This window comes from Streptomyces sp. NPDC003036 (assembly GCF_040611175.1).
Lineage (GTDB): Bacteria > Actinomycetota > Actinomycetes > Streptomycetales > Streptomycetaceae > Streptomyces.
This window is the reverse complement of sequence record NZ_JBEXNO010000020.1, coordinates 1-57671: the sequence shown is the minus strand read 5'-3', so window position 1 is coordinate 57671 and position 57671 is coordinate 1. Positions and strand designations below refer to the sequence as shown.

46 protein-coding genes (1 of these 46 running past the window's edge) are annotated in these 57671 nt (G+C 72.3%); 28 read left to right on the top strand and 18 right to left on the bottom strand.

The features are described 5' to 3' along the window. Positions 1 to 308, bottom strand: partial view of a VanZ family protein gene (locus ABZX67_RS16880; RefSeq protein WP_355360533.1) — the 5' portion only. 259 nt of this gene lie to the left of the window's left edge; the window shows 308 of its 567 coding nt (coding positions 1-308); the start codon lies at positions 306 to 308; its stop codon lies off the left edge, out of view. A 542-nt stretch (positions 309 to 850) separates the two neighbouring features. Here ABZX67_RS16880 and ABZX67_RS16875 point away from each other — a divergent pair. The 11 genes from ABZX67_RS16875 to carB all read left to right on the top strand — a co-directional run bounded on the left by ABZX67_RS16875 (position 851) and on the right by carB (position 15868). Further along, a complete protein-coding gene (locus ABZX67_RS16875) occupies positions 851 to 1618 on the top strand; it encodes an SDR family NAD(P)-dependent oxidoreductase (RefSeq protein ID WP_355360530.1) in 768 nt (255 codons plus the stop codon). Positions 1619 to 1632: 14 nt separating this feature from the next. Next, entirely contained in the window at positions 1633 to 2646 is a 1014-nt protein-coding gene (locus ABZX67_RS16870) for an Inducer of phenazine A (protein ID WP_355360527.1), read from the top strand. Between the two features lie 214 nt (positions 2647 to 2860). Continuing rightward, positions 2861 to 5161 (top strand): iron-containing redox enzyme family protein, encoded by a 2301-nt coding sequence (locus ABZX67_RS16865; protein WP_355360524.1) that lies wholly within the window; start codon positions 2861 to 2863, stop codon positions 5159 to 5161. Between the two features lie 99 nt (positions 5162 to 5260). After that, positions 5261 to 7099 (top strand): carbamoyltransferase, encoded by a 1839-nt coding sequence (locus tag ABZX67_RS16860; RefSeq protein WP_355360521.1) that lies wholly within the window; start codon positions 5261 to 5263, stop codon positions 7097 to 7099. A gap of 124 nt (positions 7100 to 7223) precedes the next feature. After that, positions 7224 to 7373: a hypothetical protein gene (locus ABZX67_RS16855; RefSeq protein WP_355360518.1), complete on the top strand. Its 150-nt coding sequence runs from the start codon at positions 7224 to 7226 to the stop codon at positions 7371 to 7373. A gap of 41 nt (positions 7374 to 7414) precedes the next feature. Beyond that, entirely contained in the window at positions 7415 to 8368 is a 954-nt protein-coding gene (locus ABZX67_RS16850) for a TauD/TfdA family dioxygenase (protein WP_355360515.1), read from the top strand. Between the two features lie 66 nt (positions 8369 to 8434). Further along, on the top strand, positions 8435 to 9688 hold the full coding sequence (locus ABZX67_RS16845) for an ATP-grasp domain-containing protein (RefSeq protein WP_355360511.1): 1254 nt from the start codon (positions 8435 to 8437) through the stop codon (positions 9686 to 9688). A gap of 118 nt (positions 9689 to 9806) precedes the next feature. Next, positions 9807 to 10097: a hypothetical protein gene (locus ABZX67_RS16840; protein ID WP_355360508.1), complete on the top strand. Its 291-nt coding sequence runs from the start codon at positions 9807 to 9809 to the stop codon at positions 10095 to 10097. Further along, positions 10094 to 11344 (top strand): biotin carboxylase, encoded by a 1251-nt coding sequence (locus ABZX67_RS16835; protein WP_355360505.1) that lies wholly within the window; start codon positions 10094 to 10096, stop codon positions 11342 to 11344. The genes ABZX67_RS16840 and ABZX67_RS16835 overlap by 4 nt, the downstream gene beginning before the upstream one ends. Beyond that, positions 11341 to 12486 (top strand): glutamine-hydrolyzing carbamoyl-phosphate synthase small subunit, encoded by a 1146-nt coding sequence (gene carA / locus ABZX67_RS16830; RefSeq protein WP_355360502.1) that lies wholly within the window; start codon positions 11341 to 11343, stop codon positions 12484 to 12486. The genes ABZX67_RS16835 and carA overlap by 4 nt, the downstream gene beginning before the upstream one ends. Beyond that, the gene (carB, locus tag ABZX67_RS16825) at positions 12479 to 15868 is read left to right on the top strand and encodes a carbamoyl-phosphate synthase large subunit (RefSeq protein WP_355360499.1); all 3390 of its coding nucleotides are present in this window, start codon (positions 12479 to 12481) and stop codon (positions 15866 to 15868) included. Before carA ends, carB begins: the two co-directional genes overlap by 8 nt. Here the strand turns inward: carB and ABZX67_RS16820 are convergent. Then, a complete protein-coding gene (locus tag ABZX67_RS16820; RefSeq protein WP_355360496.1) occupies positions 15790 to 16437 on the bottom strand; it encodes a LysE family translocator in 648 nt (215 codons plus the stop codon). The two genes, carB and ABZX67_RS16820, sit on opposite strands and share 79 nt — an antisense overlap. Beyond that, complete coding sequence (locus ABZX67_RS16815) at positions 16430 to 16996, bottom strand: hypothetical protein (RefSeq protein WP_355360493.1); 567 nt, start codon at positions 16994 to 16996, stop codon at positions 16430 to 16432. The genes ABZX67_RS16820 and ABZX67_RS16815 overlap by 8 nt, the downstream gene beginning before the upstream one ends. A 225-nt stretch (positions 16997 to 17221) precedes the next feature. On the opposite strand from ABZX67_RS16815, the gene ABZX67_RS16810 reads away from it, so the two are divergent. Together ABZX67_RS16810 and ABZX67_RS16805 are read left to right on the top strand one after the other, a co-directional pair. Next, complete coding sequence (locus ABZX67_RS16810) at positions 17222 to 18562, top strand: PLP-dependent aminotransferase family protein (RefSeq protein WP_355360490.1); 1341 nt, start codon at positions 17222 to 17224, stop codon at positions 18560 to 18562. A 661-nt stretch (positions 18563 to 19223) separates the two neighbouring features. Further along, entirely contained in the window at positions 19224 to 20066 is an 843-nt protein-coding gene (locus tag ABZX67_RS16805) for a LuxR C-terminal-related transcriptional regulator (RefSeq protein ID WP_355360487.1), read from the top strand. A gap of 135 nt (positions 20067 to 20201) precedes the next feature. Here ABZX67_RS16805 and ABZX67_RS16800 read toward each other — a convergent pair whose 3' ends face one another. The 3 genes from ABZX67_RS16800 to ABZX67_RS16790 form a co-directional block, all read right to left on the bottom strand. Continuing rightward, entirely contained in the window at positions 20202 to 20678 is a 477-nt protein-coding gene (locus tag ABZX67_RS16800; RefSeq protein ID WP_355360484.1) for a (2Fe-2S)-binding protein, read from the bottom strand. 15 nt (positions 20679 to 20693) lie between these two features. Next, the gene (locus tag ABZX67_RS16795; protein WP_355360481.1) at positions 20694 to 22991 is read right to left on the bottom strand and encodes a molybdopterin cofactor-binding domain-containing protein; all 2298 of its coding nucleotides are present in this window, start codon (positions 22989 to 22991) and stop codon (positions 20694 to 20696) included. A 146-nt stretch (positions 22992 to 23137) separates the two neighbouring features. Then, a complete protein-coding gene (locus ABZX67_RS16790) occupies positions 23138 to 23308 on the bottom strand; it encodes a hypothetical protein (RefSeq protein ID WP_355360479.1) in 171 nt (56 codons plus the stop codon). Positions 23309 to 23426: 118 nt separating this feature from the next. On the opposite strand from ABZX67_RS16790, the gene ABZX67_RS16785 reads away from it, so the two are divergent. The 3 genes from ABZX67_RS16785 (at position 23427) to ABZX67_RS16775 (ending at position 27545) form a co-directional block, all read left to right on the top strand. Further along, positions 23427 to 24377 carry an ROK family protein gene (locus ABZX67_RS16785; protein ID WP_355360476.1) on the top strand — a complete coding sequence of 317 codons (951 nt, stop codon included), beginning with the start codon at positions 23427 to 23429 and terminating at the stop codon, positions 24375 to 24377. 39 nt (positions 24378 to 24416) lie between these two features. Further along, a complete protein-coding gene (manA, locus tag ABZX67_RS16780; RefSeq protein WP_355360473.1) occupies positions 24417 to 25658 on the top strand; it encodes a mannose-6-phosphate isomerase, class I in 1242 nt (413 codons plus the stop codon). A gap of 309 nt (positions 25659 to 25967) precedes the next feature. Further along, positions 25968 to 27545: a cellulase family glycosylhydrolase gene (locus tag ABZX67_RS16775; RefSeq protein ID WP_355360736.1), complete on the top strand. Its 1578-nt coding sequence runs from the start codon at positions 25968 to 25970 to the stop codon at positions 27543 to 27545. A 59-nt stretch (positions 27546 to 27604) separates the two neighbouring features. On the opposite strand, the gene ABZX67_RS16770 is transcribed toward ABZX67_RS16775, so the two are convergent. Both ABZX67_RS16770 and ABZX67_RS16765 read right to left on the bottom strand, forming a co-directional pair. Beyond that, positions 27605 to 28633, bottom strand: a complete 1029-nt coding sequence (locus ABZX67_RS16770) for a LacI family DNA-binding transcriptional regulator (RefSeq protein ID WP_355360470.1) — start codon at positions 28631 to 28633, stop codon at positions 27605 to 27607. Then, complete coding sequence (locus tag ABZX67_RS16765; RefSeq protein WP_355360467.1) at positions 28630 to 31032, bottom strand: glycoside hydrolase family 2 protein; 2403 nt, start codon at positions 31030 to 31032, stop codon at positions 28630 to 28632. Before ABZX67_RS16765 ends, ABZX67_RS16770 begins: the two co-directional genes overlap by 4 nt. Before the next feature lie 262 nt (positions 31033 to 31294). Between ABZX67_RS16765 and ABZX67_RS16760 the strand changes: the two genes are divergently transcribed. The 3 genes from ABZX67_RS16760 (at position 31295) to ABZX67_RS16750 (ending at position 34633) form a co-directional block, all read left to right on the top strand. Continuing rightward, positions 31295 to 32617 (top strand): ABC transporter substrate-binding protein, encoded by a 1323-nt coding sequence (locus ABZX67_RS16760; RefSeq protein WP_355360464.1) that lies wholly within the window; start codon positions 31295 to 31297, stop codon positions 32615 to 32617. Positions 32618 to 32717: 100 nt separating this feature from the next. Next, positions 32718 to 33722 carry a sugar ABC transporter permease gene (locus ABZX67_RS16755; protein WP_355360461.1) on the top strand — a complete coding sequence of 335 codons (1005 nt, stop codon included), beginning with the start codon at positions 32718 to 32720 and terminating at the stop codon, positions 33720 to 33722. Next, on the top strand, positions 33719 to 34633 hold the full coding sequence (locus tag ABZX67_RS16750) for a carbohydrate ABC transporter permease (protein WP_355360458.1): 915 nt from the start codon (positions 33719 to 33721) through the stop codon (positions 34631 to 34633). Before ABZX67_RS16755 ends, ABZX67_RS16750 begins: the two co-directional genes overlap by 4 nt. A gap of 70 nt (positions 34634 to 34703) precedes the next feature. Here the strand turns inward: ABZX67_RS16750 and ABZX67_RS16745 are convergent, their stop codons facing one another. Further along, positions 34704 to 35726, bottom strand: a complete 1023-nt coding sequence (locus ABZX67_RS16745; RefSeq protein WP_355360455.1) for a LacI family DNA-binding transcriptional regulator — start codon at positions 35724 to 35726, stop codon at positions 34704 to 34706. Between the two features lie 202 nt (positions 35727 to 35928). Between ABZX67_RS16745 and ABZX67_RS16740 the strand changes: the two genes are divergently transcribed. After that, positions 35929 to 36219, top strand: a complete 291-nt coding sequence (locus ABZX67_RS16740) for a hypothetical protein (protein ID WP_355360452.1) — start codon at positions 35929 to 35931, stop codon at positions 36217 to 36219. Between the two features lie 113 nt (positions 36220 to 36332). Next, entirely contained in the window at positions 36333 to 36743 is a 411-nt protein-coding gene (locus tag ABZX67_RS16735) for a VOC family protein (RefSeq protein ID WP_355360449.1), read from the top strand. Positions 36744 to 36776: 33 nt separating this feature from the next. Here ABZX67_RS16735 and ABZX67_RS16730 read toward each other — a convergent pair whose 3' ends face one another. The 4 genes from ABZX67_RS16730 to ABZX67_RS16715 all read right to left on the bottom strand — a co-directional run bounded on the left by ABZX67_RS16730 (position 36777) and on the right by ABZX67_RS16715 (position 42693). Beyond that, complete coding sequence (locus ABZX67_RS16730; RefSeq protein WP_355360446.1) at positions 36777 to 38081, bottom strand: VWA-like domain-containing protein; 1305 nt, start codon at positions 38079 to 38081, stop codon at positions 36777 to 36779. A gap of 128 nt (positions 38082 to 38209) precedes the next feature. Beyond that, positions 38210 to 39499, bottom strand: a complete 1290-nt coding sequence (locus tag ABZX67_RS16725) for a MoxR family ATPase (RefSeq protein ID WP_355360443.1) — start codon at positions 39497 to 39499, stop codon at positions 38210 to 38212. Positions 39500 to 39603: 104 nt separating this feature from the next. Further along, a complete protein-coding gene (locus ABZX67_RS16720) occupies positions 39604 to 41079 on the bottom strand; it encodes a hypothetical protein (protein ID WP_355360440.1) in 1476 nt (491 codons plus the stop codon). A gap of 168 nt (positions 41080 to 41247) precedes the next feature. Next, positions 41248 to 42693, bottom strand: coding sequence for a glyceraldehyde-3-phosphate dehydrogenase (locus tag ABZX67_RS16715; RefSeq protein WP_355360437.1), 1446 nt, complete (start codon positions 42691 to 42693; stop codon positions 41248 to 41250). Positions 42694 to 42995: 302 nt separating this feature from the next. Between ABZX67_RS16715 and ABZX67_RS16710 the strand changes: the two genes are divergently transcribed. The 4 genes from ABZX67_RS16710 to ABZX67_RS16695 all read left to right on the top strand — a co-directional run bounded on the left by ABZX67_RS16710 (position 42996) and on the right by ABZX67_RS16695 (position 46957). Next, positions 42996 to 43811: a hypothetical protein gene (locus ABZX67_RS16710; protein ID WP_355360434.1), complete on the top strand. Its 816-nt coding sequence runs from the start codon at positions 42996 to 42998 to the stop codon at positions 43809 to 43811. Positions 43812 to 43865: 54 nt separating this feature from the next. Further along, positions 43866 to 45239, top strand: coding sequence for a diacylglycerol kinase family protein (locus ABZX67_RS16705; protein ID WP_355360432.1), 1374 nt, complete (start codon positions 43866 to 43868; stop codon positions 45237 to 45239). 51 nt (positions 45240 to 45290) lie between these two features. Beyond that, the gene (locus ABZX67_RS16700; protein ID WP_355360429.1) at positions 45291 to 46196 is read left to right on the top strand and encodes an oxidoreductase; all 906 of its coding nucleotides are present in this window, start codon (positions 45291 to 45293) and stop codon (positions 46194 to 46196) included. Positions 46197 to 46318: 122 nt separating this feature from the next. After that, a complete protein-coding gene (locus ABZX67_RS16695; RefSeq protein WP_355360733.1) occupies positions 46319 to 46957 on the top strand; it encodes an adenosylcobinamide amidohydrolase in 639 nt (212 codons plus the stop codon). A gap of 6 nt (positions 46958 to 46963) precedes the next feature. Here the strand turns inward: ABZX67_RS16695 and ABZX67_RS16690 are convergent, their stop codons facing one another. From ABZX67_RS16690 to ABZX67_RS16670, 5 genes are all read right to left on the bottom strand, one after another. Then, a complete protein-coding gene (locus ABZX67_RS16690) occupies positions 46964 to 48514 on the bottom strand; it encodes an MFS transporter (protein ID WP_355360427.1) in 1551 nt (516 codons plus the stop codon). Between the two features lie 519 nt (positions 48515 to 49033). After that, complete coding sequence (locus tag ABZX67_RS16685; RefSeq protein WP_355360425.1) at positions 49034 to 49924, bottom strand: oxygenase MpaB family protein; 891 nt, start codon at positions 49922 to 49924, stop codon at positions 49034 to 49036. A gap of 252 nt (positions 49925 to 50176) precedes the next feature. Beyond that, the gene (locus ABZX67_RS16680; protein WP_355360422.1) at positions 50177 to 51196 is read right to left on the bottom strand and encodes an FAD-dependent monooxygenase; all 1020 of its coding nucleotides are present in this window, start codon (positions 51194 to 51196) and stop codon (positions 50177 to 50179) included. Further along, positions 51193 to 51720 carry an isoprenylcysteine carboxyl methyltransferase family protein gene (locus tag ABZX67_RS16675; RefSeq protein WP_355360419.1) on the bottom strand — a complete coding sequence of 176 codons (528 nt, stop codon included), beginning with the start codon at positions 51718 to 51720 and terminating at the stop codon, positions 51193 to 51195. The genes ABZX67_RS16680 and ABZX67_RS16675 overlap by 4 nt, the downstream gene beginning before the upstream one ends. A 55-nt stretch (positions 51721 to 51775) precedes the next feature. Next, positions 51776 to 52843, bottom strand: coding sequence for a 3-oxoacyl-[acyl-carrier-protein] synthase III C-terminal domain-containing protein (locus tag ABZX67_RS16670; protein ID WP_355360416.1), 1068 nt, complete (start codon positions 52841 to 52843; stop codon positions 51776 to 51778). 95 nt (positions 52844 to 52938) lie between these two features. Between ABZX67_RS16670 and ABZX67_RS16665 the strand changes: the two genes are divergently transcribed. The 3 genes from ABZX67_RS16665 to ABZX67_RS16655 form a co-directional block, all read left to right on the top strand. Beyond that, the gene (locus tag ABZX67_RS16665; RefSeq protein ID WP_355360413.1) at positions 52939 to 53844 is read left to right on the top strand and encodes a UbiA family prenyltransferase; all 906 of its coding nucleotides are present in this window, start codon (positions 52939 to 52941) and stop codon (positions 53842 to 53844) included. 59 nt (positions 53845 to 53903) lie between these two features. Further along, positions 53904 to 54830 carry a hypothetical protein gene (locus ABZX67_RS16660; RefSeq protein WP_355360410.1) on the top strand — a complete coding sequence of 309 codons (927 nt, stop codon included), beginning with the start codon at positions 53904 to 53906 and terminating at the stop codon, positions 54828 to 54830. A 324-nt stretch (positions 54831 to 55154) separates the two neighbouring features. Further along, positions 55155 to 57671, top strand: a 2517-nt coding sequence (locus tag ABZX67_RS16655) for a PQQ-dependent sugar dehydrogenase (protein ID WP_355360730.1), incomplete at its 3' end; no start/stop codon positions are given.

The following is a 57671-nucleotide window of genomic DNA, read 5'->3' as shown; positions in this document are numbered from 1 at the left end:
AGACCGAACGGCACGCCCAGCACCACGTTCCCGCCGATCTGCTTGACGGTGTCCCGCAGGTCCGGCTGCCCGAGATAGGCGCGGATGGAGTCACCCGGACGCAGGTTGCTGTGGGTCAACGACTCGGAGGCTGCCGAGGGCTCCAACGTGAGGCGTGCGAGCAGGACCGCGAACGCCACCATCCCCACGAAGGCCACGAGCATGGCCATGACCCGCATCACGGGCGACAGCAGCGGCCGGTCCGACGCCGCTCGTCCCGGTGGCTCTCGCTCTTCCTCAGTCCTCCCCTGCACGACTGTCCGTGCCATCAGAAAACTCCCTCTCAGGGTGGTCCGCTTCCGTCACGCCCACGCCCCGGGAAGAGCGGCCAGGACCTGCTGGGCGCTCCTCCCGGGTCCGTACGTCATGCGAGCTCGTCTACCCTCGCCAACCGGCCGAAAGCACCCAGTGCCGCAAAGGAGGCGGTGACAGGGGCCTTTCGGCCGTGCCTCCGGAGAACCGGCACGGCCGGTTCGTCAGCGCGGTACAGGGCCACCCCGCCCGATGACTGCCCCCACAAATGCTGATGCTGCCGGTCTTTGCCGCATATGTCCCCCCTTCGAGAACCCGCGTTGCGCGTTCCCGACCTCAAGGCTCGGTTCAGTCGGAGTCGAGAACAGGCAAAACTCTCGTTGTACGGAAACGGCGCACGCCCCAGCGGAATCCCGGCGCCGGAAGCGAAAAGAGGAATCGGCTCCACCGGAAAAGCCGAAAAAACCGGAGGAGCGCCCCTGCGCCTTTCGCATGGAACGCGAAAGGCGACATGCGGAAACGTGGAGCGCGGAAAAGAGCGGAGAGGTGGTGGTGTCCCGTGGCCGGTACAGCGGTGGTGACCGGGGCGAGCAGCGGGATCGGCGCGGCGACCGTACGCCGCCTCGCGAAGGACGGCTACGACGTGGTGGCCGTCGCCCGGCGTGCCGACCGGCTGCGCGAGGTGGCGCGGGAGACCGGCGCCCGGGCTCTTCCCGTGGACATCACGGACGCCGGCGCCGTACGGCGGCTCGCCGACGGGCTGGAGGCCTGCGACGTCCTGGTCAACAACGCCGGAGGCGCCCTGGGCGCGGAGAGCGTGGCGACCGCGTCGGTGGACGACTGGGAGCGGATGTTCTCCGTCAACGTCCTCGGCACCCTGCGGGTCACCCAGGCACTGCTGCCGCTGCTGCGGCAAGGCGCCGGAGGCACCGTCGTGACCATCACCTCCACCGCGGCCTTCACCACCTACGAGGGCGGCGGCGGGTACAGCGCGGCCAAGCACGCCGAGCACGCGCTCAGCGAGACCCTGCGGCTGGAGCTGTGCGGTGAGCCGGTCCGGGTCATCGAGGTGGCTCCCGGAATGGTGAAGACCGACGAGTTCGCCCTCAACCGCCTGCGCGGCGACGCCGCCAAGGCCGCCGCCCTGTACGAAGGCGTCGACCACCCCCTGACCGCGGACGACGTCGCCGAGTGCGTGGCGCTGGCCGTCGGCCTGCCGCAGCACGTGAACATCGACCACCTCGTGGTGCGCCCACTCGCGCAGGCGGCCCAGCACCGACTCCACCGCGGCCCGCTGATCCATCGGAAGAACGAGCACGGAATTTGAGGAGCGTCCTACCCGTGAATTCCCAGCGTGAACGCCTCACCCCGCAGATGCTGCGGTACGACGATTTCGACGACCGCGCGGAAACCCGGTACCTGCCGTACCTGATGTATTTCCATCGGGCGGGATACCGTTCCGCGACGGTGAACACCGATCGACTGGGATTCAGGATCTCCCACGGCGCCACCGGGCAGGGCTCGGTGGAGAACGCGCCGAAAGGCCCCGTCCGGCTGCTGGCCGGCAGTTCCACCCCGTTCGGCATCGGAGCGACCAGCGACGCCGCCACGATGGCGTCACGTCTCTGGTCCCGGTACGCGCCCTCGGTGCCGTGGCTCAATTTCGCCGGCCGCAGCCACAACTCGATGCAGGAACTGCTGCTGTTCCTGATGCACCGGGAGCTGCTGCCCGAGGTGGAGGAGATCGTCGTCTTCTCCGGCCTGAACGACCTGGCGCTCAGCAGGCTGCCGGACACGCAGCGCGGGAACCACGGCGCCTTCTTCAACTGCGGTGAGTACTTCGACCAGATGGAGGAGCTGCGCGCCAGGCACCGCAAGCAGAAGCGCGGCTTCGGCCGGCGCCCCGGCGGCGCGGCCGGGACCGAGAACCACAAGGTGCCCCCGCTCGCCGACCGGATCGAGTACGCCGTCGACCTGACGACCCGCCACCTCGCCGCCCTGCAGCTGCTCGCGGCGCCGACCGGCGCCCGGATCACCTACGTCCTGCAGCCGCTCGCGACCTGGGTGCGGGAGTCCGGATCGCCCGAGGAGAAGGCGGTCTTCGGCGAGCTCGACGAGGTCTCCAACTTCTGGGAGCTGTACGGCGACATCGCCACGATCGAGACGGGCCGCAGGTACGCCGAGGCGCTCCGCGTCGCCTGCGAAGCGCAGAAGGTCCGCTTCCTCGACATGAGCCCGGTCCTCGCCGAGGCGGTGACGGTGAACGACTGGCTGTACGTGGACCGCGCGCACTTCACCGACCACGGCACGGAGATCGTCTCCCGCCTCCTCGCCGACTCCCTCGGCCTCTCCTAGCGCCCCACGCACCAGCCCGAGCAAGCCCGGGCCCACGCCCGAGTCCACGCATCAGAAGAGAGGGCATTCAGCCATGTCGTTCGTGCGAAAAGTCATCGCGAAGCTGTTCAGGCGCAAGCAGAAGACGAAGAACGACGCCTCCATCTACCCCATGTTCTGACCGGACGGCACCGCACAGCCCGGTTGTCGACCACGCGGGAAAGAGAGGGGAACGATGCAAGGCCCAGAGGCAGCTGCAACGGCGACGCTGTCCGCACAGCACCGGACGGACGGCCCGCACGGGCTGCCGCAGGACGGTGGCTCCGCACGCACCGTGTACGCGTACGCGGCGGACCCGGAGGCGTCCCTCCCCGAAGGCAGGTTCGTCGAGGAGATCCGCAACGTACTGCACCACCACCCCGCACCGGCCGCGGGCGACGGCCCGCTCGATGAGCTGGTCCGCCGGGCCGCCGACTGGGCGTCCGGCGAGCGCGGGCGGTTCCGGGCGCTGCTCGGCGCCGAAGGCGAGGAGGGCAACGCGCAGGCCCAGCCGGGCGGCCGCCCCGAAGGACACCGTCAGGTGCTCGTCCGCCGCGCCGTCCTCAGCTGCGCCCCGCTGTCCCTCATGTCCGGCGCATGGCTCCAGTGGCTGAGCGCCCCCGGGAACGCCGACGCCCCCCTCGTCCTGAGGATCCTCGCCCTGTACGCCGCCGACGTCGGCGCCGGCCACCCGGCGGCCTCCCGGGGCAGCGCCTACCTCGAGCTGCTGCGCAGGCTGCGGCTCGCGGAAAACGCGGCCCCGGCCGTGCGGCTCACCGGCGACCAGCGCATCACGGACGGCGCGTTCCGCCTTCCGGCGCTGCTGCTGGCGATGAGCAGACGGCCGGACGACTTCCGGGGAGAGATCCTCGGAGCCGACCTGTGCCTGCGCGCCGTCGGGCTGCTGCCCGCCCTGGAGATGGTCCGGGCGGCGCTGCCGGCGGAGGCGGACTGGGACACCATCGATCCGTCGCACCGGCGCGACCCCGAGGGCCCCTCGCCCGCCGAGCAGTGCCGCACCGCGGTGGACGAGCTGCTGGCGGAGGAGGGCGAGCGGGCCGCCGAGGCGGTGCGCGCGGGCTTCCACTGGGCGCTGGCGGCCCTGCGCGAGTGGTCCGAGGCGCTGCACGCGGAGCTGGTGGCGGCCGGGGACCCCGCGTTCGACATGGCGGAGCTGATGCGCCTGCGGTCCCGGGAAGGCGCCGTCTACCACCACCAGTTCCTGCTGGAGGGCAAGTCGCTGGCCACCTGGCTGGCGGAGTGCCGGACCGACCCGGGGCCGCTGCTCGACGTGCTGGCGCGCAGCAAGCTGGTCAAACCCGGTCGTTCACACGCCAGTTCCCTGGTCCGGGGGCTGGTGGGCGAGCGGGGGCCGATGTTCCGGGTCTTCTCGCCGGAGGACCTGGTCGTCCTGCGCCGCTGGATCGACTCCCTCCCCGCCGAGCCGTCCGCGCAGGACGCGCAGGACGCGGAGGGCGCGAAGGACGCGGACACCGTGGCCGCGTCGGCGGGCTCCCCGGCCCGGGCGGCCACCGCGGGCACGAAGGACCCCCTGGCAGCCGTCGCCGGCGCGCTGCGGGCGGGGTCGCGCTCCCCTGGCCGTACGCCCTCGGGCCTGCGCGAGGCGTACCACCTCCTGATGAACCGCACCGACACCCCGGCGCTGCGCTCCTGGGCCATGGAGTACGTGGCCGGCTGGCTCGCGCGCTCCCGGCACGGCATGGACCGGACGAACATGCCGCTCCCCGAGCGATGGGGACATGAAGGGCTGCGGCCCTGGCTGCAGGCCCAGCACGACCGGCACGGAGCCGAGTTCGAGGAGAACGCGGAGGTCCCCCTGCCGTCCCGGGAGGCCGTCGTCGACGACACCGTGCAGACGGCGCCGCTGACCCTGATCGACGGCAGCTGGCTCCAGGGGTTCACCGACTACGAGCAGGCGTCGTCCGCGATCGGGCACTCCCTCTTCGAGACGTACTGGGACGAGCTCGGCAACGGCGAGCCGCACCTCAACCACCCCCTCATCTACCGCGACGTGCTCCAGGAGATGGGCGTGGAACTGCCGCCGACGGCCTCGGCCGCGTTCGCGCGGTGGTCCGGCTTCCGCGAGGAGTCCCTGGAACTGCCGGTGTACTGGCTGTGCGTGGGCCGCTTCCCGCGGACCTTCCTGCCGGAGGTCCTGGGGCTCAACCTGGCCATGGAGCTGTCGGGCGTGGGCGGCACGTACCGCAGGGCGCGGCTGGCGCTGAAGGCGTACGGATTCAGCACCCGCTTCGTGGACATCCACAACACCATCGACAACGTCGCCACCGGGCATTCCGCCTGGGCGGCCGACGCCGTGGACACCCTGCTGGCCTCGCTGCCCGACACGCCCGGCCCCGGCGGCAGGGCGGACGTGTGGGAGCGCGTGCGCGTGGGCTACCGCTCGTTGAACCCGCCGAGCGGCATGGGCGCGCGGCTGGCCGCCCGCCGCAGCCGGCTCACCGGCCGGCGCCGGTGAGGCCCGCGATGCGGCGACGTAACTACGCACCCGGCCATGCGACTACGCACCCGGCCACGCGCGGCGTGGCCATCGACCCCCAGGCGGAGGAATGCAGCGGTGTCTGACCTGATTCTCGGAGTCTCAGCCTTCTACCACGACAGCGCGGCCGCGCTGATCGCCGACGGCGTGCCCGTCGCCGCGGCCCAAGAGGAACGTTTCACCAGGCGTCGGCACGACTCCTCGTTCCCGTCGCGTGCGGTCGAGTACTGCCTCGACGAGCAGGGCGTGAGCCTGGACGACGTCTCCGCCGTCGCCTACTACGAGGACCCCCGGCTGAAGTTCCGGCGCGTGATGGCGACCTTCGCGGGCGCCGCCCCCACCGGCTTCGCCTCCTTCCGCGACACCCTGCCCGCCTGGCTCGGCCGCGGCGGCAAGCTGCGCACCGACGACACCGTGCGCGCCGAGCTCGCGGCGCTGCGCAGGGGCCGGGTACCGGAGGTCTCCGTCCGCCGCCACCACGAGTCGCACGCGGTGTCCGCCTTCTTCCCGAGCCCCTACGAGTCCGCGGCCGTGCTGTGCATCGACGGCGTCGGCGAGTGGGCCACGACCACCATGTGGCACGGCCGGGGCACCGAACTGCGGCCCGTGGCGGAGCTGCGGTTCCCGCACTCGCTCGGCCTGCTGTACTCGGCGTTCACCTACTTCTGCGGCTTCAAGGTCGACTCCGGCGAGTACAAGCTCATGGGCCTGGCGCCCTACGGCAAGCCCCGCTACGCGCACCTCATCGAGGACCAGCTCATCGACCTCAAGCCGGACGGGTCCTTCCGCCTGGACATGCGCTACTTCGAGTACCTGCGCGGCCAGGTGATGACCGGGCGCGGCTTCGAGAAGCTCTTCGGCGGCCCCCGGCGCGCCCCCGAAAGCCCGCTTACCGAGCGGGAGTTCGACCTGGCGGCCTCGGTGCAGGCGGTGACCGAGAAGGCCGTGCTCCGGCTCGCCAAGACGGCCCGCGAGCGCACCGGCGAGTCCCGGCTGTGCATGGCCGGCGGCGTCGCGCTCAACTGCGTGGCCAACGGCAAGGTGATCGACGCCGGGATCTTCGACGAGGTGTGGATCCAGCCCGCCGCCGGCGACGCCGGAGGCGCCCTCGGCGCGGCCCAGGCCGTCGCCATGGAACGCGGCGTGCGGCGCGACCACCCCCGCACCGGCCGCGACGCGATGAGCGGCTCCCTGCTCGGCCCCGCGTACGACGACGACGAGATCGCCGCGTACCTGGAGTCCCGCACCATCCCGCACCGGCGACTGGACAGCGCCACCCTGGCCGAGCAGGTCGCGGACGGGCTGGCCCAGGGCAAGATCGTCGGCTGGTTCCAGGGCCGCATGGAGTTCGGCCCGAGGGCGCTCGGCGCCCGGTCCATCATCGGCGATCCACGCAACCCGGACATGCAGTCGGCGATGAACCTGAAGATCAAGTTCCGGGAGTCGTTCCGCCCCTTCGCGCCGGCCGTGCTGGCCGAGGACGCCAAGGACTACTTCGACCTGCCGCAGGAGAGCCCGTACATGCTGGTCGTCTCCCAGGTCGCCGCCGCCCAGCGGCTGGAGGCCCAGGACCAGGGCGCCTCCGGGCTGGACCTGCTGAAGGTACAGCGCTCCACCATCCCCGCCGTCACCCACGTCGACTACTCGGCCCGGGTGCAGACGGTGACGGAGCACAGCAACCCGCCCTACCACCGGCTGCTGACCGCCTTCAAGGCCCTGACGGGCTGCCCGGTCCTGGTCAACACCTCCTTCAACGTGCGCGGCGAGCCCATCGTGAACTCGCCCCACGAGGCCTACACCTGCTTCATGCGCACCAACATCGACATGCTGGCGCTCGGGAACTTCCTGCTGGAGAAGGACGAACAGCCCGCCTGGACGGAGACGTCCGACTGGCGCGAGGAAATCCCCCTGGACTAGGCGGCCCCGCCGGGCCCGAGGTCAAGCCCGAGCCCGCGCCCGGGTCCCGCGCCCGGGTCCGGGCGCCTGCGCCCAAGCCCGCGCCGACTGCCGACCGCCGACCGCCGACAGAAACGGAACGTTCATGCGCAACTTCCTGCTCCTCCTCGTCTACTACCTCGTCGTGACGCCCTTCGGCCTGCTGAGCCGCCTCGTCAACGACCCCCTCGCCCGCCGCTGGGAACGGCGCGCGGACACGTACTGGAACCCGCCGACCCCGTCACCGGCTCGCTGAGTGGCGCACAAAGGCGTGCAACCGACTGAACGGAGACAACGATGACCAGCCTGCTCCAGTTCGCCCGGTACCGTCTCGAGGACAGTGCCCGGGACCTGGTGACCAAGGAGATCTCCGCGCGGGTGTCGGAGACCAGCCTGGATTCCGACCTCGACGACGCGATCCTCGGCGGCATCGGCGCGTACGCACTGCGGCGCCATCTGCCCGGCGACATCCTCCAGGGAATCCAGGTGTTCACGGCGGCGGGCTCCCACGCGTTGCTCCTGTCCAACCTTCCCGCACAGGAATTCCCGGCCACGCCGGTCAGCGGATTCGCGGACGAGGCCCAACTCGCCGTGACCAACGCGATCCACCTCGGGCTGATACGGATCCTCGGGTGCACCCCGTTCGCCGTCAGCTACGAGAACGACGGCCGGCTCATCCGCAACGTCGTGCCCAACCCGGCGGCCTCCGGAACCACCAGCTCCTGGGGCGCCGACTCGGAGTTCTTCTGGCACACCGACAACCCGCACCAGCCGTTCGGACCGCCCGGTTCCGACCCCCGCCTGTACACGCCGTCGTACCTGACCTTCTTCGCCATCCGCAACGAGGAGCGGGTACCCACCGAGATCGCGGCGCTCGACGACGTCGTCGTACGGCTCGACGAAGAGACCAGGGCCGGCCTCATGGCCCCGGAGTTCGAAGTCGGCGCACCCGACTCCAACGACGGAGAGGCCATCGGCCCACTGACGAAGGCCGCGGTCCTGGAAACCGCCCCGGACGGCCGCCACCGCGCGCGGTACGACCGGGGGACGACGACCGGCGTCACGCCCGCCGCCCAGGAGGCGCTGGAGCGATGGTCCTCGGCCCTCAAGACCGTACCGTCGGCCGACCTGGTGCTGGAAACCGGCGACTTCATGATCTTCGACAACCACCGGGTCCTGCACCGCCGCAAGGCGTTCACGCCGCACCCCCACACCAACGCCCGCTGGCTGCGCCGCTGCTACGCGGCCTGACGGACTGCCACAGCGCAGCACCCCCCACCTCCTCACCCACCACACATCACCCCCGAAGGGAATCCCATGGGCAAGTACCGCGTGGCAGTCATCGGCGGTCGGCCGGCACCGGTCGCGGGTGCCAAGGAACTCGGCATCGACGTCGTCCTCGTCCACGAGGAGGGCGCCTATGACGTGGCCGTGGCCCAGCACTGCGAGCGCATCGTGCACGCCCCTCTCGACGATGGGCAGGCCATCCTCGACGTACTGAAGCCGCTGCACGACGAGCGCCCCTTCGACCGCGTCCTCACCACCACCGAACCGGCGGCCGAGTCCACCGGCTTCGTCGTGGACTCCCTCGGCCTGCCCGGCGTCACCGAGGCCACCGCCCGCGCCCTCAAGGACAAGGCGCTCACCCGGGAGCTGCTGGACCGGCACGGACTCAGCCCCGTGCGCTACCGCATGGTGAACAGCGCCGACGAGATCGCGGCCTTCCGAGCCGAGGTCGGTGAGCGGATCATCGTCAAGCCGGTGGACGGCGTGGCCAGTCTCCACATCCACCCCGTCGACGGACCCGAGGACGCCCAGAAGGCCTGGGAGGCACTGCGCGAGGCGGGCATCTCGAAGATCATCGCCGAGGAGTACCTGGACGGCCCCGTCGTCAGCGTGGACTCCTTCTCGTACGAGGGCCGGCACCTCACCATCGGCTACTCCGAGTACCGCATGAACGACCGGTACGTCGAGTGGGAGGTCTCCACCCCCAGCCGCTACGCCCTTCCCTGGCTCGCCGAACTCCGCGAGCTGACCCCGAAGCTGCTGGACGCCGTCGGCCTCACCGAAGGCCCCTCGCACAGCGAGTTCGTCCTCACCGAGAAGGGCCCGCGCGTCCTCGAATCGCACGCCCGGCTGGCCGGCAGCGGCGCGCCCGAGCTCGTACGCCGCGCCTTCGGACTCAACCTCAACCGGATGTTCCTCACCGTCCCCCTCGGCATCGACGAGCTGCCGCAGACCTCGCCCGAGCCGCTGGGCGGGGCGGCGGTCCGGTTCTTCACCCCCGAACCGGGCACCATCGACGCGATCGAGGTCGACGACGACGCGGCCGACGAGATCCGGCGCGTCCCCAAGGGCGAGAAGCTGTACGTCTTCCTGCCCTACCTGGACGAGTTCATGGACACCGAGGTGGCCGCGGTGATCGGCAAGGACGTCGGCGAGACCGTGCCCCCGCTGCTCACCGTCGCCGACTGCGTCTCCGGGTACGTCATCGCCTCCGGGCGCGACGCCGACGACGCGGTCGCCAAGTGCGAGGCCGTCAACGACCGCATCCGCTTCAAGACGAGCTGAGGCCGCACCGCCTGCCGGACGCCCGCCCCTCCTTGCCCTGCCGGTCTCCCCGGCAGGGCGAGGCGTCCCGCTCCTCCCCTCCTCAACCCCTCTGAACGCCTCCTGGGATGGAATCACCATGAACACGATCACTTCCCCCGTCCTGGCGGAGGGCTCCCTGCCGGACCCCGTCGCCCAGCTGAACACCGTCCGCCGGCTCGTCGAGGAGCAGTACAGCGGTGATCAGCCGCTCGCCCGCGCCGCGCTCCACCTGATCGACTGCGCGACCGACATCGTGGGCCAGCTCCCCGACGGCGATCTCGACGCGGCGCGGGGCGCGCTCGGCTCGGCCCGTGCCGCGGTGGTCTCGGCGACCTTCGCGGTGGGCCGGATCCGGGACATGGCGGCCAACGGGACGGAGCGGGCATGAGCCGGCACATCGTCGTCATCCACCGCTGGCGCGACCAGCACGCCCGGTACGACGACTACCTCGACCACCGCACCCACCGGGTCACCTACGTGACCACGGAACTGGCCCTCCCCTCCGTGCCCGTCGGCGCCGCGGCCGCCCGCGTGGTCCCCGCCACCGAAGACCTCGACGCCGTCTGGCAGGCGGTGACCGACCTGCGCACCCACTTCGGCGACCCCGAGCGGGTGGTGGCACTCAACGAAGGCGACCTCGACACCGCCGCGCTCGTACGCGAACGACTCGGCTGCGCCGGCCAGACCCCCGGCCCGCTGGCCCGCTTCCGCGACAAGCTCACCATGAACCAGGTGATCGCCGAGGCGGGAATACCGGCCCCCGCCTTCGCGGACGCCCCCGACGAGGCCGCCGTCCTGGCCTTCGCCGAGCGCCACGGCTGGCCCGTGGTGGTCAAGCCGCGCAAGGGCACCGCCAGCCGGGGCGTCGTACGCCTCGACTCCCCGGCCGACCTGCCGCTGCTGCGCACCTCGCCGCCGGAACCGCGCCTCGTGCAGGAGTTCTGCGGCGACCAGATCTTCCACATCGACGGCCTCTGGACCGGCGAGGAGCTCGGCCCCTGGCGGGCCTCCCGGTACGTCAACACCTGCGTGGACTTCACGCAAGGCGAGGCCCTCGGCTCCGTCGAGGTCGACGACCCCCACCTCCTCACCCCGCTCTCCGCGTTCACGGCCCGGGCCGCGAGCGCACTCGGCCCGGAACCGTGGGTCTTCCACCTGGAGGCCTTCGTCGGTACGTCCGCCGACGGCTCGCCCTCCGTCCGGTTCCTGGAGGCGGGCTACCGGGTCGGTGGCGCGGAGATCCCGTTCGTCTGGCGGGAGGTGCACGGCATCGACCTGATGCACGCCGCCGTCGACATCCAGCTCGGCCGCCACCCCGACCTCCCCGTGCCGGCCCACTGGCGCACGGGCGGCTGGCTGCTCGTGCCGTCACCCGTGCCGGCCCCCTGCCGCGTGACGGCGTGGGAGCTGCCCGAACCCCCGACCCCAGAGGAGGGCCCGTACGCGGCCGTGATACCGGCGGTGGGGCAGGTCGTCCCCCGGGTGGGCGGATACGAGCACGTGGGCGCCCGGTTCCGGTTCCGCGGTGGATCGAGCGGCGACGTGGAGAAGGCCGTCCTCAGGACAGCGGCGCAGTTCCGCCTGGAGTGCACCCCGGAGCGAGCAGCACGCGTGGCCTGCGGACTGGATCGATGACCGGCAGCATGGCGAGGGCGGCGGGCCCTCGCGTCGCCGTGCTTGTTCTGGAGGACGGGCGGAGTTTCCGGGGGCGGGCTTACGGTGCGGTGGGGGAGACGTTTGGTGAGGCGGTTTTCAACACCGGTATGACCGGTTATCAGGAAACGCTGACTGATCCGTCGTATCACCGGCAGGTGGTGGTGATGACGGCGCCGCACGTCGGTAACACGGGTGTGAATGACGAGGACCCGGAGTCGAAGAGGATCTGGGTGTCGGGGTATGTGGTGCGGGATCCTGCCCGTGTCACGTCGAGCTGGCGGGCGACGCGGACGCTGGATGAGGAGCTGGCGGCGCAGGGTGTGGTGGGTATCAGTGGGATCGACACCCGCGCTCTGACCCGTCACCTGCGCGAGCGCGGCGCCATGCGTGTGGGGATCTTCTCGGGTGACGCGATCGGCGGGGATGCGGAGATGCTGGCCAGGGTGCTGGCGCAGCCGCAGATGAAGGGTGCGAATCTGTCGGCCGAGGTCGCCACGAGTGAGCCGTATGTCGTGCCGGCGATCGGTGAGAAGAGGTTCACCGTTGCGGCGATTGACCTGGGTATCAAGGGCATGACGCCCCATCGGATGGCTGAGCGTGGCATTGAGGTGCATGTGCTGCCTGCCACCGCCACCGCCGACGACGTGTACGCCGTGAACCCCGACGGTGTGTTCTTCTCCAACGGCCCCGGTGACCCTGCCACGGCGGATCACCCCGTCGCGCTTATGCGGGTGGTGTTGGAGCGGAAGACCCCGTTGTTCGGTATCTGCTTCGGTAACCAGATCCTGGGCCGGGCGCTCGGTTTTGGCACCTACAAGTTGAAGTACGGGCATCGGGGGATCAATCAGCCGGTGCAGGACCGTACGACGGGGAAGGTCGAGGTGACCGCGCACAACCACGGCTTCGCCGTCGACGCACCCCTCGACAAGCCGTCCGACACTCCCTTCGGTCGGGCTGAGGTTTCCCACGTGTGTTTGAACGACAACGTGGTGGAGGGCCTGCAGCTGCTCGACCAGCCGGCTTTCAGCGTCCAGTACCACCCGGAGGCGGCTGCCGGACCGCACGACGCCGCGTACCTGTTCGACCGTTTTGTATCCCTGATGGAGGCCGAGCGTGCCTAAGCGCACCGATATCCAGTCCGTCCTGGTCATCGGCTCCGGCCCGATCGTGATCGGCCAGGCCGCCGAGTTCGACTATTCCGGCACCCAGGCGTGCCGGGTGCTGAAGGCGGAGGGCCTGCGGGTCATCCTGGTCAACTCCAACCCCGCGACGATCATGACCGACCCGGAGATCGCCGACGCTACCTACGTCGAACCGATCACGCCTGAGTCCGTCGAGAAGATCATCGCCAAGGAACGCCCCGACGCGCTGCTGCCCACGTTGGGTGGTCAGACGGCTTTGAACACGGCGATCTCCATGCATGAGCAGGGTGTGCTGGAGAAGTACGGCGTGGAGCTGATCGGCGCGAATGTGGAGGCGATCCACAAGGGCGAGGACCGCGACCTGTTCAAGGGCGTCGTGGAAGAGGTCCGGAAGAAGATCGGCCACGGTGAATCGGCCCGCTCGGTGATCTGCCACTCGATGGACGACGTCCTCAAGGGCGTGGAGACCCTCGGCGGCTACCCGGTCGTTGTGCGTCCGTCGTTCACCATGGGCGGCGCCGGTTCCGGCTTCGCCCACAACGAGGAGGAGCTGCGCCGCATCGCGGGGCAGGGTCTGGCGCTGTCTCCGACCACCGAGGTGCTCCTGGAGGAGTCGATCCTGGGGTGGAAGGAGTACGAGCTGGAGCTGATGCGGGACAAGCACGACAATGTCGTGGTCGTGTGCTCGATTGAGAACTTCGACCCGATGGGTGTGCACACGGGTGACTCGATCACCGTCGCCCCGGCGATGACGCTGACGGACCGCGAGTACCAGATCCTGCGGGATGTGGGTATCGCGATCATCCGTGAGGTCGGTGTCGACACCGGTGGCTGCAACATTCAGTTCGCGGTCAACCCTGTTGATGGCCGGGTCATCGTCATCGAGATGAACCCGCGCGTGTCCCGGTCGAGTGCCCTGGCGTCGAAGGCGACTGGTTTCCCGATCGCGAAGATCGCAGCGAAGCTGGCGGTGGGCTACACGCTGGATGAGATCCCGAACGACATCACGGAGAAGACCCCGGCGTCCTTCGAGCCCACGCTCGACTACGTCGTCGTCAAGGCACCGCGCTTCGCGTTCGAGAAGTTCCCGTCCGCCGACTCCACGCTGACGACCACGATGAAGTCGGTCGGCGAGGCCATGGCCATTGGCCGTAACTTCACCGAGGCGCTGCAGAAGGCGCTGCGGTCGCTGGAGAAGAAGGGCAGCCAGTTCACGTTCGTGGGGGAGCCGGGGGAGCGTGGCGCCCTTCTTCAGGAGGCCAAGCGGCCTACTGATGGCCGGATCAACACGGTCATGCAGGCGATCCGCGCGGGTGCCAGCCCAGAGGAGGTCTTGGAGGCCACGAAGATCGACCCGTGGTTTGTGGACCAGTTGTTCCTGATCAAGGAGATCGCTGACGAGATCGCCAAGGCCCCGGAGCTGACCCCTCCCCTGCTGGCGCATGCGAAGCGCCACGGCTTCTCCGACCTTCAAATCGCCGAGATCCGGGGCTTGCGCGAGGACGTCGTCCGCGAGGTCCGCCACGCCCTCGGCGTCCGCCCGGTCTACAAGACCGTCGACACCTGCGCCGCGGAGTTCGCGGCGAAGACGCCGTACTTCTACTCCTCCTACGACGAGGAGAGCGAGGTCGCGCCGCGCGAGAAGCCCGCCGTGATCATCCTGGGCTCCGGCCCGAACCGTATCGGGCAGGGCATCGAGTTCGACTACTCCTGCGTCCACGCCTCCTTCGCGCTGTCCGAGGCCGGCTACGAGACCGTGATGGTCAACTGCAACCCCGAGACCGTTTCGACCGACTACGACACCTCCGACCGCCTGTACTTCGAGCCGCTCACGCTCGAAGACGTACTGGAGATCGTCCACGCCGAGCAGCAGGCCGGCCCCATCGCCGGTGTCGTCGTCCAGCTCGGCGGACAGACCCCCCTCGGTCTCGCCCAGGCGCTGAAGGACAACGGCGTGCCCGTCGTCGGCACCTCCCCGGAGGCCATCCACGCCGCCGAGGACCGCGGCGCCTTCGGCCGCGTCCTGGACGAGGCAGGGCTGCCCGCGCCCCAGTACGGCACCGCGTTCTCCTTCGAGGACGCCGCGCGGATCGCTGCCGGTATCGGCTACCCGGTGATGGTCCGTCCGTCGTACGTGCTCGGCGGCCGCGGCATGCAGATCGTCTACGACGAGCCGTCGTTGGCCACCTACCTGGAGCAGCACGCCGGGCTGATCGCCGACCACCCGGTGTTGATCGACCGGTTCCTGGACGATGCGATCGAGATCGATGTCGACGCCCTCTACGACGGCACCGAGCTCTACCTCGGCGGCGTGATGGAGCACATCGAGGAAGCCGGCATCCACTCCGGCGACTCCGCCTGCGCCCTGCCCCCCATCACCCTCGGCGGGCACGACATCAAGCGCCTGCGTGCCTCCACCGAGGCCATCGCCAAGGGCGTCGGCGTACGCGGCCTGATCAACATCCAGTTCGCGATGGCCGGCGACATCCTCTACGTCCTGGAAGCCAACCCCCGCGCCTCCCGCACCGTGCCCTTCACCTCCAAGGCGACCGCGGTGCCTTTGGCGAAGGCCGCCGCCCGCATCTCCCTCGGAGCCACCATCGCCGAGCTGCGCGCCGAGGGCCTGCTGCCGAAGACCGGCGACGGCGGCACCCTGCCGCTGGACGCGCCGATCTCCGTCAAGGAGGCCGTGATGCCCTGGTCGCGCTTCCGCGACGTCCAGGGCCGCGGCGTGGACACCGTCCTCGGCCCGGAGATGCGCTCCACCGGCGAGGTCATGGGCATCGACGCCGTCTTCGGCACCGCGTACGCCAAGTCCCAGGCCGGCGCCTACGGCCCGCTCCCCACCAAGGGGCGGGCGTTCATCTCGGTCGCCAACCGCGACAAGCGGTCGATGATCTTCCCGGCGCGTGAGCTCGTCGCCCACGGTTTCGAGCTGCTGGCCACCTCCGGTACCGCCGAGGTCCTCAAGCGCAACGGCATCAACGCCACCGTCGTGCGCAAGCAGTCCGAAGGTGAAGGACCGGGCGGGGAGAAGACCATCGTCCGCCTCATCCACGACGGCGAGGTCGACCTCATCGTCAACACCCCCTACGGCACCGGCGGCCGCCTCGACGGCTACGAGATCCGCACCGCGGCCGTCGCCCGCGGCGTCCCGTGCCTGACCACGGTCCAGGCGCTCGCCGCCGCCGTCCAGGGCATCGACGCCCTCAACCACGGCGGCGTGGGCGTCCGTTCCCTCCAGGAACACGCCCAGCACCTGACCGCGGCCCTCCTTCGGGATCAGCTCGAACTGGCCGGGGCCGAAGTGTCCATGGCCACCGAGACGGCCAGAAGGCCGAGTGCCGTTCCCATCATGTAGCGCTGCACCTTGAGCCATTGGGGGCGGCGGGCGAGGAAGACGGCGATGGTTCCGGCCGCCAGGACGATGGTCAGGTTGATGGTGAGGGCCACCGCGATCTGCACGGAGCCGAGCAGGATGCCCTGGAACAGCACGTGCCCCGCCTCCAGGTTGATGAACTGCGGGATGAGCGCGAGGTACATGATGGCGATCTTCGGGTTGAGCAGGTTCGTCATCAGGCCCATCATGAACAGCTTGCGCGGCGAGTCGTGCGGGATGTCCTGGGGGGCGAAGACGGAGACGCCCCCGGGCTTCAGGGCGTTCCAGGCCAGGTAGGCGAGGTACGCCGCGCCGGCCAGCTTCACGGCGACGTACAGCTCGGGTATCGCGATGAAGACCACCGACAGGCCGAGGTTCGTGGCCAGCAGGTAGACCACGAAGCCCACCGCCACACCGCCGAGGGACACGACTCCGGCACGCCGCCCCTGGGTGATGCTCCGGGACACGAGGTAGATCATGTTCGGACCGGGGGTGAGCACCATCCCCAGGGCCACCATCGCGACACCGAGTACTCCGCTCAACTCAACCATGGCTGCCCGCCGCTTTCTGTGCGAATCCGTGATGTGCCGCCGCACCCGAGGGGTCCTCGTCGGTGCCGCGCAGTACCTCGGAGAGGTCGTGGACGATGTCGTGCAGGAAATGACGGGTGAGGAAGTCGACCGTGAGTCGCAGCTCCGGGAGGCGAGGGTCCTCGTGCTCCCAGTCGGCGGCGGTCAGCCCCGCGAAACGTTCCGCCAACGCTTCGGCCGCCCAGCCCAGTTCTTCGGAGACCCGGCCCGCGTCCTCGTCCTGATGAGCCGGCGGTGCGGCCGGCGAGGGAACCCCGAGCGTCACGTCGATCTGCCGGTGGAACAAGAGGCACATGTCCCGCACATGGCAGCCCTGCTGGAGCGGTGACCGGACGGGCGCGCCGCTGGACCGCCGTCCGACGTCGGGACGCGCCAGCACCCGCTGCCAGCGGCCCGTGTATTCCAGGAGCAGGCCCGCTGCCCGCTCGCGGTCGTACGGCAGGGACGTGAACTCGCATCGGCCGCACCGGGGCGACGGAAGGGCGGTCCGGCTCGGGGTTTCGCGGGCCGTGGTGCTCACCGGCTGAAGGTTCCTTCCTTGCGAAGCTTCGACGGCTCCAACTCTGGTCTCCACTGGTTCCAACTGCGGTAATTCCCAGGGCTGTTCGGGGAACTTCCGGTCTGCTGCGGAGCCATACATCGGAGCAACTCGAGTGTAAGCTCCATCCTTTCTCGGTTCAATCGGCAATATTGAACTCAGGGCAATCCTGTGCTTCGATGCCGATCGGTACGGGAGGTGCGGCCAATGACGGACTATCGGAGCGTCGCGGACGCGGTGGCGGAGGAGATCAGAGCGGGACGGCTCAGAACGGGCGACCGGCTTCCCGCGCAACGGGAATTCGCCCAGCAGTACGGCATCGCCAACTCCACGGCCACGCGCGTCTATCAGGAGCTCGCCCGCCGGGGTCTCACCGTCGGCCATGTGGGCCGCGGCACCTTCGTGCGCGCCGCCTCCGCCGCGACCACCGTCCCCGCACTGTCCGAACCGGCCGACAGCCGGGTCGACTTGGAGCTGAACTACCCGGTGGTCCCCGAGCAGCCGGGGCTGCTCGCCGAGGGGCTCGGCAGGCTGCTGCACCCGGAGAGCCTGGAGTCGGTGCTGCGGCCGGTCGGCCCGGCCGGCACCGCCGCCGCGCGTGAGGCGGCGGCCGATCTGCTGGCGCGCGGCGGCTGGCGCCCCGACCCGGCGCGGGTGCTGTTCGCCGGGAGCGGCCGGCAGGCGATCTCGGCGGTCGTCGCGGCGCTGACGCGGCCGGGCGCGCGGCTGGGTGTCGAGGAGCTGACGTACCCGGTGCTCAAGGCGATCGCCACCCGGCTCGGAGTGACTCTCGTGCCCCTGGCCATGGACGAGGACGGGCTCATCCCCGAGGCGGTGGAGGAGGCGCACCGCGCCGGCCCGCTGCACGCCGTCTACGTCCAGCCGACCCTGCACAACCCGCTGTCGCTCACCATGTCGGAGCGGCGGCTGGACCACTTGGCCGATACGCTGCTGACCTGCGGAATCCATGCGATCGAGGACACCGTCTGGGCTTTCCTGCGGGATGATCTGCCGCCTCTCGCGTCGCGTGCGGCCGCGCGGACGGTCCTCGTCGACAGCCTGTCCAAGCGGGTGTCCCCGGGGCTGTCCCTCGGGTTCGCGGTCACTCCCGCCGCCGTCGCGGGCGGTGTTGCCGCGTCGCTGCGCTCGGGTGGCTGGGCGCCCATGCGGTTCCCGCTGGAGGCGATGGCCCAGTGGCAGGCGGACGGAACCGTACGGACGCTGGTGCGGGCCAAGCAGCGGCAGGCCGCGGCACGGCAGGAGATCGCCGAACGCCATCTCGGCGACTTCGTGACGCGCGGCGACCCCCGTTCGTACTACCGTTGGTGGGAGCTGCCGCGCCCGTGGCGTGCCGACACCTTCGTCGCCGCCGCCGCGCGGCACGGCATCGCGGTGACCCCCGCCGCGGCGTTCTCGGTTGGGCGTCACCGCGCCCCGCACGCTATCCGCCTCGGCCTGGCCTCACCCGGAACCAGTACTCTTTCGCGCGCCCTCGAGACCCTGGGCGACCTCGCCCGGTCGGCCCCGGACGACCTCGCCCATGACTAGCCCCGGGAAGGCGGACCGTGGGACGGCCGACGTGCGGCCACCTCGATTCGTCTCACATGATGAGACAAATCGAGGTGAAATCGAGGGGAAAAAGGGCCGGATAGCGAATTGCGCGGTCCGTGGCCTCCGTGTGTCAGCCCCAGGCCGAGTCGAACCGCACGTGAGGGGTGGGGCGTGTGGGCGCGGAAAAGCAAGTGTGTGCAGCGCTGACGGTCCAACACATATCGTCACCTTATCGATGTGATTGTTTCCACGTTTAACGGTGCGCTGTTCCTGAGCGTGAAACATCCGGCGCGGATTCTGATGAACCGGCTTCCGGAAGGTGTCACTTCTCTTTCGTTCGGCCACTTTCTTTGCGTCACATCCATCCTGCGCATATTCCGGCGGCGATGCGAGCCTGACTGCCATCCTGATCGCGAACTGCGGCAACACGAAGGATGGGCAAATGCGTCAACATTCGGACATAGCAGCAACTTCCGAAGTGGTACGCCTGTGTGAAGAGGGGTTGCGGTGGTACCGCGAGGCGCTGGAGACGGGGACGGTATCGGGCGATGTGCCCGGGTGCCTCCTCCGGTGCGGGCTCCTGAGGCCGCTGCCCGGGGGGCAGAACTTGTTCGTCCCCGTTCCTCCGAAAATCGCGGAAGCGCAGCTCACGCGTCCCGTGGAGCGTGACATCGAACAGCGCCGGAAAACCCTGGAGGCCCTGCGCTCCTCCTTTCTCACGGCGGAAGCCGTCTATCGAAAGGTCCAGCGCCAAGCGGAGCTGCCCATCGAGCACCTGGGCGGCGAGGAGGTCATCGGAGAGGCACTGCGGCTGGCCGTCGGCTCCTGCAAGGAGGAGCTGCTCACCGCGCAGCCCGGCGGCGGCCGCTCGCCCGCGCTGCTCGCCGAGGCGCTGCCCCGCGACCTCGCGCTCGTACGGAAGGGGGTACGACAACGCACCCTCTATCAGCACAGTGTGCGGTCACACGGCCCCACCCTGGCGTACATCGAGCAGGTCCTGGCCGAAGGCGCCCAGGTCCGTACGCTGGACGAGATCTTCGAACGCGTCATCATCTGCGACCGCTCGATCGCCTTCATCCCCGGTGCGCCGGAACGGAAGAGCGCCGCACTGGCCATCCGGCACCCCGGTGCGATCGAGTTCCTCACCAAGGTGTTCGAGCACATGTGGGAGCGGGCGGAGCCCATCGCCCTCGCCACCGAACAGCACCGTCCCGACTTACTCACCAACTCCGTGCGCAGGACCGTCCTCCGCATGGTCGTGACCGGCCACACGGACGAGACCATCGCGGCCCGGCTGGGCGTGAGCGCCCGTACCGTCTCCACGCACATCCGGAAGGTCTCCGAAGCACTGGGGAGCCGCAGCAGGGCCGAGCTGGGTTACCTCCTGTCCCAGCGGCGGCTTCTCGAACCGGACGCTTCCCCGCTCGGCTCCCCGCCCGGGGAAACCCCCCGCCCCCAGACGCGCCCACGCCGGCAGACCACCCGAGAGCACTGCGGCTGACGCTCCCACTCGCGCGCCTCGCACCGCCCGGGCGCCGTGACATCGTTGTACCGCCGCCGGTGGACCCGGCGGCGCCTTCACGCCCGTACGGCACCGGGGCGCCGACCCCGGTGCCGCCTGCTCGCGCACGACCGCTCACATCTGCTCGGCGGCCGCCTTGATCGCCTCGCGGATCCGGGGATAGGTGCCGCACCGGCAGATGTTGCGGAGGGAGTCGAGGTCCTCCTCGGTGACCTGGCGGCCTTCCTCCGCCACCCGGCGCACCAGCGCCACGGCGGCCATGATCTGGCCGGGCTGGCAGTAGCCGCACTGGGCCACGTCATGCTCGAGCCACGCACGCTGCATCGGGTGCAGGTCCGCGCCCACCGTGGCCGGAAGCCCTTCGATCGTGGTCACCTCGTCGGTCGGACCCAGGTCCTTGACGGGGACCGCGCACGGGTTGACCGCCCTGCCGTTGAGGTGGCTCGTACACGCCTTGCAGACGTTGATGCCGCACCCGTACTTCGGTCCGGTGACGCCCAGGACGTCGCGCAGCACCCACAGCAGCCGCATGTCGTCGGCGACGTCGACGGTGACCTGCTCACCGTTGAGGCGGAACGTGTGCTCCGGCACGTGATCTCCAAGCTGTCAGCGGACGTGGTCCAGGCCGTCGGTGGGGGACTGCGGGATGGGCGGAACGGTCGGTTTCGGAGTGAAGGAGAGCGTGCCGTGGTTGATGGGGAAGGTGGTCGGCATGGTTCCCGTGGCGCGGCCGTAGGCGCAGGCGACCGCGGCCATCGACGCGGCGACGCCGAGCTCCCCGGCACCGCCGGGTTCCTCCGTGGTGGCCGGCATGACGATGACCTCCAGCTCGGGCGGCGTGTTCCACTGCCGGGTGTAGAAGTAGTTGTCCCAGCTGGCCTCCAGGAAGTGCCCGTCCCGCAGGTGGAGGCCGGCCGTCAGGGTCTGGGCGATGCCGTCCATGACGCAGCCCATCATCTGCGCCTCCAGACCCAGCGGATTGACGGCGAGACCGACGTCCACGGCGACGACCGCCTTGGTGACGCGCGGCCCGGCCACCCCGTCGCGTATCGGACGGCTGACGGTCTCGGGCCGGCAGTCGATCTCCACCAGTACGGCGCTGACGGCGTGGTACTCGGAGTGGAACGCGATGCCCTGCGCCGTGCCGGCCGGCATGGACCGGCCCCACTCCCCGGCCTCGGCGACCTTCTCCAGCACCGCCCGGGAGCGCTCGTCGCGGAGGAACGCGCGGCGGAACCGGACGGGGTCCTTGCCCATCTTCGCGGCGAGCCGGTCGACGATGAGCTCGCGGGCGCAGGTCACGTCGGGGGAGTAGACGTTGCGCATGCTGCCCGTGTTGAAACCCTGGTCGGTTTCGCTCAGGAGCCGGCTGGTGGGGCCGAAGTCGTACGGCATCGACTGGGAGAGCTGGAAGAACGTCTCGGAGAACCCGATGTCGCCCACTGGCAGCTTCGCCGCCATGGCGGTGAGGATCTCGCCGAAGCCGTGGCCGAAGTCGGTGGAGACGCTGGTGTGCCGCTGCTTGTAGCCGAGGACGGTGTCACCGGCGTACGCGACGCGCACGCGCGAGGTGGCCATGGGGTGGGCGCGACCCTGGCGGGAGTCGTCGGCGCGGTGCCACATGAGTTTGACCGGCTTGCCGATCCGCTGGGAGATCTCGGCGGCTTCCAGCGCGGCGTCGAAGAACAGCTTGCGCCCGAAGGAGCCCCCGCCCTCGGTGACGTGCACCCTGACCGCGTGCGGCGGAAGCCTCAGCTTGGCGGCGATGGTCTGCCGCGCGACGATCGGCGCCTTGAGGCTCGACCAGATCTCGGCGCGGTCGGGCCGTACGTCGGCTATCGAGCAGTTGGGTTCCAGCGCGCTGTTGCTGCGGAAGTGGAAGGTGAACTTCCCTTCCACGGTCGGCGTCAGCGGCGGCAGGCCGAGCGGCAGTTCGGCGGCTTGCAGCTCCTTGCGAACGGAGTCGTCGGACTTTCCCTCCGCGGTGCCGGGCTTCCACGACACCCGCAGGGCGCGCACGGCGTCGATGCACTGGCCGAAGGTCTCCGCGCGCACCGCCACGCCGGTGGAGACGACCGCGACATCGGTGACGCCCGGCATGGCGCGGACGTCGGCGAGGTTCTCCACCGAACCGACCTTGCCGTTGATGGTCGGCGGACGGCACACCATGGTCGGCTTGGCGTCCGGGACGTCGAGGTCCATCGTGAACTTCTTGCGCCCGGTGACCGCGGCGAGCGCGTCGACACGGTGGTGCGGCCTGCCGATGACGGTGAACCGCTCACGCGGCTTGAGCTCCACGGACATCCGCCGTGTCGCGGTGCTCGCCGCTTTCCCGGCCAGGGCGCCGATGCCGATGCTCCGGCCCGCCGGGCCGGTGACGACTCCGGCCTTCAGGGTGAGGTCGGGGACGGCCGCGCCGAGTTCGCCCGCCGCCGCCTGGAGCAGCCGGGCCCGGGCGAGGGCGGCGGCGACCCGGATGGGGGTGTAGGTGGAGATGGTCGTGTTCGATCCGCCGGTGAGCTGGTTGAACACGAGCTCCGGGCGGGCGTCGGCCAGCGTGACCCGTACCCGCTCCAGCGGAACGTCCATCTCCTCGGCGATCAGCATGGCGGTCGACGTGGTGATGCCCTGCCCGACCTCGGCCCGCGGCAGCGCGAACGACACCGTGCCGTCCGCGTTGACCTCGACCGTGATCAGGTGCGAGGTCGGCAGAGCCGCCGCGGTCATCACGTCGTTGAGGTCGACCAGCTCCGTGATGTCCGGTGAGGGGATGGCCGGCGAGGGGGCCTCGGCCGCGGCGGCCCTCGGCGCCGGACCGAGCTCGGCGGCGGTCACCAGCGTCGGCGCGGCCAGTACGTAACCGAGGAACCGCCGCCTCGCGAGGGCGGGCGCGGGCGCAGCCACAGCGTCAGGCACAGGCACAGGCACAGGCGCACCGGGCTCGGGGTGACTCGTACGATCAGGACCCGTCATCTCGTCATCTTCCCCTCCCGCCACTCGTTTCCGCCGGGGAGCGGCGGGATCCCGCGCCCCGGCGGCGCCGGTGTGGCTCAGAACGGACGGTTCGCGTCGGGGATTTCGAGCTGGATGCCCCGCCTCTCCGACAGGAAGAGCAGCACGAACTTGCGGAGGACCTCCTCCACGGCCCAGGCGGCCTCCGGAACCAGCGGCAGGGGGATCAGGCCCTCGACGGCTATGGAAGCCCTGTTGCCGGGGCCCACACTGCTCCTTTACTGAACGCTGACTTAACTGAACTGGTTTACTAGACAACGTTGTCAAAGCGCGTGCACAGTGACGGACACACACCCGCAGCTTCACCGCGACGGAAGGGTCCACGCGATGGTGTACGCAGCACTCGACATCGGCGGTACGAAGATCGCCGGGGCGCTCGTCGACGCCGACGGCCGCCTGGTGGCCCGTTGCCGACGCGCCACCCCGGCCCAGGGGCCGGCGGACGACCTCATGGCGGCGGTCGACTCCGTACTGGACGAGCTGGCCGCGCACCGGAGATGGCCCGAGCTGTCCTGTCTGGGCATCGGCAGCGCCGGCCCCGTCGACACCGTCGCCGGTACGGTCAGCCCCGTCAACATCCCGTCCTGGCGCGCGTTCCCGCTCGTGGAGCGGGTGCGGGCCCACCCGGGGGTGCCCGCCGGCGTCCGGCCCGTGCTGGTCGGCGACGCGGTCGCGATGGCGGCGGCCGAGCACTGGAGAGGCGCCGCCCGAGGGGTGCGCGACGCCCTGTGCATGGTGGTCTCCACCGGCGTGGGCGGCGGGCTGATCCTCAACGGCGCCCCGCACACCGGCGGTTCCGGGAACGCGGGCCACATCGGCCACATCACCGTGGACGTGAACGGCCCCCTGTGCCCCTGCGGGGCGCGCGGCTGCGTGGAGCGATTCGCCAGCGGTACGGCCATCGCCGCCCGCGCGCTGGACTCCGGCTGGGCGCCACCGGCCGGCGTGGCACCGACGGCGGCGGCCGTCGCCGCGGCCGCCCGCGAGGGCGACCCGCGGGCGCTCGCCGCCTACGACCGCGCCGCGCGGGCGCTCGCGGCGGGCATCGCCGCGACGATCAACCTGGTCGAACTCGATCTCGTGGTGATCGGCGGCGGCGTCGCCCAGGCCGGGGAGACGCTCTTCGACCCGCTCCGCCGCCACCTCGACGCCTACGCCGTCCTCGACTTCGCCCGCGACGTGCCGGTCGTCCCCGCCGAACTCGCCCTCGACGCCGGCCTGATCGGTGCGGCGGCCGTCGCCGCGGCAGCCACCGGACTGCCCGCCGCCCGCCCCTGAGCCACCCCCAGCCGAGGAACAACAAGGAACGCCGACGCCATGGACCTGCTGGCCACCACCATCCAGCCCTACGCCTGGGGCTCCACCACCGCACTGCCCCGGCTGATGGGCACGCCGCCCACCGGAGAACCCCAGGCCGAGCTGTGGATGGGCGCGCACCCCGCCGCGCCCTCGCGGGTCGACCGCGGCGGCGGCGCGCTGCCGCTCGACCGCGTCATCGCCGCCGACCCGGAGAGAGAGCTGGGCGCGGCCGGCGTGCGCCGGTTCGGACCGCGGCTGCCCTTCCTGCTGAAGCTCCTCGCCGCCGACGCCCCGCTCTCGCTCCAGGTCCACCCCGACGCCGCCCGGGCCGCGGCGGGCTTCGCGGCGGAGAACGCCCGGGGCATCCCCGTGGACGCGCCGCACCGCACCTACCGGGACGGCCACCACAAGCCGGAGATGATCGTCGCCCTCACGCCGTTCGAGGGGCTCTGCGGGTTCAGGACACCCCGCGCGTGCGCCGCCCTGCTGGAGCGGTTGGGCGTGCCGGGCCTGGAGCCCCACCTCCGCAGGCTGCGCACCAGCCCGGCGAAAGCCGCCTTGAAGGAGGTGTTCACCGCCTTCCTGTCGCCGGGCGCCGACCTGCTCGACGGCGTCACCGAGGCGGTGGCGCGCGAGGCGGACCGCGGGGGACCGCACCGCGCGGACCTCGTGGCCTACCGGGCGGTCGCACGCGCCCACCCCGGGGACCCCGGCCTCCTGCCGGCCCTCATGCTGCGGCACGTGCGACTCGCCCCGGGGGAGGGGCTCTTCCTCGGCGCGGGCGTGCCGCACGCGTACCTCTCCGGCCTCGGAGTGGAGATCATGGCCGGCTCCGACAACGTCCTGCGCTGCGGCCTGACGGGCAAACACATCGACCGCGACGAGCTGGTGAGCGTGGTTCGCTTCCATGCCCCGCCGCGCCGCGCCCTCGTCCCCCGCCGGGAAGGGGCGGAGCTCGTGTATCCCGCGCCCGTCGACGACTTCCGCCTCTCCCGCATCCCGCTCCGCCCGGAGGCGGCCCCGCTGCCGCTCGACCCGGGTGGCGCGCAGATCGTCCTCTGCGCCCGGGGGGAGGCCCACCTCACGTCCGCTGAGGGCTCGTTGAGGATCGGACCGGGCGGCGCCGTCTACGTACCCGCCTGGGAGCGCGTCACCGTGGCCGGTGACGGCGAGGTCTTCCGCGCCACCGCCGGCGTGACCACCGGCGGAGTGGCCACCGCCGGCGTGACCGGCGAGGGGCCGAACCGCTCCCCTCACTAAACTTAACCGGTTCCGTTGTTTCTCTTGTTTTCGATTACCGCCCCGCTCTAGCCTCGACCGCGCCCGCTCCCTCAGCGGGCTACCGGTCGGCTTCGACGCCCGTACGCGTACCACCCCGACGGCCACCGAGGAGACCGCCGACAGCCGTCGGAGAACGCGTCGAGCCGCCGGGCGCACAGCACCCTCCACACCAGGAAAGCCGCACGCCGCGCAGTTCACGACCGCGGTGTGCGCGCGACCGAATCGGAGCACCCCATGAGCAGGAAACTGGCCACCGCGGCGGGAGCGCTGCTGGCCGTCGCCGCCACCATGTTCACCGGCCCCCCGGCCGCCCAGGCGGCCGCGGAGCCGGCCGCCGCCGGCTTCCACGTACGGGACGGCAGACTCCTCGACGCGAACGGCAACGACTTCGTCCTCCGGGGCGTGAACCACGCCCACACGTGGTACACCACCAGAACGACCCAGGCGCTCACCGACATCAAGGCGCTGGGGGCCAACTCCGTGCGGGTCGTGCTCAGTACGGGCGACCGCTGGACGAAGAACGACACCGCCGACGTCGCGAACGTCGTCAGCCAGTGCAAGGCCAACCGACTCGTCTGCGTCCTCGAACCCCATGACACCACCGGGTACGGCGAGCAGAGCGGAGCGGTCTCACTCTCCAAGGCCGTCGACTACTGGATAGAGGTCCAGAACGCGGTCAAGGGGCAGGAGAAGTACGTCATCCTGAACCTCGGCAACGAGCCGCACGGGAACACCGGTTACGCGGCCTGGACCGCGGACACCACGAACGCCATCACGCGCATGCGGGCCGCCGGGTTCCAGCACACCCTCATGGCGGACGCCCCCAACTGGGGCCAGGACTGGACCTTCACCATGCGGGACAACGCGCCGGCGGTCTTCGCCGCCGATCCGCAGGGCAACACCGTCTTCTCCATCCACATGTACGGCGTGTACGACACCGCCGCCGAGGTCCAGGACTACCTGGGCCGGTTCGTCTCCCGCCGACTGCCCATCGTGGTCGGCGAGTTCGGCGACGCCCACTCCGACGGCAACCCCGACGAAGACGCCATCATGGCGACCGCCCAGCAGCTGAACCTCGGCTACCTCGGCTGGTCCTGGAGCGGCAACGGCGGCGGCGTCGAGTACCTCGACATGGCCACCGGCTTCGACGCGGGCCGGCTGTCCCCCTGGGGCACGCGCTTCTTCGACGGCCCGAACGGGATCAAGCAGACCTCCCGCGAGGCCAGCGTGTACGGCTCCGGAGGCGGCGGTGACACCCAGGCCCCGACGGCCCCCGGCAAGCCCACCGCCTCGGACGTGACCTCCACCGGAGCCCGGCTGGCCTGGCCCGCGGCCACGGACGACACCGGCGTCACCGCCTACGACGTCGTACGCGTCGACGGCACCCGGGAAACGCCCGTCACCACCACCGCCACCACCGGCACCACGCTCACCGGCCTGACCCCCGCCACCCCCTACACCTTCGCCGTCTACGCCCGCGACGCCGCCGGCAACCGCTCCCCGCGCTCCGCCACCGTCGCCGTCACCACCGCCGACGGCCCCGCCACCGGCACCTGCGCCGTCTCCTACCGCCTGAGCGACTGGGGCAGCGGCTTCAACGCCGACGTCACCATCCGCAACACCGGCACCCGGGAGATCAAGGGCTGGCAGCTCGACTTCGCCTTCCCCGGCGGCCAGACGCTCAACTCCGCCTGGAACGCCAAGGCCGTCCAGCAGGGCGCCCAGGTCCGCGCCACCCCCGAGCAGTGGACCGCCACCATCCCGGCCGGCGGGTTCGTGAGCTTCGGCATCAACGGCTCCTCCACCGGAGGCAACGGCGTCCCCGCCGCCTTCACCCTCAACGGCGCCGCCTGCGCCAAGAGCTGACCCGGACCGCGCGTACGCCGGGGCCGGCCCCGGCGTACGCGCAATCCGGCCGCGTACCGCTAACGCCGCGGCGGCCCGGTGGACCCGCGGGGCGTCAGCGACGGCGTCGGGACCTGGAGCGACGCGCCACCCGAGCCGTCGATCACCCCGAACAGGCCGCGGGCGACCACCGCACCGAAGTGGTGCACGTCGTGGCTCATCGCCGACAGCGGCGGATGCGTCAGCCGGCACAGCTGGGAGTCGTCCCACGCGAGCAGCGACACGTCGTCCGGCACGGTCAGCCCCATCTCCGAGGCCACCGCCGCGCCCGCGACGGCCATGATGTCGTTGTCGTACACGATCGCCGTCGGCCGCTCCGGCGCCAGCAGCAGACCGCGGGTCGCCCGGGCGCCGTCCTCACCCGCGAAGCCGGTGGCCACCTGGCGGCGGCCGTCCAGGCCGAGACCGGCCATCGCCGCCTCGAAGGCCGCCGCCCGGATGCCGCTGTGCCCGAGACCGGCGGGGCCGCCCACGCGAGCGATGCGCCGGTGGCCGAGCGCCGCCAGGTACCGCACCGCCTCCGACACGGCCGTCGCGTCGTCCGTCCATACGGAAGGAAAGCCGCCGGTCAGCGACGGGTGCCCGACCGCGACCGCGGGGAGCCCGAGGGCGCGGAGCGCGGGGACCCGGGGGTCGTTCTCGTGGAAGTCGACCAGGATGGCGCCGCCGATCATCTTGCCGCGCCACCACCCCTCGTACAGCGTGATCTCCTCGCGCAGATCGCGGACCAGGCGGAGCAGGAGCGAACACGAGCGCTCCGCCAGCACGCTCTCGATGCCGGAGACGAACTCCATGTAGAAGGGCTCCAGGCCGAGGAGCCTCGCCGGGCGGCAGATCGCCAGGCCGACGATGTCGACTCGTCGGCTGGAGAGGCTGCGCGCGGTCTGGTGCGGGAACCAGCCCAGCTCGCGAGCGGCCTCGAAGATACGCTCCCGGGTGGCCTGGGAGACCCCCGGCCGGTTGTTGAACGCCATCGAGACGGCGCCCTTCGACACGCCGGCGCGCGCGGCGACGTCGTTGATGGTGACGCGCGGGGAGGCCGGGTTCACGCCGGGTCCACGCTGAACAGCGCGGCTCGGACCGCCGCCGCCTCCACGCCCCCGTCGCACCCGGTCACCCGGATCCGGGCCTCCTCACCCGGGAGCAGGGTCAGCAGACCGCTGTCCGCGACCGCTCCGGGCGCGAGCCGGTCCGCCTGCAGCAGCAGGTCCCTGACCAGGGTGTGCGCCGTGACCACGATGTCGACGGCGCCGCTCTGCCCGGGCACCGGCTCCGTACGCACGTCGTACCGGGCCCGGGGGTACGCGAACTCCTTGTCCGGTACGGGGAAGTGGAGCGCGCGCAGCCCATCCGCGTCGGCGACCAGGAACTCCTGCGACGAGCCCGGGGCCGGAGAGAGCTTCTCCGGAAGCACCGTCCGCACCACCGACCGCGCTTCGGCCGCCACCTCGATGACCGTTTCCCGGACCACCCGGCCGTCCGCTTCGAGCAGCCGCAGGGTCACGGCCGTACGCCAGGGGGCGGCGGACTGGTTGTCGACGGCGAGCACTGGTCCCTCGTCGCCCGGGAGCAGGGTCAGCAGGCGGTCGGCGTACACCCGGCGCAGCGCGTGGAAGAGCGGCTTGGGTCGGCCGTCGCCGTCGACGGCGGCCCACGAGCTCACCGGCCAGCAGTCGTTGAGCTGCCAGACGACCGTGCCCGCGCACACCGGCCAGTGCGCCCGCCAGTGCTCGATACCGGAGGCGACCGCCCGGGCCTGGATGACCTGGGCCAGGTAGTGCCAGCGGTCGAAGTCGTCCTCGGGGAGCGCGAAGTGGCGGGCGATACCGCGGTTCAGCTTGCCGTTGCCGTCCTCGGCCTTCTGGTGGTGCAGCATGCCGGGGGAGTCCGGGGCGAGCTCCTCACCGGGCAGGGCGCGCCGCAGCGTCGCCAGGGCGGGCGGCGCCTGCCAGCCGAACTCCGCCACGAAGCGCGGCACGTTCGCCCGGTACGCGGCGTAGTCCTCGCGGTTCCACACCTCCCAGGAGTGGTGCGTACCGTGCCGGGGGTCGTTCGGGTGGTGGTCCCAGGAACCCGACCAGGGGCTGCCGGCCGTGTAGGGGCGGGTCGGGTCGAGCTCCGCGACGATCCGGGGGAGCAGCCCCAGGTAGTAGCCCTCGCCCCAGGAATCACCCGCGAGAGAGGGCTCCCAGCCCCAGTCGCGAAAGCCCCACAGGTTCTCGTTGTTGCCGTTCCACAGCACCAGGCTCGGGTGGGGCATCAGACGGACAACGTTGTCGCGCGCCTCGGCCTCGACCTCACCGCGCAGCGGCTGCTCCTCGGGATAGGCGGCGCAGGCGAAGAGGAAGTCCTGCCAGACCATCAGGCCGAGCTCGTCGCAGGCGTCGTAGAAGGCGTCGTCCTCGTAGATGCCGCCGCCCCACACCCGGACGAGGTCGACGTTCGCCTCCGCCGCCTGGGCCAGCCGCGCCCGGTACCGCTCCGGGGTGACGCGGGACGGCAGGACGTCGTCGGGGATCCAGTTGACGCCGCGCGCGAAGATGCGTACGCCGTTGACGACGAAGGTGAAGCCCGTGCCGTGCGCGTCGGCCGACCGGTCGATCCCGACGGTGCGGAACCCGATCCGCCGCCGCCAGGTGTCCAGCGCCGACCCCTCGTCGAGGAGCGTCACCTCCAGGTCGTACAGGGGCTGTTCGCCGTAGCCGCGGGGCCACCACAGCCGGGGCTCCGCGACCTCCAGGCGCAGCACGGCCTCCTCGCCCGTGAAGGAGACCTCGGCCTCGCAGCCCCCGACGGCGGCGCGGGCGGTCAGCGGACGCCCGGCGCCTCGCTCCGTGCGCTCCACCCGGAGCCGTACCTCCACCCGGCCCGTCCCGCCGTCGACCGTGACCAGGGGGCGGACCCGGTCGATCCGCGCCGTCGACCAGTGCTCCAGCCGCACCGGGCGCCACATGCCCGCCGTCACCACGGTCGGGCCCCAGTCCCACCCGAAGGAGCAGGCCATCTTGCGGATGTACTGGAACGGCTCCGGGTAGACGTTCGGCCGCTCACCGGTCCGCGCGCGGACGGCCTCGGCCTCGTCGTACGCGGAGGCGAAACGAACCTCCAGGGAGCCCGTGCGCCCCGTGACGTCGAAGCGGTAGCCGCGGTGCATGTTGCGCGTCGTCCCCAGCGCTTCGCCGGCGAGGGTGATCGCGGCGGCCGTGTCCAGGCCGTCGAAGACCAGGTCCGTGCGCTCGTGCGGGCTGCCGTGGCTCAGCTCGGTGACGTACGACCAGGCCTGCCTGCCGACCCACGCGATCTCGGTCTCGTTCTGTCCGACGAACGGGTCGGGGATGACCCCGGCGGCCAGCAGGTCGGTGTGAACGCAGCCGGGGACCCGGGCCCGGAGCAGCGCCCCGTCGTGGCGCAGGCTCCAGCCGTCGGTCAGTGGGGTGACGTCCTTCATGGTGTGCGGCTCCAATCGCCTGACGAGGCGGGGTGCGTGTGCGACGCCGGACAACCTAACCGGATCAACTCGCCGTGTCCATGAACCGGTAAAGCTGAAGAGTGAAGGGCAGACTTCTCAGCTGGGACTTGGCAGTCACGGGCTATCGGTAACGATTGCGCATCGCGGCGGACACTTTTGCTTTACCGGTTCACCTCGCGGCTGACATAGTGCCGACATCCCACCCGTAGACCTGAGCCGTAACCCTGAAGGAGTTGGGCACATGGGGAAGTCGAAGACGCTCGCGGGCGCGCTTCTCGCCGCCACGATGCTGACCGTGACCGGATGCGGCGGCGGAGGCGGCGGCGCCTCCGGCGAGACGGCGGCCGCCCCTGCCGACCCGGGCGCGGTCTCGGGCGAGATCAAGGTGCTGACGCACCGCACGGACCTCGTCCAGAGCGGGGCGATGGACCGGTACGCCGCCGAGTTCAACAAGACCTACCCCAAGGTGAAGGTGACCTTCGAGGGCATCACCGACTACGAGGGGGAGGTCAAGATACGGATGAACACCAAGGCGTACGGTGACGTGCTGATGATCCCCGCGGCGGTCGCCAAGAACGACTACCCGAAGTTCTTCGCCCCGCTCGGGACCGCGGCGGAGCTGTCGCGCACCTACCGCTTCAGCGACAAGACCGAGGTGGGCGGCAAGGTCTACGGCATCGCGCAGTTCGGCACGGCCAACGGCTTCGTCTACAACAAGGCGCTGTGGAAGCGGGCCGGCGTCACACAGTGGCCGAGGACGCCGCGGGAGTTCACGGACGCGCTGGAGGCGGTCAAGGCGAAGACCGGTGCGGTGCCGTACTACACCAACTTCAAGGACGGCTGGCCCCTCGTCCAGTGGACCGCCAACATCGGCTCGGTCGGCTGCGACGCGAAGGCCACCGACAGGCTGGCGGGCGCGGCCTCGCCCTGGAAGGAGGGCGGCGACCTCCGGGCCATCGACACGCTGCTCCACGACATCGTGCGGCAGGGGCTGTCGGAGAAGGACCCCACGACCACCAACTGGGAGGCGTCCAAGGGGCTTCTCGGCAAGGGGAAGATCGGCGCCATGATGCTCGGATCCTGGGCCGTCACCCAGATGCGGGCGGCGGCGCAGGACGCCGGCGGCTCCCCGGACGACATCGGTTTCATGCCCTTCCCCGCGCAGCGGGACGGCAGGTTCTGCGCCACGCTCGTCTCCGACTACCAGCAGGCCGTCAGCATCCACTCCGCGCACAAGTCGGCGTCCCGCGCCTGGATCGACTGGTTCACGGCCAAGTCCGGCTACTCCGACAAGGAGGGGGCGGTGCCGGCGCTGAAGGCGGCGCCCATGCCGGCCACGCTCAAGGAGTTTGTTGACAACGATGTCACCTTCGTGGAGCGGTCCGAGGCGCGGACGGGCGAGGTGAACGCCATCGACAACGCGGCGGAGGTGGGCCTCAACAAGCCCGACTACCGCCAGAAGCTGATCGACCTCGCGCGCGGAGCCCAGAAGGGCAGCCTCCAGGACTACTTCGCCGAGCTCGACAAGAGGTGGGACGAGGCGGCGAAGTCCGCCGGCTCCTGACCTCGCCCCCCAACGCCCGGCGTCCCGCGACCAGGAGGGCCCGGGGCGTGACGGCCCGGGCCCCCTGTCCCTCCCGCACCCGCGGATACGAAAGGCCGACATGACCGAGACGACCGACACCGCACCCCGGGCCGCTTTCGCGGGCTCGCGGCGTTCGCCGGGGAAAGCCCGCCGGACGACCGGGCGCGGGGCGACGCGGCACCCGGGCGGCCGGGAGCCGCAGGGGCGCTCGTGGCGCCGCTCGCCGCTCCGGCGGAGCACGCCCTGGCTGTTCCTGGCGGCGCCGCTGGCCCTGCTGATCACGTTCACCTACGTCCCGGTGGCGAACATGGTCTTCTACAGCTTCACCGACTGGGACGGCGTCAGCCCCGACAGAAACCTCACGGGCGTCGACAACTACGTACAGATCTTCAGCCGCCCCGAGCTCTTCCGGGTCTTCTTCGTCAGCGGCTACTACCTGGCCGCGTCCGTCCTCCAGATCGCCGTCGCGCTCTACTTCGCGACGGTCCTCAGCTTCGACCTCCGCTTCCGGAACTTCTTCAAGGGGATCCTCTTCTTCCCCTACCTCGTCAACGGCGTCGCGATCGGCTTCGTCTTCCTGTACTTCTTCCAGGACGGCGGCACGCTCGACTCCGTACTGTCCTGGCTCGGCGTACGGACGGACCACGCCTGGCTCGGTGACCCCACCTCGGCCAACATCTCGCTCGCGGGCGTCTCCGTATGGCGTTTCACCGGGCTGAACTTCGTCCTCTTCCTCGGCGCGATCCAGTCCATCCCCGGCGAGCTCTACGAAGCGGCCCAGCTCGACGGCGCCGGGAAGTGGCAGCAGTTCCGGCACATCATCGCCCCGAGCATCAAACCGGTGCTCGGTCTCAGCGCCATCCTCGCGATCTCCGGCTCGCTGTCGGTGTTCGAGATCCCCTACATCATGACCGGCGGCGCGACCGGCACGTCGACCTTCGTCATCCAGACGGTCAAGCTCGCCTTCCAGTTCAACAAGACCGGCCTGGCCTCGGCCGCCGCCGTGGTGCTGCTCGCGATCATCCTCCTGATCACCTGGATCCAGCGCCGCCTCGTGCCCGACGACAAGGTGGACCTCGTATGACCCCGGACCCGACCGCTGCCCTGACCGAGCCTGCGCCGACGGCCGTCTCGGCCGCGCATGCCCTCCGCCCCGCCCGGCGGCGCCGCTTCCCCGTGGGGACCGGCACCGTCCTGACCTACCTGTCGCTGCTCACCGCCACGCTGGTGGTCCTGCTGCCCCTGGCCGTCGTCTTCCTCACCTCCCTCAAGACAGCCGAAGAGGTCTCCGGCGGGAACGCCCTCTCGCTCCCCGGCAACTGGTTGAACGTCGACAACTACGCCACGGCGTTCACCGACGGCCACATGCTCGCCGCCTTCGGCAACACCGCGTTCATCCTCTTCTTCTCGATCGGCGGCACGGTGATCATCGGCTCGATGACGGCGTACGCCATCGACCGGTTCGAGTTCCGCGCCAAGAAGCTCGTGATGGGGCTGTTCCTGGTGGCGACGCTCGTGCCGGGAGTGACGACACAGGTCGCCACCTTCCAGGTGATCAACAGCTTCGAGCTCGTGGACACGCGCTGGGCGCCCATCCTGCTCTACATGGGGACAGACATCGTCTCCGTCTACATCTTCCTGCAGTTCATCCGCTCCATCCCCGTGTCGCTGGACGAGGCGGCCCGGCTCGATGGAGCCAACGCCTTCACCATCTACCGGAAGATCATCTTTCCCCTGCTCAAGCCGGCGATCGCGACCGTGGTGATCATCAAGGGGATCACCACCTACAACGACTTCTACATCCCCTTCCTCTACCTCCACTCCGAGGACCTCGGCACCATCTCCACCGCCCTCTTCCGCTTCAAGGGCCCCTTCGGAGCGCACTGGGAGGCCATCTCGGCGGGCGCGATCCTGGTGATCGTCCCCACCCTGATCGTCTTCCTGCTGCTCCAGCGCTGGATCTACAACGGATTCGCGCAAGGCGCCACGAAATAGACCGTCATGGACCGTCATGGACCGTCATGGACCGTCATGGACCGTCATAGACGGTCATGGACCGTCACCGTCAGGCGGTACGCGCAGGAGGGGAGGTGCTGCCCCTCGGCACGAGCCGGGCGTGGTCCTCCCGCACATCGGGGACGGGCTCACCGGCGATGAGGGAGAGCAGCGCCTCGGCGGCATGGGCCCCGTAGGCCGGGATGTCCCGGGACACGGCGGACAGCGCGGGGCGCACGACCTGCGTGAGGGGCGACTCGTCCCAGGCCACGATGGACAGGTCGCCCGGGATGTCGAGGCGCAGCTCCTGGGCCACCGACAGGGCCGCCACCGCCATGATGTCGTTGTCGAAGACCATCGCGGTGGGACGGTCCGGTCCGATGAGCAGGCGCCGTGCCGCGCGCGCCCCTTCGTCGCCCGTGTAGTCGGTGTGGACGATCTCGGGACCGGGCAGATCCGCCTCTCGGCAGGCGTCCAGCATCACCGCGTCGCGCGCGGCCGTGTGGGCCAGCGCGGCGGGGCCCGCCACCCGGGCGACCCGCCGGTGGCCGAGCGCGGCGAGGTAGCGCACGATCTCGCGCATGCTCTCGCCGTCGTCGGACCACACCGACGGCAGGGACCCCGAGGTCTCCGGAGGGCCGACGACGACCGCGGGCAGACCCATCTCCTCGACCGCCGGCACCCGCGGGTCCGCGGAGTGCAGGTCCACCAGGAAGACCCCGTCCACCCGGCCCTCGCCCCACCACCGCCGGTGGACCGCGCTCTCCTGCTGGTGGGTGTCGACCATCTGCAGCATCAGCGCGTACGACCGCGCGGACAGGACGCTCTCGATGCCGCTGACGAACTCCATGAAGAAGGGCTCGACACCCAGCGTGCGCGCCGGACGGCGCACGACCAGTCCGACCGACTGGGCCCGCGCCCCGCCGAGCACCCTGGCGGCGCTGTTGGGACGCCAGCCGAGCTCCTCCGCGATGGCCTTGACGGCCGCCCGGGTGGCGTCGGACACGCCGGGCCGGTCATTGAGGGCGTACGAGACGGCGACCTTGGAGACGCCGGCGCGACGCGCGATGTCCGCCATCGTCGGCCGCTTCACTCGCCACGCCTCCCACCCGAGCCTGATCAGGTCCTTCGTACCCGCCGGTGACTTTACCGGCCGGTGGCGGGCCGGTGTCCCGCAGGCGCCGGACCGGGCGCCCGGGTGTACGGCGGCGCGGCGGTCAAGGAGGCGTGGCCGCGCCGCACCCCTATGGCGTAGCGGGCCGCATCCTCCGCCGGGGCACGGCGTTGGTCCGGTCGTGACCAAGACCCAACGCGTACTCGCCTCCCTCGCCCTCGCCGCCGCAACCTCCGCGCTGACCGCCCCCACGGCGGACGCGGCCGCCCTCCCCATCGGGCCGCAGGGGCCGTCCCTCCTCAGCCAGGTCGATGAACTGCTGGTGAGCTCCGTGCCCCCGGAGCGCCGCTCCGAGGTGCCGAGGCTGAGCCGGCAGCTCGGCGGGCTCAGCGGGGTGCATCGCCTCGGCGAGCTTCGGCAGCTCGTCGCGCCGGTGGCCCCCGTGCTCGGGCTGGTGCCCGGCGTCAGCTGACAGGGCACCTCGCTACTGTGGACGGACGGTCACCCGGGACAACCGGGTGACCGTCCGTCCGTCGTACGAGAGGTCCCGGCCGTGCGGCCCGGACCACTGGAGGGGGTGGCCCTGTGAGGGTCAAGGATTTCGACCACGTGGTGCTCAACGTGGAGGACGTCGAGCGGTCCCTGGAGTTCTACTGCGGACCCCTCGGCCTGGAGCCGGTACGGGTCGAGGAGTGGCGGGCCGGCAAGGTGCCATTCCCGTCCGTACGGGTCACCCCGACGATGATCATCGACTTGTTGCAGCGCACCCGCGGCGAGTCCAACGTGGACCACATCTGCCTGGTGGTGGACCCCGTGGACTGGCAGGAGGTCATCGACTCCGGCCGGTTCGACGTCCTGGAGGGCCCGGTCAGCCGCTTCGGCGCCCGCGGCACCGCTCAGTCCGTCTACGTGAAGGACCCCGACGGAAACACCGTCGAACTGCGCTGGTACCCGCAGGACGCCGACCAGGACGCCGGCCCGGACGCGCAGGGCTGAGCCCGCGCGGGAGCGCCGCGCCACCGGGCTCGCTCATCCGATGGTGACGACACGCGCCCACGGCGGCGGGGTGTCCGGGACGTAGTCGGGGTTCCTCTCACTCGCGGCCCGGGCGGGGCGGGGGAAGAGACCGACGACGGTGCGGCAGGGCGGAGGCGCGGAGGGCCACGGAGTCTGACCGTCCGTCAGGGCGACGATGACGTCCGGGCGCGGCCCGGAGCGGAGCGCCCGGGCGAAACCGGAGCGCAGGTCCGTCCCTCCGCCACCGATCAGTTCCATGTTCTCGGCGCGGCAGAGCGGGACGGCGACCCGGGCCGCCGCGTCGCAGGAGATCACCGAGACCAGGTCGCGCCGCCCGCCCACCGCCCGCGAGATCGCCGCCACCTCCAGCAGCGCGCTGCCGAGCTCGGCGTCGCTCACCGACCCGGAGGTGTCGATCACGACGCAGACCCGGGGCGGCGTACGGCGCAGGCTCGGCAGCAGCACCCCGGGAACGCCGGCCGAGCGCCGGGACGGGCGCCGGTAGCTGTGGTTCTCGCCCACCCCCGGCGCCCCCACCGCCGAGCGGACCGCCGCACCCAGCAACTTCCGCCACGGCTGCGGCGGATGGAACGCCTCCTCCGCCCAGCGGCGCCACCCCTCCGGCGCGCTGCCCGGCTTGCCCTTGATGCCCTCCGCGACCCGGAAGCGGACCGCGTCCCGCTGCTGCCTGCTCAGGCCGTGTGCCCCGTCGGCCCCCCACTCCCAGGGCCGCTCCTGCCCGTCGGCCCCGCTGCCGCAGTCCAGCCAGGCGAGCTCCGCGGCGAGCCCGGACATCGACGCCGTCCGCAGGTACTCCTCCATCAGCAGGCCCTCGGGCAGCCGCAGCATCTTCGGCAGCACCACGCCGGTCGGCATGGGCAGGCCGTCACCGTAGATGTCGTCGTTGATCTCGAAGTCCGCGGCGATGTTGCGCCGCAGCCTCTCGCCCGCGCCGTACGCCTCGTGCTCCCGCGCGTACCTCTCGCCCCGCCCGTGGTGGTCCCGGAGCAGATGGGAGACCTCGTGCACCCAGACACCCGCCAGCTCCTCCACCGGGGTGCGGGCCACGAAGGCGGGGGAGGCGTAGCAGCGCCAGTGCGCGTCCACCGCCATCGTCGGCACCGACCGGTCCTCCACCACGTGCAGCGCGAAGAGCGCGTCGGCGAGGTAGGGGCGGACCTTCACCGCGTGGAGCCGGGCGGTGAGCAACTTCTCCCTGTCCAGCGGCAGTACGGACCCGACGGCCGACCCACCCGAGCCTGGCGGCGGCTCCGGCGGCGCGGCCCGCACCGGGCGCGGCGGCGCGGGCCGGGACATCGGGCGGGGGAGCGGGCGCGGGACCTGCAGAGGTCTCGCGTGCGGTCCGGGGCGGGGGCCCGGGCGCGGGGCCGCGTGGGGTTCCGGGTGTGGCCCTTGCAGCGGGTCCGGGCGCTGAGCGGGCCCCGTCATCGGCGCTCCCCTGCCGCGGGGCCGGCGCCGGACGCCGCTGTGGCGCGTCCCACCGACCGGTCCGCCCGCTGGGCGAGACCGATCACGCCGGTCAGCCGCTCCACGGCCTCCGGCACCTCCCAGTCGTCGCGCCGCAGCGCCGCCAGCGTCGTCGCCGGCGCGACCAGCAGGTCCGGGGCGCCCGTCTTCAGCGCCCGGACGAGCACCGCCCACCCCGCCTCCCACCGCTCCCGCTCCGGCCGCGCCCCGACGGCGGCCACCACCGCCTCCAGCGTCGCCTGGCGCAGGTCGCCCCGCTCCGGCAGCTCGGCGGCGGCCGGATCGGCCAGCAGCGCCTCCGGGTCCGGCAGGTCCATCCGGTCGAGATGGGCGAGGAGTTCGAGCCCCGGCCCGTCACCCACGGCACCCCGCACCAGCAGCGCCAGCACCTCCCGGGAGACGGAGGCCGCCGTACCGAACGCGAGCAGGGTCAGCGCCGCCTCCCAGCTCCGGGGCGAGGGCCAGGCGCCGCCGCGCCGCGTCTCGGTGCTCGGCAGCCGGTGGATCAGCGTCGGCCGGGCCTTCAGGAACCCGCAGACCGCGCGCCGGGCGAAGGCCACCGCTTCCGGCAGGAGCTCCGGCACCAGCCGGGGCAGTTCCGCGCGGGGCCAGACGCCGCCGAGCCCGCGCACCACCACCTCCCGGTCGTGCACCCAGTACAGGTGCACGAACCGGTTGGCCAGCGGCGGGCTCAGCTCCCAGCCGTCCGCGGCCGACGCGCGCGGATTGGCGGCGGCCACGATCCGTACCCCCGGAGGCAGTCGCAGCTCACCGACCCTCCGCTCCAGGACGACCCGGAGCAGCGCGGCCTGGACGGCCGGGGTGGCGGTGGACAGCTCGTCGAGGAAGAGCAGCCCCCGGCCTGCCCGTACGAGCTCCACAGCCCACTGCGGAGGCGCCATCGGCACGCCCCGCACCGCCGGGTCGTCGCCCACGATGGGCAGCCCGGAGAAGTCGGACGGTTCGTGGACGCTGGCGATCACCGTCGTGAGCGGCAGGTCGAGCGTGGCGGCGAGCTGCGTCAGGGCCGCGGTCTTGCCGATGCCCGGCTCGCCCCAGAGCAGGACGGGCAGGTCGGCCGCGACGGCCAGGGTGAGTGCTTCGAGCTGCTCGTCGGGGCGCGGCTCGGTTGTGGTCGTCCGCAGAAGGGTGAGGAGGCCGTCGGCGACGGCGAGCTGGGCGTCGGCCGCGGAGGCATCAAAGGCCGCGGCGGGGGCGGGGGCGGGCAGGAGCGGACTGGTGGTCATGGGCATCACCTGGGGTGGGAGAAGGGAACGGGACGGACCGTCCCGGAGGTCGTGAAGGCGTGCGGCGCTCGACGCGCCGCGAGCGAAAGGGAACGAAGCGGCCGTCAGGCGGTCAGGCCGGTCCGGGGCCGGGTCCGGCTACCGCGCTTGCGGCGCGACTCGAGAGGCGTACGGCGGTCGAGCCGGGGGCGGTGGGCCGCCGCCGCGTGGCCCGTGTCCGGGGCCTTCCCGGCGGCCCGTACCGCACCGGCGGCGGGGTGGACGGCGACCAGCCCCGAGCGGAAGAGACCGTGGTCGACGCGGCGGGCCGCGGCCGCCCGCAGCTCGTCCCGGAGCGGCCCGTCGCGCAGGACCGCGCCCGGACCGAGCAGGCCCTCGACGACGGCCAGCGCCCCGGCGACGTCACCGTGGCGGAGCCGTTCCCGTACCGCGGGCAGCGCCTCCGGCCGGCGGTGCACCGCGTCGATGGCCCGCAGGCAGGGCAGCGCCGGCCCGCCGAGCGCCACCAGCAGCGCCTCGCGGCGCAGTTGGTCCGGGTCGTGATCGACCGCGGTCAGCACGCCGTCGCGCAGCGCGATCCGGTGGACCTCGCCCCGGCACTCCACCCGGTGCGGATCCCCGGGCCGGGGGCCGACTCCCGGCGCCGGGCCGTACGCGGGCGCGGAGCCGTCCGCGGTCACCGGGCCGACCGCCGCCAGCGCCGCCGTGACGAGCGGGTGCAGCCGCTCGGGCGTGATCAGCCCGGCCCGCAGCAGCTCCAGATCCGGCAGGACCCGGACCGCCGCCTCCGGCAGCACGGGGAGCGCCGCGGCCTCGTGCGGCGGCAGCGCCTCCCGCAACGGCCGCACCACCGGGGCATGGCTGCCGTCGGGAGCGACGAGTTCGAGCACGGCGCGGCTCCGCGCACCGAGCCGCACGGTGAAGGACCCGCGAGCGGGGAGCCCTTCGGCCCGCAGCAACAGCTCCGCCTCGGCGGACCAGTGAGCGGCGGACCAGTGCGCGGCGAACGGGTCGCGGGCTGCCGGCGGCTCGTCCGCCCCGCGCCGCCGCGCCAGTTCGCCGCTGTGCGTGGCGTCCCAGAGGTGCCGGTGCAGGTCAAGCCGGAAGCGCCGGTCGGGGTGCGGATGCGGGTGCGGACGGTCCCAGGGAGTGCCGTCGACCGATCCCTCCCACAGCGCGAGGGACATCCGCTGTCCGGCGTCCGCCCAGGCCGGCGGTGTCCGCACCACCAGCTGCGGCGAGGGGCGGCCGGGGCTCCCGTAGCGGGCCAGCGAGAGGGTGAGGCCGGGCCGGAGCCGCCCGTCGGGGGCGATCCGCGGCATGTGCCAGCGGAGCAGATCCGGCGCCAGCCGGCGCAGGTCCGCACGGAGGCGGGTGGTCAGTTCGGTGCCGTGGCGGTCGCGCACGGCGCGCAGATCGAGATCGACGTCGATCCGGGCGGCGGCGCACGCCCCCGCCCAGTCACCCACCGCACGCCGTGCGGTCGCGGTCTCGATCATGGACGGTGGCACGGCGTACTCGCGCACGCGCTGCCACATCAACAGGCGGGTCGGAATCCCGTTCGCGAAGTGAGGTGCCATCAGCACTCACCTTGAGCGAACGAGTCCCCCCATCCATACGAGGAGAAGTAGTTCATCCCCGGCATCGTAAGCACGCCGCTGATGATCTGTCAGCTGCCTTTTACGGAGGAAAGACAACCGCCGCGGCGGGCACCCGGAGGCGCGCCGCCGCGGCGGACCGTGCGGGGATCAGACCGCGGGGGCCGGGTAGGTCGGGTACTCCACCCCGGAGACGTGCTGCACGACGCGGACGACCTGGCAGGAGTAGCCGAACTCGTTGTCGTACCAGAGGTAGAGGATCGCGTTGTCGCCGTCGACCTTGGTGGCGCCGGCGTCGACGATCGACGCGTGGCGCGAGCCGATGAAGTCGCTCGACACCGCGTCGGGGGCGGTGATGAAGTCGATCTGGCGCTTCAGCGGCGAGGTCAGCGACACGTTGCGGAGGTAGTCGAGGACCTCCTCGCGGGTCGTCTCGCGCCCGAGCCGCAGGCTGAGGATCGCGATCGAGACGTCCGGCACCGGGACGCGGATCGAGCTGCCGGTGATCGGTGCCTTGAGGTTGGGCAGCGCCTTGGCGACGGCCGAGGCGGCACCGGTCTCGGTGATCACCATGTTGAGCGGCGCGGAGCGGCCGCGACGGTCGGCCTTGTGGTAGTTGTCCAGCAGGTTCTGGTCGTTGGTGAACGAGTGGACCGTCTCCACGTGGCCGCGCAGGACGCCGTACTCGTCCGCCATCGCCTTCAGCGGCGGCACGATCGCGTTGGTGGTGCAGGACGCGCAGGACAGGATCTGCTCGTCCGGCTTGATCGTGTCGTGGTTGACGCCGTGGACGATGTTCGGGACGTCGCCCTTGCCCGGCGCCGTCAGGACGACCTTGTCGATGCCCGGACGCAGGTGCTTCGACAGGCCCTCGCGGTCGCGCCACTTGCCGGTGTTGTCGATGAGGATGGCGTTGTTGACGCCGTACGCCGTGTAGTCGACCTCGCTCGGGTCGTTGGCGTAGATGACCTTGATCTCGTTGCCGTTGGCGATGATCGTGCTGTTCGCCTCGTCGACGGTGATCGTGCCCTGGAACTGGCCGTGGATCGAGTCGCGGCGCAGCAGCGAGGCGCGCTTGACGATGTCCTGGTCGCCGCCGCGGCGGACGACGATGGCACGGAGGCGCAGGCCGTTGCCGGAGCCGGTCTTCTCGATCAGCAGGCGGGCCACGAGGCGGCCGATGCGGCCGAAGCCGTAGAGGACGACGTCGCGCGGCTCACGGCACGCGGCCTTGTTCTCGCCCGTGGCGCCGGCGACGGCGTCGGCGGTGAACTCCTCCACCGACAGGCCGCGGCCGTCGGTCCTGTACGTCGCGGCGAGCATGCCGATGTCGATCTGGGACGGGCCCAGGTCGAGCGTGGTGAGCGCGCGCAGGAAGGGCAGAGTCTCGGTGACGGAGAGTTCCTCACCGGCGATCTGCCGGGCGAATCGGTGGGTCTTGAGAATGCTGACCACCGACTTGTTCACCAAGGAGCGGCTGTGCAGCAGGACGGTGACGTCCCGCTCCCGGTGCAGCTTCCCGATCATCGGGATCATCGACTCCGCGATCTCCTCGCGGGTCTTCCAATTGGTGAACGAGTCGTCGTTGACAGTCACAGGTCCATCTTTCGAGCTAGGGGGCGCTCATATGCTAACCCCATGAAAATTTGATCGTTCATGAGGGTCCCCCCAGGCTCACCACCCCCACGGAGCCCCGCCGCACCGCCGCCGCGGCGGCTGAAAAACGCCGCGTCACGCGGGGGCCGCGTGGGCATGATCGGACCGCTCACTACGGCAAGTGACTGGGGGGTTACGTGGGGTGGAAACTCCTGTTCGGCAGGGGTCGCGCGAGGCCGGTCGAGCCCGCCGTCCCCCTGGGATGCGTCATCCGGGCCGAGCACCAACGCACCCGTGAAGCGGTGGACGCCGCCGCCGCGGGCCTGCGCCGGGACGGCCGGGACCTGCAGCAGCGGCAGGACGACGCGCTCGCCGCCCTGGACGGCCTGACGGCGGAGGTCCGCACCCTGCGGCGCGACGTCGCCGAGGGCCTGGACCGCCTCGCCGCCGCGCCTCGGCCGGCCCTCGACGGCGGCAACACCGTCACCAGCGGCAGCGCCGTCACCGGCGAGCACGACGAGCGTCACGACGACCACCAGGAGGGGACGATGGAACGCGACGACGCACACCCCGAGGGCGCCGGTTGCGACGGGCCGGCCGGCCGGAACGGCCGCCCCGCCACGGACGCGCGGCTCAAGAGCGCCATCGAGGCGGCCTACCGCGGCGAGCGCGTGCCTCCCGGCCCGGCGACGGCCGCGGGGACCTCAGGCGCCGAGGCGCCGTCCGAGGAGGAGGTCTCCCACGGTGTGCTGCTGATGAAGGCGGCCGGTCTGGCCAGGGCGGAGCTGGTCATGCACCAGCACCACTGGGAGTTCCTCGCCGCGCTCGCCGCTCCCCATCCCCACTTCCGTACGCCGCATCAGGTCGAAGACCTCGGCGGAGGCAGGCTGCGGGTCACGGTGTCGGGCATGTCCCTGATCGCCCTGCTCATCAAGGTGTGGCACACCCGCGCCGACGCCGAGCCGCTCGGCGCCACGTGGGCCATGGCCGCCACCGTCTACGCACGCATCGCGGACCGGCTGATGGGGGTCGACGGCCCCGGGGAGCCCATCCGCGTCGTCCTCGACGACGGTGTCGAGCAGGAGTCGCGGGACACTCCTCCGCCCGGCGCCGCATAACGCACGCGGCCCGCCGCTCCTACGATGTCCGGAGGCGAGGGGAGGGGGCGGCGCATGAGGACCGGGTGGGACGCGCACGGGCGGGTGCAGCGCGCGCAGCGGTGGGCGGCTAGGGCGTCCCTGGTCTCGGCGGCGCTCGCGGCGCTGATGCCGCTGCTGTACGCGGGCGTCGGCGGCGTCCTGCTGCTCCTCGTCGGCGTCGCCGGCCTGGCCGCCGCGGCGGCCGCCCTGTGGTGGGCGCTGACGACACGCGGAGCGGTACGCGCGGCGGCCGCCGCGCTGGCGGCGGCGACACCCCTCGCCGTCATCGGCCTGTTCGCGGCCGCCGGCCTGCTGCGGGCCCTCGCGGTGTCCCTCGCCCTGTGGGTGGTGGCCGTGTGGACCGGGCGGTACGCGCTGCGGAGCACCGGTCTGCGTCCCGTACGGGCCAAGGAGCTGCGCACGCCGCCGCCGCGCCGTGCCGTCCTGTTCATGAACCCGCGTTCCGGCGGCGCCAAGGTCGAGCGCTTCCGCCTGAGGGAGAAGGCCGAGCGGCTCGGCGCGCGCGTGGTGCTGCTCGACGCGGTGCGACACCAGGACGTCGCGGAGTTGGCCCGGCGGGCGGTGGCGGACGGCGCGGACCTGCTGGGCGTCGCGGGCGGCGACGGCACCCAGGCACTGGTGGCCGCCGTCGCCGCCGAGCACGGAGTGCCGTTCCTCGTCGTCGCCGCCGGGACCCGCAACCACTTCGCGATGGACCTCGGCCTCGACCGCGACGACCCGGCCGCCTGCCTGGACGCGCTCACCGACGGCGTGGAACTCCGGGTCGACCTCGGGTTCGCCGGCGGGCGCCCCTTCGTCAACAACGTCTCCTTCGGCGTCTACGGGGCCGTCGTCCAGAGCCCGGACTACCGCGAGGACAAGGTGGGCACGGCGCTGGACATGCTGCCCGACCTGCTCACCCGGCAGAGCGGGCCCCGGCTGACCGCCCGCGCCGGAGACACGACGCTCACCGGCCCGCAAGCCGTGCTCGTCAGCAACAACCCCTACCGCAGGGACGACCCGTTCGGCCTCGGCCGCCGCGAGCGGCTCGACTCCGGGTTCCTCGGCGTCCTCGGCGTCCGCGTGGACGGCGCCGCCGCGGCCGCCGGGCTGCTGCTCGACCCGGAGGCCAACGGGCTCACGGCGCTCACCGCCCGCGAGGTGGTCGTCGACGCCGACAGCCCGACGATCCAGGTCGGCATCGACGGCGAGGCCCTGGTCCTCCCCGCCCCGGTCCACTGCCGCGTCGCACCGGGCGCGCTGCGCGTCCGCGTACCGCGGCTGCGGCCCGGCGTGCCCGAGGCGCCCCCCGCGCTGGACTGGCGCCGACTGCGCAAACTGGCGGCGGCGGTGGGCCGTACGGCCGTGACCGGACGCCCCGGGTCGCGTCACGCGCACCAGAGGTGACGAAGCTCCCCATCCCTGGCGGGTTTCCGGCCGTTCGGAGATCATCCCGGGATGACCTCACACACCATCACCGCGGCGGCGTCGGGCACCTGGAAACTCGGCGACCTGGAGATCAACCGCATAGGCTTCGGCGCCATGCGCCTGCCGCAGACCGGCGAGGCGTTCGCGGCCGACGCCGCTCCCCGCGACCGCGACCAGGCGATCGCCGTGCTGCGCCGCGCGGTCGAGCTCGGCGTGAACCACATCGACACCGCCGCGTTCTACTTCTCCCGGCTGCGCTCCGCCAACGAGCTGATCAACCGGGCGCTGGCCCCCTACCCGGACGACCTCGTCATCACCACCAAGGTCGGGCCGCACCGCGACCCCTCGGGGGAGTGGTGGCACGCCGAACCCGAGCAGCTGCGCGGCCAGGTGGAGGAGAACCTGCGCCAGCTCGGCCGCGACCACCTCGACGTGGTCAACCTGCGCATGCTCGGCAACCGTTCGATCGCCGACCGCTTCGGCGCCCTGGCCGAACTGCGGGACGCCGGACTCATCCGCCACCTCGGCGTCTCCAACGTCACCCCCGAACAGCTCGCCGAGGCGCGGGCCATCGCGCCGGTGGTGTGCGTACAGAACCAGTACGGCATCGGCGTACGGCCCGACCACGACGCGTTCGTGCGCGACTGCGGCGAGCAGGGGATCGCCTTCGTGCCGTTCTATGCGATCGCCGGCACCGGGCGCGAGGCGGGTGCCAGTGGCGCGGACGGCGACGAGGTGCTCGCCGTGGCGCGCGCCCACGGCGTGAGCGCGGCGCAGGTCCGGCTCGCCTGGACGCTGCACCGCGGACCGCACGTGCTCGCCATCCCCGGTACGGGAGACCCGGACCACCTCACCGCCAACGTGGCCGCCGGCGCCCTGCGCCTGTCCGAGGACGACCTGGCCCTCCTGGACGGCCTCCACCGGCGAGGGGCGTGAACGGGCGCGGGCGGGGGCGCGCGTAGGATCAGCCGGTTCCGCCGCATCCGCGCCCGCCCGAGGAGTAGCCACCGGTGTCCTCCACCCTCACCTCCCACGCGCCGCTTCCGCCCGCCCTGGACATGGAGCGGCTCTGGCACGTGGAGGACGGCATACGGCTCCCGGCGCTGGTGTGGCGCGCGGGAGACGGCTGGCGGATGGCCAGCAGCGCCGTGCTGGGCGGCGGCATCGGGGAACGCGCCTGGGTCCTGAACGCCCAGGTGCCGCACGGCTACCGCCGTACCGACCCCGCCCGCCACCTGGCCGCGCTCGCCCACCGCGCCGGTGCCCGTGGTGACGGCGTCGGGCTGATGACGGCCGCGGACGTCACGCGGTGCGCCCACGCCGCCGACGGCGGCGTGGAAGCGGCCGTCACCGTGGGCCTGGGCGTGTCCACCTGGGCCGCCTCACCGCGGGAGGGCGCGGCCGGCCCGCCGGCCGCCGGGACGATCAACATCGTCGCCGCCGTCCCGGCCGCCCTCACCGACGCCGCCCTCGTCAACGCGGTGGCCACCGCCACCGAGGCGAAGGTCCAGGCACTGCTCGACGCCGGGTTCGACTGCTCGGGAACGCCCACGGACGCCGTATGCGTCGCCGCACGCGCCCCCCGCCCCGGCGAGGAACCGCACGCCTTCGCCGGCCCCCGCTCGCTGTGGGGCGCCCGGCTGGCCCGTGCCGTCCACCGCGCCGTCCTGACGGGGGCGGCGGCGGAGACCGCCTGAGCCCGATCAGACCGACGCGGCCTTCGCGGGCGTCTCCGGGGACTCGGGGGCCCGCTTCGCCGGGGCATTCGTCCCCCGCTCCGCGCGCCGCAGCAGGGCCGCGGCCAGCAGGCCGCCCAGGAGCACGGCGGCCGCACCGACCAGCTGGCTGGTGACCAGGCCGGAGGCGAACGCGTCCGCGACCTGCCGCCGCTCGTCCGCCGAGTCCGCCGCGGCCAGCGCCGCCGGGAGCGAGGCGGCGGCCGGGACCGGAACGAGCGCGGCGAAGCGGGAGTTGAGCACCGCGCCGAGGACGGCGACGCCGAGGCCGTTGCCGAACTCGGTGACGGTGCCCTCGATGCCCGCGCCGACGCCCGCCTTCTCGCGCGGGATCGCGTTCAGGACGGCCACCGCCATGGCCGGGTTCGCCAGTGCGCATCCCGCCCCCATCAAGAGCAGCCCGGCGAGCATGCCCCCGTAGCCCGAGCCCTGCGAGTCGAGCACCGCGACGACCGCGAGGCCGGCCGCGAGCAGGCCCATGCCGAGGGCGACGGAGCCCGGGATGCCCACGGCCCGGCTGGCGCGGGCCGCGACACCGGTGAAGTTCAGCAGCACGATGGTCAGCGCGAACGGCGCCGTGCGCAGCCCCGCCTCCAGCGCGTCGTACCCGTGCACGAACTGCAGCTGCTGGGTCAGCAGGTACAGCGCGCCCCCGCTGCCGAAGGTGATCAGCAGGGCGCCGGCGATGGCGCCGGTGAAGGTGCGGTCGCGGAAGAAGCCTAGGTCCAGCATGGGATGCGCGACGCGGCGCTCCCACCGTACGAAGGCGGTCGCCGTGACGGCGACGACGGCCGCGCCCACGAGCACCGGCCCCGAGGTCCAGCCGTGTTCGGGCCCCGTGATGACGACGTAGACGAGCGACGCCATGCCCACGGTGGACAGCAGCGCGCCCGGCAGGTCGGGGCGCGCCCCGCCCGGAGCGGTGCTCTCCGGTACGAGTACGGCGGCCGCGACGAGCCCGAGCGCGACCACCGGCAGGTTGACCAGGAAGAGGGCGCCCCACCAGAAGTGGGCGAGGACCACGCCGCCCACCAGAGGCCCGGCGGCGAAGCCCAAGGCGTTGACGGCGGCCCAGATGCCGATCGCCCGTACGCGCTCCGGCTCGGGGAAGACCTGGAGTGCGACGGCGAGCGTGGTGGTCAGCAACAGGGCCGCGCCGACGCCCATTCCGGCGCGGGCGGCGATCAACTGGCCGGTGGACTGGGCCAGTCCGGCCGCCAGGGAGCCCAGCCCGAACAGCGCGAGCCCGGTCAGGAGCATCCGCTTGCGCCCGTAGCGGTCCGCCGCGCCGCCCGCCGTGAGCAGCAGCCCCGACTGGACCAGCGCGTAGGCGTTGATGACCCACTGGATGTCGGCGGCGGAGGCGCCGAGGTCCCGGGTGAGGGTGGGCACGGCGACGTTGAGGATGGTGTTGTCGAGGATCACCACGAGCTGCGCCAGACAGATGACGCCCAGGATGAGCCAGCGCCGGGGGTGCCCCTCGGATAGGACGGGGTGCTGCGGGGACACGGTCGGCATGCGGCTCCTTCACGAGAATAACTTAGGTGAGCCTAACCAACTCTCACGGGCGTCCGTGTGCGGGGGTGGCCGTCGCGCCCCCTCGGGGTATGCGCAGGTCAGCGGCCCGACCTCCTTCGTTTCTCCCGGGTCCGTGGTGACGGTCTCACGGCGCACGCGTGACGAAGAGTGGTGTTCCGGGGCGGGAGGCGGGTGAAATCCTCGCCAGTGATCCCGGGTGAACGTTCCCCCGAAGACCCGTCGGCGGATCTGCCTCCCTGATCGTCGTCGCCCACCGCATCGGCTCGGCGCTGCGGGCCGACCGGATCCTGGTCATGGACGGTACGCGGATCCGCGTCGGCACCCACGAGGAGCTGATGGCCCGGTCCGCGCTCGACCGCGACCTGGCGGGGTACTGGAGCGACGGGGACGGCGTGGCCCCGGCCGCGGGCGCCCGGGTCACAGCCAACCGGACTCCCGCGCTATCCGGATCGCGTCGATCCGGTCACGCGCCCCGGCGCTCCGCGCTCCCGGCGGATTTCAGCGCGTCGGAGGCGGGGGTGGCGTCGGCGGCGGGGGAGCCAGCGCCCACCGGATCGTCCTGGTCAGCGCATGTCCGCCGGGCCGTACGCAGGCCGCCTCCACCACCGGCAGGTACGGCAGCCGCAGCGGCCCCCGCGCCCACCGCGGCAGCGTGGAGACGGCGTTCGCGGCGAGGACGGCGTACGGGCCGCGGGCGACCGCAGGCAGCGGCGGGCGCAGCAGGAGGAAGCGCGCCGCCTCGCGCGCCTCCGGTGTGGCGCGCAGCTCCGGGCGGTAGGCGGCCAGCCGTTCGGTGAGCCCGGCCAGATCGCGGGGCGGGTCCACCACCCCGAGCGCGGCCGCGACGCGTGCCGTGTCGGCGACGTACGCGTCGCAGCCCTCGGCGTCCAGCGGGTGCGCGCCGTAGCGCTGATGGGCGCACAGGAAGCTGTCCACCTCGGCGACGTGCACCCACGCCAGCAGGTGCGGGTCGGCGGCGTGGTACGGCTCCCCGTCGGCGGTCACGCCCTTCACCCGCTCGTGCACGGCGCGGACGCGGTCCACCGCCCGCTGGGCGTCCTCGGCGGCGCCGTACGTCGTCATCGCGAGGAAGGTGCTGGTGCGCTGGAGGCGCCCCCAGGGGTCGCCGCGGTAGTCGGAGTGGCCCGCCACGGCGGCCATGGCCAGCGGGTGCAGCGACTGCAGCAGCAGCGCGCGCAGCCCGCCGATGAACATCGAGGCGTCGCCGTGGACCCGGCGGATCGGCCGGTCCGGGCCGAACCAGCGGGGCCCTGGCGTGCCGTGGATACGGGCGCGGTTCTCCCGGCCGGCGGGGCCGGCGACCCGGGTGAACAGGCTGGTGCCGAGCCGCTCCCGCAGCTCGGTGAGGCCCGGCGCGGAGATGTCCATTCGTCAAGTATCCGCCCGGCGCCCGCTCCCTCCGCAAGAGCCGTGCTCGCGAAACCGCCCCTCCTAAGGGGTGTCTTGCCGATCTTGCCGGGCTCGCGGCGTCTGGCACCGCACCTCTCCCCCGTAGCCCTGCGGGCAACGGGGGAGGCTCCCTCCTTCGCCTTGCGATGCGTCCCCCAGGCCCTGCGGGCCTGGGGAGACCCCATGCACCAGACGCCGCTCCCTGATCCGGCCTGATCGGCAAGACACCCCCTACCGCAGTGCGTGCACCCCCGCCGCGAACACCGGCGGCAGCCGGGACGCCACCGGTACGACCAGGCGGGCGGTGCCCGGCCGGCTGCTGAGCCGCACCAGCGCCTCGGTCAGCAGCCGGTGCCGCCGCGACAGCCGCCGCCAGGCCCCTTCGTACGCGCGCGGGCGCCCCGCCCGCAGGCACGCCACCGCCGCCTCGGCCGACGCCAGCGCGAGCGCGACGCCCTCGCCGGTGAGCGCGTCCACGTACCCGGCGGCGTCCCCGACGAGCAGCACGCGGCCGGCCACCCGGGCGCGCACCCGCTGCCGCAGCGGCCCGGCGCCCCGCACGGCGCTCGTCGGCGCCGCGCCCCGCAGCCGGCCGGCCACCTCGGGGAAGGCACCCAGGTGCAGGTCGTAGCCGCGTCTCACCGTGCTCAGCACCGCCACGCCCACCAGGTCGTCGGCCACCGGTGTCACATACGCCTCCCCGTACGGCGACCAGTGCACCTCCACGAAGTCCGACCACGGCGCCACCCGGTAGTGCCGCCGCAGACCGTAGCGCCGGGGCAGCCGGTGGCCCGGCAGCTCCAGGCCGAGGGCGCGCCGCACGGGGGAGTGCAAGCCGTCGGCCGCGACCAGCCACCGCGCCCGCAGCCCCGCGGCGCTCACCCCGTCCGCGTCCTGCCGTACGTCACCGGCCCTGCCCTCCACGACCCGGACCCCCAGCTCGGCGGCCCGGCCCGCCAGCGCCGCGTGCAGGACGGTGCGGCGCACGCCCAGGCCCGTGCCGTCCCGGAAGGCCGCCTGTGCCCGGTGAGGCCCGTCGACGTACCGGATACCGCGCAGCTCCCGCCCCGCCGGGGCGACGCCCAGCGCACGCAGGGAGCGCACGCCGCCCGGCATGACACCCTCGCCGCACGCCTTGTCCACCGGGCCCGGGCGCGGCTCCACCACGACCGCCTCCCAGCCGGCGAGCGCCGCGTGGATCGCCGCGGCGAGCCCGGCGGGACCGCCGCCCGCCACCAGCAGGTCGATCACCGTGCGGCCTCCACGCCCGGCACCGACCCCAGCGCCGCCTCCTCGCACCGGATCCGTACGGACAGCAGCACACCGTTGGCCACCGTGAACAGCGCCGCCGTCACCCACGCCCCGTGCACCAGCGGCAGCGCCAGGCCCTCGACGACCACCGCCACGTAGTTCGGGTGGCGCAGCCACCGGTACGGGCCCCCGGACACCAGCGGCAGGCCGGGCACGACGAGCACCCGGGTGTTCCAGCGCGGCCCCAGCGTGTACACGCACCACCAGCGCAGGGCCTGTGCCGCCACGACGACGGCCACCATGGCCCAGCCGAGCACGGGCGGGAACGGGCGCCCGGCGGCCCACACCTCGGCGAGGCAGCCGACGAGCAGCCCGGTGTGGAGCACCACCATCACCGGGTAGTGGCCCCGTCCGGACTCGACGGCGCCGCGCGCGAGACTCCAGCGCGTGTGGCGACGGGCGACCACGAGCTCCGCGACGCGCTCCACGCCGACGGCCAGCACCAGCACCACGTACCAGACCATGTTGTTCCTCTCCCGAATCTCCCGAGTCCGTCTCCCCGATTCCCGATTCCCCGACTCACCAGCGCAGCAGGACCAGTTCGGTACAGAAGCCGGGCCCCATGGCGAGCAGCAGCCCGGGCGTGCCCGACGGCGGCCGTCCGGAGCCGGACGCCAGGGTGTCGCGCAGGACGTGCAGCACCGAGGCGGACGACAGGTTGCCGACCTCGGCGAGCGAGCGCCGGCTCACGTCCAGGGCGCACCCCGGCAGGTCGAGCGCCTCCGCGACCGCGTCCAGGATCCGGGGCCCACCGGCATGGCACACCCACGCCGTCACGTCCTGCCGCCCCAGCCCCTGGTCGGCGAGGAAGGCGTCGACGTCCTCGGCGAGGTTCTTGCGTACGAGTTCGGGGACGGCGGGGTCGAGCACGACGCGGAAGCCGGAGGCCGTGACGTCCCAGCCCAGCAGCCGCTCGGTGTCCGGATACAGCCGGCTGCGGCTCGCCACCACGCTCGGTGCGGACCCGGCCGCCGGCTGCCGCCGGGCACCGCAGGCGACGACGGCAGCGGCTCCGTCGCCGAACAGGGCGGTCGCGATCAGGTTGGCCGGTGACGCGTCCGCCCGCTGGAAGGTCAGGGAGCACAGCTCGACGGAGAGCAGCACGGCCACGTCGTGCGGGCGGCCCAGCAGGTAGTCGTGCACCCGGGCGAGTCCGGCCGCGCCCGCCACGCAGCCCAGCCCGAAGACCGGCAGCCGCTTGACGTCCGGCCGCATCCCGAGGCGCCCGGCCAGCCGGGCGTCCACGGACGGCGCGGCGATACCGGTGACGGACGTGAAGACCAGCAGGTCGACATCGCGCGGCGACAGACCCGCCTCCCGCAGCGCCCCCGCGACGGCCTCGGCGCCGAGCTCGACGGCGCCCGCGATGAAGACGTCGTTGACCTTGCCGAAGTCGTCGAACTCGCCGTAGCGGTCCAGCGGCAGCAGCGTGTGACGCGTGTTCACCCGGGCGCCGCGGTGCAGACGGTCGAGCGCGCGCCGGTCGGCACCGGCGGGCAGGCAGGCCCGGGCCACCATGTCGGTGATCTCGCGCTGGGTGTGCCGGTGCGGCGCCACGACTCCGTGGACGGCTGCGATCCGCGTCATCAGGGCTCCAGGTCGGGGGGCGTCGTGCCCCTATGCCTGCCACCGCCCGGCGCCGTCGTACCGCTGATCGCCCGTTGGGCGCCTACGATCGCCGCGTGCGTGCCACCACCGACCGGGCCGGCACCGACCGGACCGGCACCGATGCCCATGCCGACGCTCATGCCGTACGCGCCCGGCGCCGCGCCCTCCGCGCCTGCGGCGGGCTGCTGAGGGCCTGTCACCCGCTGCCCACGGCGGCCGTCACCCTGCTGGTCGCGGCGCTGGCCGCCACCGCCGGGCACGACCGGCGCGGCTGCCTCCTGCTGGCGGCCGCGGTGCTGGCGGGCCAGCTGTCGGTGGGCTGGTGCAACGACGCCGTCGACGCCCGCCGCGACCGCGCCGCCGAGCGGTACGCCAAGCCGGTGGTGTCCGGCGCGGTGAGCGTGACGGCCGTACGGGCCGCGGCCCTGGTGGCCCTGGCGCTCAGCGTGCCGCTCTCCCTGGCCTGCGGCCCGCTCGCCGGAAGCGTCCACCTCGCCGGTGTCGCCGCCGCGTGGGCGTACAACCTGGGTGTGAAGGCGACCGCGCTGTCCTGGCTGCCGTACGCGATCGGCTTCGCCGCCCTGCCCTCCTTCGTCGCACTCGCCCTGCCGGGGAACCCGTGGCCCGCATGGTGGGTGGCCGTCTGCGGCGCGCTGCTGGGCGTGGGCGCGCACCTGGGCAACGTGCTGCCCGACATCCCGTCGGACGTCGCCGCGGGGGTACGCGGCTGGCCCCAGCGGCTCGGCCCCGCCCGGACGCGGGCGCTGATGCCGGTTCCGCTGGTGGCGGCGTCCGCCGTGGCCGCGCTGTCCGGCGGCTCCGGTCTCGCGGGCCTGCTCGGGCTGTCGGCGGCCGTTCTTGCCTCCGCGGTCGGCGCGCTCGCCGGGCGCCGCCGCGCCGAGGCGCCGTTCCGGGCGGCGATCGTCGTGGCGGCCATCGACGTGGCGATGCTCGTCGGGCGGGGAGCCGCGCTCACGTGACACCCCGGGACATAGGATCCCCGGAATCATTCCGATCATCCGACCCGGGGGGAACATCCATGTCACGTCACGCGCTCAGCCGCAGAAGACTGCTGGCCACCACCGCCGGCGCGGGCGCCGCGCTGGCGGCCGGCCCGGCGGCGGGCACCGCGTCCGCCGCGGACGCGCCGGCGCCCAACCCGTACCAGCTCAAGCTCCCGCACCAGATAGAGGCCGAAACCCTCGTCGACTACCTGCGGATGCGGCCCTGGAGCGACGGCGCCAACCGCTACAAGACGGCGGGACAGTTCCCGGACGAGAACTCCGCGCTGGCCTGGGGTGCGCCGGGCCGCCCCGAGCAGTTCTCCGCGCTCGCCCAGTGCTCGTCGTTCCTGACGATGGTCCTGCAGCGCGCCTACGGCACCGGAACGGCGTACGGCTGGGCCACCAGGGAGTACTTCGCCGAGCACTTCAAGACCGAGGCCGGCAAGTTCTACCCGACGGCCGAGAAGTTCCGCGAGGGCTTCGCGAACGCGGCGGCCATCCCGCACTTCACCGGAGTCACCAAGCCGGTCAACCTCCGGCCCGGAGACCTGGTCGCCTTCGACTACGACCCGGACGTCACCACCGAGCCGTACACCGGGCACATCGTCATGATCCGGGAGCGCAAGGGCACGCTGGCGTCGTCGGTGGACAGCCAGGTCGGCGAGGGCGTCATCCCGTACGTCTTCGAGATCGTCGACTGCACCAGCGACCCGCACGGCAACCCGGCCGCCTCCGCGAGCGCCGAGGCGACCTACCGCGCCTTCCCCGACACCCGTATCGAGGAGGCGGCCGGCGCTCCCACCGGCTGGACGGAGCACAACGGCGTCGGCTACGGCCACATGGTCTTCTACGCGGACCCCACCACGAAGCTCTTCGCCGGTTACCGCTGGAGCGTCAACTCCTCGACCCCCCGCAAGGCGGCCGACCGCCCGATCGCGGCGGCCCGCGTGTACCTGGGCTGAACCGGACCACCACGCCCGGCGGGCCCAAGGGCCCGCCGGGCGCTTTGTCCTGCGCGCGGAAGAAGTGGGGAATCCGCGTGCGAAAGGGGTTACGCGCCCGGACCAAGCCCGCTAACTTCCTTGAAATGAACCGGTCATGAGTCGACGGCCGGTGACCTTCGGCGCGACGGCGCGCGCCGGTGCTCCCCCGGCAGGCCCCTTCCCCGGCCCGCCGACCCCCACGGACACCTCACGGGAGACTCTGTGCGCAAAAAACCGTTCCGATCGTTCCTGCCATCCGCACCTTCCGGATTACGTCGGACCCCGGCCCTCCTCCTCGCCGCGCTGCTCGGCGGCGCGCTCCTCGCCCCCGCCGGACCGGCCGCGGCGGCGCCGCCCGCCCCCGAGACGGCCCAGGCCACCCAGGCCGCCGCGGCCGAGGAGTTCCAGCAGGTCACCCTCGCCAAGGGGGTGGCCGAGACGGGCGAGCCCATGACCATGGCGGTGCTCCCCGACCGCTCGGTGCTGCACACCTCGCGCGACGGCACCCTGCGCCTCACCGACGCCGCCGGCACCACCAAGGTCTCGGGCAAGCTCGACGTCTACACCCACGACGAGGAGGGCCTCCAGGGCGTCGGCGTGGACCCCGCCTTCGCCTCCAACCGGTACGTCTACCTCTACTACGCCCCCAAGCTCACCACCCCGGCCGGTGACGCCCCGGGCGACGGCACCGCCGCCGACTTCGCCCCGTACGACGGCGTGAACCGGCTCTCCCGCTTCACCCTCAACACCGACGGCACCCTGAACACCAGCAGCGAGAAGAAGATCCTCGACGTGCCCGCGAGCCGCGGCATCTGCTGCCACGTCGGCGGCGACATCGACTTCGACGCGCAGGGAAACCTGTACCTGTCGACCGGCGACGACTCCAACCCCTTCGCCTCCGACGGCTACACCCCGATCGACGAGCGCGCCTCGCGCAACCCCGCGTACGACGCCCAGCGCTCCGCCGGCAACACCAACGACCTGCGCGGCAAGGTCCTGCGCATCAAGGTGGCCGCCGACGGCTCGTACACCATCCCGGCCGGCAACCTCTTCGCGCCCGGCACCGCGCGGACCCGCCCCGAGATCTACGCCATGGGCTTCCGCAACCCGTTCCGGATGAGCGTCGACAAGGCGACCGGGACCGTCTACCTCGGCGACTACGGACCGGACGCGGGCACCGCGAACCCCTCGCGCGGACCCGCCGGACAGGTCGAGTTCAACCGCATCACCAAGGCGGGCAACTACGGCTGGCCCTACTGCGTCGGCAAGAACGCCGCCTACACCGACTTCGACTTCGCCACCGGCACCTCCGGCGCGGCCTTCACCTGCGCCGCCCCGAAGAACACCTCGCCCCGCAACACCGGCCTGACCGACCTGCCGCCCGCGCAGCCCGCGTGGATCCCGTACGACGGCGGCTCGGTCCCCGAGTTCGGCAGCGGCTCCGAGTCCCCCATGGGAGGACCGGTCTACCGCTACGACGCGGCCTCCACCTCGCCCGTGAAGTTCCCGCAGAGCTACGACGGCAACTTCTTCGCCGGCGAGTTCGGCCGCAAGTGGATCAAGCGCATCGCGCAGACCGCCGACGGCACCGTCCAGTCCATCAACGCCTTCCCCTGGAGCGGCACCCAGGTGATGGACATGGCCTTCGGCCCGGACGGCGCCCTGTACGTCCTGGACTACGGCACCGGCTACTTCAACGGTGACGCGAACTCCGCGCTGTACCGCATCGAGCACATCACCGGAGGCCGCTCCCCGGTCGCCCAGGCCAAGGCCGACCGCACCTCCGGCAAGGCCCCGCTCACCGTGGCCTTCTCCTCCGCGGGCAGCTCCGACCCCGACGGCGACCCGCTCACCTACCGCTGGACCTTCGGCGACGGGGCCGTCTCGACCGCCGCGAACCCGTCCCACACGTACACGGCCAACGGCCAGTACACCGCCACCCTCACCGTCTCCGACTCCACGGGCCGCAGCGCCAGTGCCTCCGTCCAGGTGACCGTCGGCAACACGGCACCCACCGTGAAGCTCGAACTGCCCGTGGACGGGCGGATCATCGACCCCGGCGCGGCGGTCCCCTTCAAGGTCACCGTGACCGACCCCGAGGACGGCACCATCGACTGCTCCAAGGTCAAGGTCACCTTCATCCTCGGCCACGACAGCCACGGCCACCCGCAGACCTCGGCGACCGGCTGCTCCGGCACCGTGCAGACCATCGCGGACGGCGAACACGACCCGAACGCCAACGTCTTCGGCGTCTGGGACGCGGAGTACACCGACAAGGGCGCGAACGGCCAGCCCGCGCTCACCAGCCACGACCAGCACATCAGCCAGCCCAGCCACCGGCAGGCCGAGCACTACGGCGGCTCCTCGGGCGTCCAGGTCGTCAGCCACACCGCCGCCCACGGCGGCAAGACGGTCGGCTACATCGACAACGGCGACTGGATCTCCTTCACGCCGTACGCGCTCGACGACGCCGAGCGGTTCACCGCCCGCGTCTCCTCCGGCGGGACGGGCGGCACCATCGAGGTACGCGCCGGCTCGCCCACCGGCACCCTGCTGGGCACCGTGACGGTGCCCGTCACCGGCGGCTGGGAGACCTTCCAGGAGGTCACCACCCCGCTGACCAACCGGCCCGCCTCCACCACCACCCTCCACCTCGTCTTCAAGGGCGGCACGGGCGCGCTCTTCGACGTGGACGACTTCCACTTCACGACCGCCGGCACCGGTGCCCGGACGGGTGAGGTGAAGGGCGTCAACGGCAAGTGCCTGGACGTGGCGGGCGGTTCGTCGGCCGACGGTACGCAGGCGCAGCTGTGGTCCTGC

Excerpts from the sequence above, each read along its gene's own strand:
- ABZX67_RS16865 (WP_355360524.1), top strand. The coding sequence starts at position 2,861 with ATGCAAGGCCCAGAGGCAGCTGCAACGGCGACGCTGTCCGCACAGCAC.
- ABZX67_RS16855 (WP_355360518.1), top strand. The coding sequence starts at position 7,224 with ATGCGCAACTTCCTGCTCCTCCTCGTCTACTACCTCGTCGTGACGCCC.
- ABZX67_RS16850 (WP_355360515.1), top strand. The coding sequence starts at position 7,415 with ATGACCAGCCTGCTCCAGTTCGCCCGGTACCGTCTCGAGGACAGTGCC.
- ABZX67_RS16845 (WP_355360511.1), top strand. The coding sequence starts at position 8,435 with ATGGGCAAGTACCGCGTGGCAGTCATCGGCGGTCGGCCGGCACCGGTC.
- ABZX67_RS16840 (WP_355360508.1), top strand. The coding sequence starts at position 9,807 with ATGAACACGATCACTTCCCCCGTCCTGGCGGAGGGCTCCCTGCCGGAC.
- ABZX67_RS16835 (WP_355360505.1), top strand. The coding sequence starts at position 10,094 with ATGAGCCGGCACATCGTCGTCATCCACCGCTGGCGCGACCAGCACGCC.
- carA (WP_355360502.1), top strand. The coding sequence starts at position 11,341 with ATGACCGGCAGCATGGCGAGGGCGGCGGGCCCTCGCGTCGCCGTGCTT.
- ABZX67_RS16820 (WP_355360496.1), bottom strand. The coding sequence starts at position 16,437 with ATGGTTGAGTTGAGCGGAGTACTCGGTGTCGCGATGGTGGCCCTGGGG.
- ABZX67_RS16810 (WP_355360490.1), top strand. The coding sequence starts at position 17,222 with ATGACGGACTATCGGAGCGTCGCGGACGCGGTGGCGGAGGAGATCAGA.
- ABZX67_RS16785 (WP_355360476.1), top strand. The coding sequence starts at position 23,427 with ATGGTGTACGCAGCACTCGACATCGGCGGTACGAAGATCGCCGGGGCG.
- manA (WP_355360473.1), top strand. The coding sequence starts at position 24,417 with ATGGACCTGCTGGCCACCACCATCCAGCCCTACGCCTGGGGCTCCACC.
- ABZX67_RS16775 (WP_355360736.1), top strand. The coding sequence starts at position 25,968 with ATGTTCACCGGCCCCCCGGCCGCCCAGGCGGCCGCGGAGCCGGCCGCC.
- ABZX67_RS16765 (WP_355360467.1), bottom strand. The coding sequence starts at position 31,032 with ATGAAGGACGTCACCCCACTGACCGACGGCTGGAGCCTGCGCCACGAC.
- ABZX67_RS16760 (WP_355360464.1), top strand. The coding sequence starts at position 31,295 with ATGGGGAAGTCGAAGACGCTCGCGGGCGCGCTTCTCGCCGCCACGATG.
- ABZX67_RS16755 (WP_355360461.1), top strand. The coding sequence starts at position 32,718 with ATGACCGAGACGACCGACACCGCACCCCGGGCCGCTTTCGCGGGCTCG.
- ABZX67_RS16750 (WP_355360458.1), top strand. The coding sequence starts at position 33,719 with ATGACCCCGGACCCGACCGCTGCCCTGACCGAGCCTGCGCCGACGGCC.
- ABZX67_RS16730 (WP_355360446.1), bottom strand. The coding sequence starts at position 38,081 with ATGTCCCGGCCCGCGCCGCCGCGCCCGGTGCGGGCCGCGCCGCCGGAG.
- ABZX67_RS16725 (WP_355360443.1), bottom strand. The coding sequence starts at position 39,499 with ATGACCACCAGTCCGCTCCTGCCCGCCCCCGCCCCCGCCGCGGCCTTT.
- ABZX67_RS16720 (WP_355360440.1), bottom strand. The coding sequence starts at position 41,079 with ATGGCACCTCACTTCGCGAACGGGATTCCGACCCGCCTGTTGATGTGG.
- ABZX67_RS16705 (WP_355360432.1), top strand. The coding sequence starts at position 43,866 with ATGAGGACCGGGTGGGACGCGCACGGGCGGGTGCAGCGCGCGCAGCGG.
- ABZX67_RS16700 (WP_355360429.1), top strand. The coding sequence starts at position 45,291 with ATGACCTCACACACCATCACCGCGGCGGCGTCGGGCACCTGGAAACTC.
- ABZX67_RS16695 (WP_355360733.1), top strand. The coding sequence starts at position 46,319 with ATGGAGCGGCTCTGGCACGTGGAGGACGGCATACGGCTCCCGGCGCTG.
- ABZX67_RS16690 (WP_355360427.1), bottom strand. The coding sequence starts at position 48,514 with ATGCCGACCGTGTCCCCGCAGCACCCCGTCCTATCCGAGGGGCACCCC.
- ABZX67_RS16685 (WP_355360425.1), bottom strand. The coding sequence starts at position 49,924 with ATGGACATCTCCGCGCCGGGCCTCACCGAGCTGCGGGAGCGGCTCGGC.
- ABZX67_RS16675 (WP_355360419.1), bottom strand. The coding sequence starts at position 51,720 with ATGGTCTGGTACGTGGTGCTGGTGCTGGCCGTCGGCGTGGAGCGCGTC.
- ABZX67_RS16670 (WP_355360416.1), bottom strand. The coding sequence starts at position 52,843 with ATGACGCGGATCGCAGCCGTCCACGGAGTCGTGGCGCCGCACCGGCAC.
- ABZX67_RS16660 (WP_355360410.1), top strand. The coding sequence starts at position 53,904 with ATGTCACGTCACGCGCTCAGCCGCAGAAGACTGCTGGCCACCACCGCC.